52 protein-coding genes (1 of these 52 only partly in view) are annotated in these 54,845 nt (G+C 58.2%); 39 read left to right on the forward strand and 13 right to left on the reverse strand.

Translation table 11 applies throughout. From position 1 onward, the window contains the following. The 4 genes from fabB to AO242_RS25175 form a co-directional block, all read right to left on the reverse strand. A protein-coding gene (fabB, locus tag AO242_RS25160) for a beta-ketoacyl-ACP synthase I (protein WP_027898654.1) crosses the window boundary here: on the reverse strand, positions 1 to 1,204 show its 5' portion. It extends 17 nt beyond the left edge of the window; the window shows 1,204 of its 1,221 coding nt (coding positions 1–1,204); its start codon is at positions 1,202 to 1,204; its stop codon lies beyond the left edge, outside the window. An 11-nt stretch (positions 1,205 to 1,215) separates the two neighbouring features. Next, positions 1,216 to 1,731: a 3-hydroxyacyl-[acyl-carrier-protein] dehydratase FabA gene (gene fabA / locus AO242_RS25165; protein ID WP_027898655.1), complete on the reverse strand. Its 516-nt coding sequence runs from the start codon at positions 1,729 to 1,731 to the stop codon at positions 1,216 to 1,218. 220 nt (positions 1,732 to 1,951) lie between these two features. After that, a complete protein-coding gene (locus AO242_RS25170; protein WP_099270817.1) occupies positions 1,952 to 3,880 on the reverse strand; it encodes a response regulator in 1,929 nt (642 codons plus the stop codon). Further along, the gene (locus AO242_RS25175; RefSeq protein ID WP_373562255.1) at positions 3,877 to 4,797 is read right to left on the reverse strand and encodes an ABC transporter substrate-binding protein; all 921 of its coding nucleotides are present in this window, start codon (positions 4,795 to 4,797) and stop codon (positions 3,877 to 3,879) included. The genes AO242_RS25170 and AO242_RS25175 overlap by 4 nt, the downstream gene beginning before the upstream one ends. A gap of 974 nt (positions 4,798 to 5,771) precedes the next feature. Between AO242_RS25175 and AO242_RS25180 the strand changes: the two genes are divergently transcribed. The 8 genes from AO242_RS25180 to AO242_RS25215 all read left to right on the forward strand — a co-directional run bounded on the left by AO242_RS25180 (position 5,772) and on the right by AO242_RS25215 (position 12,227). Then, the gene (locus tag AO242_RS25180) at positions 5,772 to 6,797 is read left to right on the forward strand and encodes an NAD(P)H-dependent glycerol-3-phosphate dehydrogenase (protein ID WP_099270818.1); all 1,026 of its coding nucleotides are present in this window, start codon (positions 5,772 to 5,774) and stop codon (positions 6,795 to 6,797) included. A 23-nt stretch (positions 6,798 to 6,820) separates the two neighbouring features. Then, positions 6,821 to 7,165 (forward strand): DUF4389 domain-containing protein, encoded by a 345-nt coding sequence (locus AO242_RS25185; RefSeq protein ID WP_027897936.1) that lies wholly within the window; start codon positions 6,821 to 6,823, stop codon positions 7,163 to 7,165. After that, positions 7,162 to 7,617, forward strand: coding sequence for a phosphohistidine phosphatase SixA (gene sixA, locus AO242_RS25190; RefSeq protein ID WP_099270819.1), 456 nt, complete (start codon positions 7,162 to 7,164; stop codon positions 7,615 to 7,617). The genes AO242_RS25185 and sixA overlap by 4 nt, the downstream gene beginning before the upstream one ends. A gap of 304 nt (positions 7,618 to 7,921) precedes the next feature. Beyond that, positions 7,922 to 8,365, forward strand: a complete 444-nt coding sequence (locus AO242_RS25195) for a hotdog fold thioesterase (RefSeq protein ID WP_027897938.1) — start codon at positions 7,922 to 7,924, stop codon at positions 8,363 to 8,365. Positions 8,366 to 8,483: 118 nt separating this feature from the next. Continuing rightward, positions 8,484 to 9,281, forward strand: a complete 798-nt coding sequence (locus AO242_RS25200) for an alpha/beta fold hydrolase (RefSeq protein ID WP_099270820.1) — start codon at positions 8,484 to 8,486, stop codon at positions 9,279 to 9,281. After that, positions 9,278 to 10,132, forward strand: coding sequence for an alpha/beta hydrolase (locus AO242_RS25205; protein ID WP_099270821.1), 855 nt, complete (start codon positions 9,278 to 9,280; stop codon positions 10,130 to 10,132). The genes AO242_RS25200 and AO242_RS25205 overlap by 4 nt, the downstream gene beginning before the upstream one ends. A gap of 118 nt (positions 10,133 to 10,250) precedes the next feature. Then, complete coding sequence (locus AO242_RS25210; protein WP_099270822.1) at positions 10,251 to 11,081, forward strand: DUF4892 domain-containing protein; 831 nt, start codon at positions 10,251 to 10,253, stop codon at positions 11,079 to 11,081. A gap of 99 nt (positions 11,082 to 11,180) precedes the next feature. After that, the gene (locus tag AO242_RS25215; protein WP_099270823.1) at positions 11,181 to 12,227 is read left to right on the forward strand and encodes an AI-2E family transporter; all 1,047 of its coding nucleotides are present in this window, start codon (positions 11,181 to 11,183) and stop codon (positions 12,225 to 12,227) included. Between the two features lie 12 nt (positions 12,228 to 12,239). Here AO242_RS25215 and AO242_RS25220 read toward each other — a convergent pair whose 3' ends face one another. Beyond that, positions 12,240 to 13,490, reverse strand: coding sequence for an MFS transporter (locus AO242_RS25220; protein ID WP_027897943.1), 1,251 nt, complete (start codon positions 13,488 to 13,490; stop codon positions 12,240 to 12,242). Between the two features lie 573 nt (positions 13,491 to 14,063). Between AO242_RS25220 and AO242_RS25225 the strand changes: the two genes are divergently transcribed. Together AO242_RS25225 and AO242_RS25230 are read left to right on the forward strand one after the other, a co-directional pair. Beyond that, positions 14,064 to 15,557, forward strand: coding sequence for a helix-turn-helix transcriptional regulator (locus AO242_RS25225; RefSeq protein ID WP_099270824.1), 1,494 nt, complete (start codon positions 14,064 to 14,066; stop codon positions 15,555 to 15,557). Positions 15,558 to 15,706: 149 nt separating this feature from the next. Continuing rightward, complete coding sequence (locus AO242_RS25230; protein ID WP_099270825.1) at positions 15,707 to 15,970, forward strand: DUF1652 domain-containing protein; 264 nt, start codon at positions 15,707 to 15,709, stop codon at positions 15,968 to 15,970. On the opposite strand, the gene AO242_RS25235 is transcribed toward AO242_RS25230, so the two are convergent. Next, positions 15,959 to 16,264, reverse strand: a complete 306-nt coding sequence (locus AO242_RS25235) for a DUF6482 family protein (RefSeq protein WP_099270826.1) — start codon at positions 16,262 to 16,264, stop codon at positions 15,959 to 15,961. The two genes, AO242_RS25230 and AO242_RS25235, sit on opposite strands and share 12 nt — an antisense overlap. A 396-nt stretch (positions 16,265 to 16,660) precedes the next feature. On the opposite strand from AO242_RS25235, the gene AO242_RS25240 reads away from it, so the two are divergent. After that, positions 16,661 to 18,280: a methyl-accepting chemotaxis protein gene (locus AO242_RS25240; protein WP_099270827.1), complete on the forward strand. Its 1,620-nt coding sequence runs from the start codon at positions 16,661 to 16,663 to the stop codon at positions 18,278 to 18,280. Between the two features lie 60 nt (positions 18,281 to 18,340). Here AO242_RS25240 and AO242_RS25245 read toward each other — a convergent pair whose 3' ends face one another. The 3 genes from AO242_RS25245 to AO242_RS25255 all read right to left on the reverse strand — a co-directional run bounded on the left by AO242_RS25245 (position 18,341) and on the right by AO242_RS25255 (position 22,215). Continuing rightward, complete coding sequence (locus AO242_RS25245) at positions 18,341 to 19,087, reverse strand: FadR/GntR family transcriptional regulator (protein ID WP_099270828.1); 747 nt, start codon at positions 19,085 to 19,087, stop codon at positions 18,341 to 18,343. A 139-nt stretch (positions 19,088 to 19,226) separates the two neighbouring features. Further along, positions 19,227 to 20,810, reverse strand: coding sequence for an aldehyde dehydrogenase (NADP(+)) (locus AO242_RS25250; protein WP_099270829.1), 1,584 nt, complete (start codon positions 20,808 to 20,810; stop codon positions 19,227 to 19,229). 499 nt (positions 20,811 to 21,309) lie between these two features. Then, positions 21,310 to 22,215 (reverse strand): LysR family transcriptional regulator, encoded by a 906-nt coding sequence (locus tag AO242_RS25255; protein WP_099270830.1) that lies wholly within the window; start codon positions 22,213 to 22,215, stop codon positions 21,310 to 21,312. Positions 22,216 to 22,315: 100 nt separating this feature from the next. Between AO242_RS25255 and AO242_RS25260 the strand changes: the two genes are divergently transcribed. From AO242_RS25260 to AO242_RS25275, 4 genes are all read left to right on the forward strand, one after another. Then, positions 22,316 to 22,852, forward strand: coding sequence for a GNAT family N-acetyltransferase (locus tag AO242_RS25260; protein ID WP_099270831.1), 537 nt, complete (start codon positions 22,316 to 22,318; stop codon positions 22,850 to 22,852). 171 nt (positions 22,853 to 23,023) lie between these two features. Beyond that, positions 23,024 to 24,100 carry an ABC transporter substrate-binding protein gene (locus AO242_RS25265; RefSeq protein ID WP_099270832.1) on the forward strand — a complete coding sequence of 359 codons (1,077 nt, stop codon included), beginning with the start codon at positions 23,024 to 23,026 and terminating at the stop codon, positions 24,098 to 24,100. Then, positions 24,087 to 25,085 carry an ABC transporter permease gene (locus AO242_RS25270; protein ID WP_099270833.1) on the forward strand — a complete coding sequence of 333 codons (999 nt, stop codon included), beginning with the start codon at positions 24,087 to 24,089 and terminating at the stop codon, positions 25,083 to 25,085. The genes AO242_RS25265 and AO242_RS25270 overlap by 14 nt, the downstream gene beginning before the upstream one ends. Next, on the forward strand, positions 25,079 to 25,873 hold the full coding sequence (locus AO242_RS25275) for an ABC transporter ATP-binding protein (protein ID WP_099270834.1): 795 nt from the start codon (positions 25,079 to 25,081) through the stop codon (positions 25,871 to 25,873). Before AO242_RS25270 ends, AO242_RS25275 begins: the two co-directional genes overlap by 7 nt. A 33-nt stretch (positions 25,874 to 25,906) precedes the next feature. Here AO242_RS25275 and AO242_RS25280 read toward each other — a convergent pair whose 3' ends face one another. Next, on the reverse strand, positions 25,907 to 26,146 hold the full coding sequence (locus AO242_RS25280; protein WP_027900825.1) for a hypothetical protein: 240 nt from the start codon (positions 26,144 to 26,146) through the stop codon (positions 25,907 to 25,909). Between the two features lie 254 nt (positions 26,147 to 26,400). Between AO242_RS25280 and AO242_RS25285 the strand changes: the two genes are divergently transcribed. Beyond that, positions 26,401 to 27,054, forward strand: coding sequence for a TetR/AcrR family transcriptional regulator (locus tag AO242_RS25285; protein WP_099270835.1), 654 nt, complete (start codon positions 26,401 to 26,403; stop codon positions 27,052 to 27,054). A gap of 48 nt (positions 27,055 to 27,102) precedes the next feature. Here the strand turns inward: AO242_RS25285 and AO242_RS25290 are convergent, their stop codons facing one another. After that, positions 27,103 to 29,868 (reverse strand): beta-glucosidase, encoded by a 2,766-nt coding sequence (locus AO242_RS25290; protein ID WP_099270836.1) that lies wholly within the window; start codon positions 29,866 to 29,868, stop codon positions 27,103 to 27,105. 483 nt (positions 29,869 to 30,351) lie between these two features. Here AO242_RS25290 and AO242_RS25295 point away from each other — a divergent pair, with 483 nt between their 5' ends. The 13 genes from AO242_RS25295 (at position 30,352) to AO242_RS25355 (ending at position 41,582) form a co-directional block, all read left to right on the forward strand. Next, positions 30,352 to 30,579, forward strand: a complete 228-nt coding sequence (locus AO242_RS25295; protein WP_027900822.1) for a hypothetical protein — start codon at positions 30,352 to 30,354, stop codon at positions 30,577 to 30,579. Between the two features lie 98 nt (positions 30,580 to 30,677). Then, a complete protein-coding gene (gene gspE / locus AO242_RS25300) occupies positions 30,678 to 32,411 on the forward strand; it encodes a type II secretion system ATPase GspE (RefSeq protein WP_099270837.1) in 1,734 nt (577 codons plus the stop codon). Next, positions 32,408 to 33,610: a type II secretion system inner membrane protein GspF gene (gene gspF / locus AO242_RS25305; RefSeq protein WP_099270838.1), complete on the forward strand. Its 1,203-nt coding sequence runs from the start codon at positions 32,408 to 32,410 to the stop codon at positions 33,608 to 33,610. The genes gspE and gspF overlap by 4 nt, the downstream gene beginning before the upstream one ends. A 25-nt stretch (positions 33,611 to 33,635) precedes the next feature. Beyond that, on the forward strand, positions 33,636 to 34,067 hold the full coding sequence (gspG, locus tag AO242_RS25310) for a type II secretion system major pseudopilin GspG (RefSeq protein ID WP_027900819.1): 432 nt from the start codon (positions 33,636 to 33,638) through the stop codon (positions 34,065 to 34,067). A gap of 9 nt (positions 34,068 to 34,076) precedes the next feature. Then, positions 34,077 to 34,514, forward strand: a complete 438-nt coding sequence (locus tag AO242_RS25315) for a GspH/FimT family pseudopilin (protein ID WP_080238180.1) — start codon at positions 34,077 to 34,079, stop codon at positions 34,512 to 34,514. Beyond that, complete coding sequence (locus AO242_RS25320) at positions 34,511 to 34,888, forward strand: type II secretion system protein (RefSeq protein ID WP_095098758.1); 378 nt, start codon at positions 34,511 to 34,513, stop codon at positions 34,886 to 34,888. The genes AO242_RS25315 and AO242_RS25320 overlap by 4 nt, the downstream gene beginning before the upstream one ends. Then, complete coding sequence (locus tag AO242_RS25325) at positions 34,885 to 35,505, forward strand: prepilin-type N-terminal cleavage/methylation domain-containing protein (RefSeq protein ID WP_099270839.1); 621 nt, start codon at positions 34,885 to 34,887, stop codon at positions 35,503 to 35,505. Before AO242_RS25320 ends, AO242_RS25325 begins: the two co-directional genes overlap by 4 nt. Further along, positions 35,502 to 36,236 (forward strand): type II secretion system protein GspK, encoded by a 735-nt coding sequence (locus tag AO242_RS25330; protein ID WP_095098762.1) that lies wholly within the window; start codon positions 35,502 to 35,504, stop codon positions 36,234 to 36,236. The genes AO242_RS25325 and AO242_RS25330 overlap by 4 nt, the downstream gene beginning before the upstream one ends. Beyond that, positions 36,233 to 37,306, forward strand: coding sequence for a type II secretion system protein GspL (locus AO242_RS25335; RefSeq protein ID WP_099270840.1), 1,074 nt, complete (start codon positions 36,233 to 36,235; stop codon positions 37,304 to 37,306). Before AO242_RS25330 ends, AO242_RS25335 begins: the two co-directional genes overlap by 4 nt. Continuing rightward, complete coding sequence (gene gspM, locus AO242_RS25340; RefSeq protein WP_027900813.1) at positions 37,281 to 37,934, forward strand: type II secretion system protein GspM; 654 nt, start codon at positions 37,281 to 37,283, stop codon at positions 37,932 to 37,934. Before AO242_RS25335 ends, gspM begins: the two co-directional genes overlap by 26 nt. Next, entirely contained in the window at positions 37,931 to 38,455 is a 525-nt protein-coding gene (locus tag AO242_RS25345) for a general secretion pathway protein GspN (RefSeq protein ID WP_099270841.1), read from the forward strand. The genes gspM and AO242_RS25345 overlap by 4 nt, the downstream gene beginning before the upstream one ends. Continuing rightward, the gene (gspD, locus tag AO242_RS25350) at positions 38,456 to 40,795 is read left to right on the forward strand and encodes a type II secretion system secretin GspD (protein ID WP_176560696.1); all 2,340 of its coding nucleotides are present in this window, start codon (positions 38,456 to 38,458) and stop codon (positions 40,793 to 40,795) included. 61 nt (positions 40,796 to 40,856) lie between these two features. Then, positions 40,857 to 41,582, forward strand: coding sequence for an alpha/beta hydrolase (locus AO242_RS25355; RefSeq protein ID WP_099270843.1), 726 nt, complete (start codon positions 40,857 to 40,859; stop codon positions 41,580 to 41,582). A gap of 447 nt (positions 41,583 to 42,029) precedes the next feature. Here the strand turns inward: AO242_RS25355 and AO242_RS25360 are convergent, their stop codons facing one another. After that, positions 42,030 to 43,928: a sigma 54-interacting transcriptional regulator gene (locus AO242_RS25360; RefSeq protein ID WP_099270844.1), complete on the reverse strand. Its 1,899-nt coding sequence runs from the start codon at positions 43,926 to 43,928 to the stop codon at positions 42,030 to 42,032. A 239-nt stretch (positions 43,929 to 44,167) separates the two neighbouring features. Here AO242_RS25360 and AO242_RS25365 point away from each other — a divergent pair, with 239 nt between their 5' ends. The 7 genes from AO242_RS25365 (at position 44,168) to AO242_RS25400 (ending at position 50,224) form a co-directional block, all read left to right on the forward strand. Beyond that, positions 44,168 to 44,650, forward strand: coding sequence for an MSMEG_0572/Sll0783 family nitrogen starvation response protein (locus AO242_RS25365; protein ID WP_027900808.1), 483 nt, complete (start codon positions 44,168 to 44,170; stop codon positions 44,648 to 44,650). A gap of 179 nt (positions 44,651 to 44,829) precedes the next feature. Continuing rightward, positions 44,830 to 45,798, forward strand: a complete 969-nt coding sequence (locus AO242_RS25370; protein WP_099270845.1) for a Nit6803 family nitrilase — start codon at positions 44,830 to 44,832, stop codon at positions 45,796 to 45,798. After that, positions 45,785 to 46,867 (forward strand): MSMEG_0568 family radical SAM protein, encoded by a 1,083-nt coding sequence (locus tag AO242_RS25375; RefSeq protein WP_099270846.1) that lies wholly within the window; start codon positions 45,785 to 45,787, stop codon positions 46,865 to 46,867. The genes AO242_RS25370 and AO242_RS25375 overlap by 14 nt, the downstream gene beginning before the upstream one ends. A gap of 27 nt (positions 46,868 to 46,894) precedes the next feature. Further along, entirely contained in the window at positions 46,895 to 47,455 is a 561-nt protein-coding gene (locus AO242_RS25380) for an MSMEG_0567/Sll0786 family nitrogen starvation N-acetyltransferase (protein WP_099270847.1), read from the forward strand. Continuing rightward, on the forward strand, positions 47,448 to 48,476 hold the full coding sequence (locus AO242_RS25385; RefSeq protein ID WP_099270848.1) for a sll0787 family AIR synthase-like protein: 1,029 nt from the start codon (positions 47,448 to 47,450) through the stop codon (positions 48,474 to 48,476). The genes AO242_RS25380 and AO242_RS25385 overlap by 8 nt, the downstream gene beginning before the upstream one ends. Position 48,477: 1 nt before the next feature. Next, a complete protein-coding gene (locus AO242_RS25390) occupies positions 48,478 to 48,798 on the forward strand; it encodes an MSMEG_0570 family nitrogen starvation response protein (protein WP_099270849.1) in 321 nt (106 codons plus the stop codon). 136 nt (positions 48,799 to 48,934) lie between these two features. Then, entirely contained in the window at positions 48,935 to 50,224 is a 1,290-nt protein-coding gene (locus AO242_RS25400; RefSeq protein WP_099270850.1) for an MSMEG_0569 family flavin-dependent oxidoreductase, read from the forward strand. Between the two features lie 124 nt (positions 50,225 to 50,348). Here the strand turns inward: AO242_RS25400 and AO242_RS25405 are convergent, their stop codons facing one another. After that, positions 50,349 to 51,350 (reverse strand): DUF4917 family protein, encoded by a 1,002-nt coding sequence (locus tag AO242_RS25405; RefSeq protein WP_373562257.1) that lies wholly within the window; start codon positions 51,348 to 51,350, stop codon positions 50,349 to 50,351. Positions 51,351 to 51,518: 168 nt separating this feature from the next. Here AO242_RS25405 and AO242_RS25410 point away from each other — a divergent pair, with 168 nt between their 5' ends. The 3 genes from AO242_RS25410 (at position 51,519) to AO242_RS25420 (ending at position 54,663) form a co-directional block, all read left to right on the forward strand. Next, entirely contained in the window at positions 51,519 to 52,250 is a 732-nt protein-coding gene (locus AO242_RS25410; protein ID WP_176560697.1) for a GntR family transcriptional regulator, read from the forward strand. 196 nt (positions 52,251 to 52,446) lie between these two features. Continuing rightward, positions 52,447 to 53,736, forward strand: coding sequence for an MFS transporter (locus tag AO242_RS25415; protein WP_099270852.1), 1,290 nt, complete (start codon positions 52,447 to 52,449; stop codon positions 53,734 to 53,736). 87 nt (positions 53,737 to 53,823) lie between these two features. Further along, positions 53,824 to 54,663 carry an amidohydrolase family protein gene (locus tag AO242_RS25420; RefSeq protein WP_099270853.1) on the forward strand — a complete coding sequence of 280 codons (840 nt, stop codon included), beginning with the start codon at positions 53,824 to 53,826 and terminating at the stop codon, positions 54,661 to 54,663. Positions 54,664 to 54,845 lie beyond the last annotated feature (182 nt).

Here is a 54,845-nt window from a genome sequence, read left to right on the forward strand (position 1 = left end):
GCTTCATGACCAGGGTAGCGTTGGTGCCACCGAAGCCGAAGCTGTTGCTCATGACCTGGTCGATCTTTGCATCTTCCTGAGTCTTGAGCAGGATCGGCATGTCAGCGACAACAGGGTCCAGTTCGTCGATGTTGGCCGAACCCGCGATGAAGTTGCCTTCCATCATCAACATGCAGTAGATCGCTTCGTGAACGCCTGCGGCGCCCAGGGAGTGACCCGACAAGCTCTTGGTGGAGCTGATGGCCGGAGCCTTGCCAGCGAACACTTCACGAACGCCTTCCATCTCTTTGGCGTCGCCGACCGGAGTCGAAGTGCCGTGAGTGTTCAGGTAGTCGATCGGGCCTTCAACGGTGGACAGGGCCATCTGCATGCAGCGGATTGCACCTTCGCCGCTCGGCGCGACCATGTCGTAGCCGTCGGAAGTAGCGCCGTAGCCCACGATTTCAGCGTAGATCTTGGCACCGCGAGCCAGAGCATGTTCCAGCTCTTCTACAACGACCATGCCGCCACCGCCAGCGATGACGAAGCCATCACGGTCTGCGTCGTAAGCGCGGGAAGCCTGTTCCGGGGTGTCATTGCGCTTGCTGGACAGTGCGCCCATGGCGTCGAACAGGAACGACTGGCTCCAGTGCTCCTCTTCACCACCACCGGCAAACACGATGTCCTGCTTGCCCATCTGAATCTGTTCCATGGCGGTGCCAATGCAGTGAGCACTGGTGGCGCAGGCAGAGGCGATGGAGTAGTTCAGGCCCTTGATCTTGAATGGCGTAGCCAGACAAGCGGAAACCGTGCTGCTCATGGTCCGAGTAACGCGATACGGGCCAACGCGCTTGACGCCTTTTTCGCGCAGGATATCCAGCGCTTCCATCTGGTTCAGGGTCGATGCACCTCCGCTGCCAGCGATCAGGCCGGTACGCGGATTGGAGACTTGCTCCTCGGTGAGGCCCGAATCAGTGATGGCGTCTTTCATGGCCAGGTAGGCATAAGCTGCCGCGTGACCCACGAAGCGAAATATCTTGCGATCGATCAGCTCTTCAAGGTTGAGGTCAATGGAGCCGGAAACCTGGCTACGCAGACCCATTTCGGCATATTCCGGATTGAAACGGATGCCAGGGCGGCTTGCACGCAGGTTGGCGGAGACGGTCTCTTTGTCATTGCCCAGGCACGAAACGATGCCCAGACCAGTGATAACGACGCGGCGCATGCGGATAACCCTTAGAAGTTGTCAGTGGAGGTGAATACGCCGACGCGAAGGCCTTCGGCGGTGTAGATTTCGCGCCCGTCGACAGTGACCGAACCATCAGCGATGGCCAGGTTCAGCTTGCCCTTGAGGACGCGTTTGATCTGGATGTTATAGGTGACTTTTTTGGCGGTCGGCAAGACCTGGCCGAAGAACTTTACTTCTCCCGAACCCAGTGCGCGACCGCGGCCTGGCAGACCCTGCCAGCCGAGGAAAAAGCCAACCAGCTGCCACATGGCATCAAGGCCAAGGCAGCCCGGCATTACCGGGTCACCTTCGAAGTGACAGGCGAAGAACCACAGGTCCGGATTGATATCCAGCTCAGCGACCAATTCACCTTTGCCGTACTTGCCACCCTCTTCGCTGATATGAGTGATCCGATCGACCATCAGCATGTTAGGGGCGGGCAGTTGCGCGTTACCTGGGCCGAATAGCTCACCGCGACTGCAGCGCAGCAAGTCTTCCCGGGTAAAGGCGTTTTGTTTGGTCATGCGAGCTCCTCAATAATCTCGTGCGGCAGGGCGGGGTATCGTGTGACCCGGAAGCCAGTCCTGGCCGGCTGACTCGCCAGGGGTCTGCCGGCAGCCTACTCATAGACTATTGCGTTGTAGTGAAAGTCACAGCACAAGGGAAATGAAAGTACACTTGTGCACTGAAATTTGCCATCCAGCCGACCACGAAGGTCGATTTAGCGGACAAGACTGCCGCAATTTAACAATTATCGCCAGTCACAGTTGCCCGAAAGGGAATCCATTTATGCAAAACCTGCTGTAAATCAGTGCGTTTGAAGGGTTTCGCCAGGTAGTCGCTCATCCCCGCCTGTAAACAGGCGTCGCGGTCACCCTGCAACGCATTGGCGGTGAGAGCGATGATCGGTACCTGACTCAGACCGGGTAATTGTCGAATGTGGCGCGTGGCTTCGTAGCCGTCCATGACCGGCAGTCGGCAATCCATGAAAATCGCTGCATATTGTCCGCTGCCAGCCATGCTGACTGCCTGTGCGCCGTCTCTGGCGACGGCCACCTGATAACCGAGGTTGTGCAGCATGGCGCGAATCACCGCGCAGTTGACCTCGTTGTCTTCGACCAGCAACACGTTACGTTGCTCACCATCGGTGTCCACTGCGGATTCAGTGCTGTCTGGCGCGTCGACGGTTTCGCGCACGAGGGCCATCGGGATTTCCAGGCTGAACAGCGAACCTGACCCCTCTGTGCTTTGCGCGCGCAGCGTTCCGCCCATACGTTCGGCCAATGTGCGAGCGATGGGCAGGCCCAGTCCCGTGCCTCCGTAACGTCTGGAGATCGAGCTGTCAGCTTGCTGAAAAGCGTCGAACATCGATTCCAGACGGTCGTGATGAATACCGATCCCGCTGTCACGCACATGGCATGCGAACAAAATGCGCCCCTCATCCAGCGTTTCGTATTCAGCCTCAATATCAACGCTGCCTCGCTCGGTAAATTTAAGCGCGTTGCCAATCAGATTGACCAGAATCTGCCGGATACGGGTTGGGTCGCCTTGCACCCGCAACTGATCAAGCCCGGGCTGGATATGCAATTGCAGTAACAGATTGCGTTGCTGCGCATCGTGGCTGAAGGCCTGACTCGAGGTGCTGACCAGATCCGCGATATTGAAAGCGATGTTTTCCATTTCCAGCGATTGCCGCTCGAAACGGGAAAAGTCCAGGATGTCATTGATCACTCGTAACAGATGTTCAGTTGATTCGGTGGCGAGCGCCGCGTATTCGGTCTGCTCTTCAGTCATCTGCGTTGTTTCCATCAACTGCAACATGCCCAGTACACCGTTCATGGGCGTGCGCAGTTCATGGCTCATCATCGCCAGAAAGTCCGACTTTGCACCGTTGGCGCGTTCGGCTTCTTCACGGGCCTGAATCAATTGATCAATGAAGCGCTGCTGTTCACGGCTGGCTTTGTCCAGGTTCGCTGCAAGGTTGTTGATGTGGCGCGCCAGATCACCGAGTTCCGCGTCGTCAGGTACGGGCAGCGGTGTCCGGTAATCGCCTTGCTGGATCGCTTTTACCGCTTCGCCCATTGCACTGATGGGTTGCGACAGGCTTGAGGCCAGGCGTCTTGCGAGAATGAACGTGAACAGCAATGCGAACAGCGCAAGAATGCCGGCCTTGAGCAGGATTTCCTGCTGACGCTCGCTGAAAGCTTCGTTGGACATACCGACCAGCACCCGGCCCAGATAATCCTGAGCGGCGCTGACGTTGTCATCATGGTTGCCGAGGAAATCCTTGCCCAGCTTGATCTGTTGCGAGCGAATCGGCGCCTGAAATATCTCTACCTGCTTGGGGTGCGTTCCAGGGCCACCGGGTTGCTCGACATAAACCAATACCTTGTTGAGGCTGTCCTGAACTTCGATAAAGCGCACGTGAGGCGTCGATAGCGTCGCGCGCATCAGGCTTTTGAGGACTTCATCGTTACCGACAATCACGCCATATTCCGATGCGGGCGCTAGCTGGTTGGCGATTAGCTGACCTGTGTGATTGAGCTCCTGACGAAGATCCTGAATGCGCACAAAGGTAAAGAAGCAGATCAGCAACAGCGTCAGCAGCAGAGCGGGGCCGAGGCTGATCATCTGTGTGCGGGTGTTGATGTCCCAGTGACGACGAACCTTCATGGGCGCTGCTCCGCCTGACTCAGGCTGATGGTCACTGCGGCATCGTCGATGGCGATAATGCCCAGGGACTGGGCCACGCGTGGATTACTCATGACTTTGAAGTGTCGCGGATACAGTGCGCGCGGCCATTGCTCGGGCGTTTTGTCGAGCAGCGCGTCAAGGGTGTCCAGCCAATCGATTTCATCGCTGTAAGTACTCGCCAGGCTGCCCGCTTTGACAAATGATGCATTGGGGCCAAGCAGTGCCTGTTGATGAGCATAGCTGCTGAGCAACAGGTTCTTGGCGGTTTTGGCGTTGTATAGGTCCGGGTCATCAAGTCCGAGCAATACGTCGCTGCGGATCAGCAGGTTCTGCAATGACTGGTTTTCTGCACTGGGTGTCCACGGCTGGGATATCACCCGCAATCCCATGGCCAGTGCCGCATGGCGCAACTCTTTGAGCAGGAACTGGCTTCGGTTATTGAACAGCACGCCGATTTGTCTGGCTTCGGGCAGCAGGTGCCGGATCAGCAGCAGTTGGCGTGTCACCGGCGGATCGCTCCACAGCAGGCTCAACGTAGGAGGGCGCTTTTCACCCAGTCGTTCATGGGCCTGGATTCGACTGACGCGCAGTACCAGCGTCCTCGGGCCTTCGCTGTCGCTCAGTCGCCAGTCCAGGCTTGGGGTGTCCAGCAGTACAAGTCGGGTGTGTTCGCTGACTTTGCCGGGGGACGGCATTTTGTCGGTTTCCACAAAACGTATCTGGTCGTTCGGGCGACGCTGGCTCAGCTCGGTCACAAAGTTCTGGATGCCCGGGCTGGTTCTGGCAGCGGTCAGCAAAATATCGGCAGCGGACGCCGTGGCGCAGTTCACCCACATGAGTGCCGCGATTGCAGTGCAGCGCAGAAGTCTGTTCGAGAAAGCCACAGGCGTGTCCATACGTGTTCGTCCGGTTACCGCTCTATTCATGCCCGGCATGTTAACCGAGACACGGCTTATTGCCACGCGGGGTGTGGTTGGGTGGTTTTTGGTGTAGTAGTTTTTGTGTGTATATCCGTTATTGCGGTAACGGCTGATATTGGTTGCGCTTTTACAGCGCGTCACTTTCGAAGAGCGCGAAAGTAACCAAAGCGCTCTTGCCCCACCACTGGGTGCCTCGCTGTCGCTCGGCATACCCGTAATCCGACATTGCTGCGTGGGGCCGCCGCCACCGGCCATCCATGGCCTGAGGCGGCTAAACCGGCATCCCTGCCGGTTTGCCCCACGCAGCAATATCGAATTCCGGCCGGCGTGGTTTAACGGGGCGCTTAAGATCAAAATCAAAATCAGAACAGATCAAAAGCAGAGCGAAAATAGCGGGATCGTCTCGGACCGGTAGGAGCGAACTTGTTCGCGAGACGTCACCACAACCAACGCATTCGACATCTGACACACCGCATCGCAGCCTTCGGCAGCTCCTACAGGTGCCCGGCAAACCCACACAATCAGGTCGGCTGTCAGGCCGCCGCGCTTTTGATTTTGATCTTGGGCGCCCCGTTAAACCACGCTGGCCGAACGCAGATTCTGAACCGTGGGACGCCCTTGAGTTGAAGAGGGGCAGGACGCCGGGTTAGCCGCATTGGGCCATGGATGGCCCGTTGCGGCGGCCCACGGTTCAGGATCTGCGGGCGGGGACACCGAGCGACAGCGAGGTGCCGAGTGGTGGGGCAAGAGCGTTTTGCTTACTTTTGCGCTTCACAAAAGTGAGGCGCCGTAAGGGCGCAACCAATATCAGCCATGCCCGCGGTAACGGATATGTACACAAGAGCCACTACCAAGAACCACCTGGCAATGAACGTTGTCACTGGCCGCCATCGCCATGCTCCGTATAATGCCGCCATCGCCAGATGAGATGGCTCTAAATGGATGTCTTTATGACCACACAGCAACCTGTTGCGGTTCTAGGTGGCGGCAGCTTCGGTACCGCAGTGGCCAACTTGCTGGCGGAGAATGGCCGTCCCGTCCGCCAATGGATGCGCGACCCCGAGCAGGCCGAGGCCATTCGTGTCAATCGCGAGAACCCTCGCTACCTCAAAGGCATTAAAATCCTGCCTCTGGTTGAACCAGTCACAGACCTGACGGCGACGCTGGATGAATGCGAACTGGTTTTCGTCGCCCTGCCGTCGAGCGCGCTGCGTAGCGTACTTGCGCCGCATGTAGAGCGCCTGACGGGCAAAATGCTGGTCAGCCTGACCAAAGGCATCGAAGCGCAGAGCTTCAAACTGATGAGCCAGATCATCGAAGACATTGCGCCTCAAGCCCGCATTGGCGTGCTGTCCGGTCCCAATCTTGCGCGAGAAATTGCCGAGCATGCACTGACTGCAACAGTCGTCGCCAGCGAAGACGAAGACCTCTGTATGCAGGTTCAGGAAGTGCTGCACGGCAGGACGTTCAGGGTTTACGCCAGCAACGACCGCTTTGGTGTAGAACTGGGCGGGGCGCTGAAAAACGTCTACGCGATCATTGCCGGTATGGCCGTAGCGCTGGACATGGGCGAAAACACCAAGAGCATGCTGATCACCCGCGCGCTCGCGGAAATGACCCGTTTTGCGGTCAGCCAGGGTGCCAACCCCATGACCTTTCTTGGACTGGCGGGCGTCGGTGACCTGATCGTGACCTGCTCTTCGCCGAAGAGTCGCAATTATCAGGTGGGTTTTGCGCTGGGGCAGGGCCTGAGTCTTGAAGAGGCGGTCAATCGGCTCGGTGAAGTCGCCGAAGGGGTCAATACCCTCAAAGTACTTAAGGTCAAGGCTGATGAGCTGCAGGTATATATGCCACTGGTCGCGGGCCTGCATGCAATTCTTTTCGAGGGTCGTACGCTGAGTCAGGTCATAGAGCAGTTGATGCGTGCCGAGCCGAAAACGGATGTGGACTTCATCTCCATCACCGGTTTCAACTGAAACACTCATACAGGGAGAAGATCTTGAACGAGTCCAAAATCAAGCAAGATGAGTCCATTTTGTTGCGCATCCTCTGGATGGTGCTGTTCGTGGTGATCTGGCAATTGGCTGAACTGCTGCTGGCAGGCGTGGTGCTGGTCCAGCTGGGTTATCGCCTGATCTACGGGGCACCGAGTGGCAGCCTGATGAATTTCGGTGACAGCCTGAGCCAGTTTCTTGCGCAGATCGGCCGTTTCGGCACGTTCCACAGTGATCAGAAACCCTGGCCGTTTGCTGACTGGCCGACCCCTCGTGCGCCGGAAGGCGAAACGCCACACAGTGTTCCTCCTGCCGCGCACCCGGTGCGTGATGAGGAGCCCAAGCTGTGAAGGTATGGGTGCTGCGTCACGGTGAAGCGCAGGCGCATGCGCGCAGTGACGCGCAACGCGAGCTGACAGGCCATGGTCGTGAGGAGGTGCTGCAAAGTGCAGCTCACCTGTTGGGTAAGCCTCTGACGCGAATCTTCGCCAGTCCCTATGTGCGGGCGCAGCAGACCGCCGAGTTGGTACATAAGGCATTGGGTTTCAGTGAGCCCGTGGTCACAGTGCCGTGGCTTGTTCCGGAAAGTGATCCAGGCAAGGTGCTTGCTCAACTGGACGCTTATGCCGCGGAGGATGTGTTGCTGGTCAGCCATCAACCGTTGGTGGGGGCCCTTATCGGTCTTGCGGTGCACGGCAGTCATCAACAATCTCAGCCAATGAGTACGGCCAGTCTGGCGGAATTGAAAGGTGACTTTGCACTGGCCGGAACGATGGAGTTGTTGAGCGTTCGGCACGTTTGATTATTGCTATTTTGATAGAGATTGCCCTTTGCCCTGACACCGCGCTGTCTATCTGCAAACTCAGGTCTATGCAGGAGTGAGCTTGCTCGCGATAGCGCCAGTTAATGCGATAAATTCGTTAACCATGAAGTCGAATCGCGAGCAAGCTCACTCCTACAGGGTCCGTGTTTGCTTCGCGACAGCGCTGTGTCAGGGCACAGAGTAATCTCCTACACAAAACATTCGATTGCATTTTGTGTAATGACAGCAAGGCAGATGAACTCCCGGCGCTCAGTGTTCGAGCGCTTCATGACAAGGATTGACTATGAGCCTGTGGCACGAAACTCCGGACCTTGAGCAACTCAATGCCAAGAGTAAAAACACCATTCTTGAATTGCTCGATATTCGTTTCGAATCCTTCACCGAGAACTCCCTGACCGCCAGCATGGTGGTCGACCAGCGGACTCATCAGCCTTACGGCCTGCTGCATGGCGGTGCGTCGGTGGTGCTCGCAGAATCGCTGGGTTCTTCGGCCAGCTATCTGTGCATCGATACCAGCAAGTATTTCTGCGTCGGCATTGAGGTCAACGCCAACCATCTGCGTGGCGTGCGCAGTGGTCGGGTTACGGCTGTGGCGCACCCGGTACATATCGGTCGCACGACCCATGTCTGGGATATCCGTTTGACCAGCGAGGAGGGCAAGGCCAGTTGCATCTCCCGGCTGACTGTTGCGGTTGTACCGCTGGGGCAGGAACCTCCCGCACGCTAGATGCCTGTTGTGCCGGGCGGTGGCCGGATCGTCATGTTCGATGGCCGTTACGATCATTGCCGAGTGATCGGCTCATTGCGCACAATCACCACTGATCTGGTTCAATGAGTGCTCCGGCATGTCGCAACAGGTGTTCTTCGCTCACGCCAACGGTTTTCCGTCAGGCACCTACGGCAAACTGTTTTCCGCGCTGGCTCCGGACTACATCGTGAGCCACCTGGAGCAACATGCCCACGATCCGCGTTTTCCGGTGGATGATAACTGGCTGAATCTGGTGGACGAGCTGATTCACCATTTGCGCGAGCAGCCCGAACCCGTATGGGGAGTGGGTCATTCTCTGGGTGGCGTATTGCACTTGCACGCAGCGATGCGCTGTCCTGAGCTGTATCGCGGCGTCGTCATGCTCGATTCGCCAGTGCTGACTCTGGCTGATCAATGGATGATCCGCGCCGCCAAACGATTTGGTTTCATTGACCGCATTACCCCGGCCGGACGCACGCTGGGACGTCGCGAGGCGTTTGCAGATCTTGAGTCGGCGCGTCGCTACTTCTCCGGCAAAACCCTGTTCCGCCGCTTCGATCCCGAGTGTTTCGACGCCTATCTGCAGCATGGTTTGCAGAGCGACGGCGAACAGCTACGGCTACGTTTCGACGCTGCCACGGAAATCAGTATTTACCGCAGTGTGCCGCACACCAGCCCCGGTCTTTCCCGCCAGCTCAAACTCCCGCTGGCGATGGTCCGCGGTGAGCACAGTCGCGTTGTGATGCGCCATCATGCACGTTCTGTCAGACGCATGCCGCTGGGGGAATATCTGTCGATGCCCGGTGGCCATATGTTTCCACTCGAGCAACCGGAAGCGACGGCACAGTTGCTCAAATCGCTGTTCAGCCGCTGGACCGCAGGCGCTGGGGTATGAGCCATTCTGTGGAGGAAGTCCGCCTGAGCTTGCCGCATATCGAACTGGCTGCCCACTTGTATGGTCCCGAAGACGGCCAGCCGGTGATTGCGCTGCATGGCTGGCTCGACAATGCCAATAGCTTTGCGCGTCTGGCGCCACGGCTTGATGGCTTGCGCATCGTTGCGCTGGACCTGGCGGGGCATGGTCATTCCAGTCACCGCCCGCCGGGAGCAGGTTATGCGCTGGCGGACTACGTTCACGATGTGCTGCAAGTCGCCGAGCAACTGGGCTGGCAGCAGTTTTCGCTACTCGGTCATTCTCTGGGTGCAATCATATCCGTGTTCCTCGCCGCAGCGGTGCCAGAGCGTGTTTCGCGACTGGCCTTGATTGACGGGCTGATTCCCCCGACGGGCGATGCTGATAATGCGCCCGGGCAACTGGGCAAGTCATTGCAGGCGCAACTGCGTCTGGTCAACAAGCGCAAACCGGTTTACCCCGATCAGGAGCAAGCTATTTGCGCGCGAATGAAAGGTGCAGTCGCCGTTAGCCGTGAAGCCGCCGAATTGCTGGCCCAGCGCGGCCTGATGCCGGTTCCGGGCGGTTACACCTGGCGCAGTGACGGACGGCTGACTCTGCCGTCTGCGATTCGCATAACCCGTGAGCAAGCCACGGCATTCGTCGAGGCAATCCGCTGTCCGACACATTTGGTAGTAGCTTCTCAAGGGTTGCTGGCACAGAACGAATCGCTGCTTTCAAGGCTGCCTTTTGAGGTGGCGAGCCTGTCAGGAGGCCATCATCTGCATTTGAACGACGAAGCCGGGGCAGGCGCTGTTGCAGACTGTTTCAATCGCTTCTTCGCTACGCCTTGACTTGCGAGGGGCAACTGCCGAGGCTGGGCGAGTTGAAACAGGAATCAATCATGATGGATCTATGTATCGCTGCACTTTTTGAACTGCCCGTTAACGCTATTTTCCCGAACGTGCCGCGATGAGCGCGCGTATTGGTTTTACCCGTACGCTCGGAGTGACGTTGTGTGCATCTGTACTCAGCACGTCGTTATGGGCGGCGGACGTCCCCGGCAGCAGTGATTTGCAGGTAGTGCCAAGGCTCACCGACGCCGAAATTGTCGATTATCGTCCGGCTTCCGAGCTGGAACGCATCTATCCCATGGGCTCGATCCGCAAGATCAGCGGCCAGTTGCGTTTTGACGGTCAGGTCAGCGCGAGGGGCAACGTCACTGGCGTGACTTATCAGTTGCCTGCTGAACGTACCTCTTATGAGGCCTTCACGGCTGCGCGTGAAGCCTTGCAGGCGCAAAATGCGGAGTTGTTGTTCTGGTGTCAGGCCCGGGACTGCGGTGAAAGCAGCCTGTGGGCCAACGAGGTATTCGGCAACTCCAAATTGTATGGCGCTGACGAGCAACAGGCTTATCTTTTGCTGCGTCTGGCCGAGCCAAAAGCCGACACGTTGGTGGCCCTCTACAGCATCACCAGGGGTAATCGCCGAGCCTATCTGCATGTGGAACAATTCGACGCCGCCGCGCCACTGGGCGAGCTTATGCCGACGTCGGGTACGCTGCTTCGGCAATTGAAAAGCACCGGCAAGCTGGCGCTACCCAAACTGGTGGGTGCCCCTCAGGACGCATGGCTGACGCTACTGTCCCGCGGCCTTAATCTCGACAGCAGCCTGCGTGCCACGGTATCCGGCCCGCAAGCCGAAGCCTGGCGTGAGGCGCTGGTCAGCAAGGGCGTGCGAGCGGCCCGTCTGGAAGCGGGGAGCGGCGATACACCTGGCCTGCTTATCGAACTCATTCGCTGAACGCAGCTCATAGGCTGGTCCGCGGCGAACACTGACGTCGTCATTGTTCGCCGTTATGCTTCACTTCTGATGTCCTGACCCTTCTTTTGGAAAACGCTCATGTTCAATAACGATCGCCTGTTGGTGCAGATTCTGCTCCTTGCGCTGCTCGGTGCCTGTGTCTGGGTGATGGCGCCATTCTGGTCGGCGCTGTTCTGGGGCGCGGTGCTGGCATTTGCCAGCTGGCCACTGATGCGCCTGCTGACACGCTGGCTCAACGGCCGCGAGTCCCTCGCGGCTTTGATCCTGAGTCTGGGCTGGATGGTTCTGGTCGCTGCGCCGCTGGTCTGGCTCGGCTTCAATCTGGCTGATCATGTGCGTGACGCGACAGCACTGGTCAAGGATATCCAGGTCGACGGCTTGCCCGATCCTCCCGGCTGGCTGGGCAGCGTTCCATTGGTTGGCGAGCGACTGGTCGCGTTCTGGAACAGCATCGATGAGCAGGGTGCGGCGATGATGACCACCCTCAAGCCTTATTTCGGGCAGGTGGGCAACTGGCTGTTGGCGCGCAGTGCGCAGATCGGCGGCGGGATTCTTGAGCTGACCCTGAGCCTGGTGTTCGTGTTCTTCTTCTACCGGGACGGCCCGCGACTGGCGGCTTTTGTGCTGCGCTTGCTGGAGCGTTTGATCGGTGACCGGGCGCAATATTATCTGGATCTGGTGGCAGGCACCGTCCAGCGAGTGGTCAACGGCGTGATCGGCACCGCCGCCGCACAAGCTGTGCTGGCGTTGATCGGTTTTCTGATTGCCGGGGTGCCCGGTGCCTTGGTGCTTGGCATCATGACCTTCATGTTCAGTCTGATTCCGATGGGCCCGCCGCTGGTATGGATTCCTGCGACCGCGTGGCTGGCGTGGAATGGCAACTACGGCATGGCCGTTTTCCTCGCCATCTGGGGCACGTTCATCATCAGTGGCGTGGACAACGTGCTCAAGCCTTACCTGATCAGTCGCGGCGGTAACCTGCCGCTGGTGATCGTGTTGCTGGGTGTATTTGGTGGCTTGTTGGCTTTCGGCTTCATAGGCCTGTTTATCGGCCCGACGCTGTTGGCTGTGGGTTACAGTCTGGTGACTGACTGGGCACGCAGCGAGCGCCCAGTCAGGACGTGATGTAATGCTGCGTCAGGCGGCCGGGAGGGCCGAGTCTGTCGCTTCTCCCGGATGCTCCTTGGCGGTCAGCGTTTCCGGCATCGCCAGCAGCAACAGCAGTGCGGCTGTAGCAATGGCCGCCAGGGTCAGAAAAGCGGCGTTATAGCCCGCGTTCTGGACGATGATCCCGGCCAGTCCGTTGCTCAACGCCGCGCCCAGCCCGAATATTGTCGAGATGATCCCGAGGCTGACGCTGAACCGCCCGGTCCCTTGCGTCAGGTCCTTGACCACCAGAGGGAACAACGCGCCGAACAATCCCGCGCCAATACCGTCGAGCAGTTGCACGGCGACCAGCCAGAAAGGGTTATCGGACAGCACATAAAGCACGCCGCGAATGGGCAGGATCAGAAAGCCTGCCAGCAGCAGTGGCTTGCGTCCCCACACATCAGCCTTTGCACCCACCAGCAGCGCGACAGGCACCATGACCCACTGGGCAGCGACGATGCAGGCTGACGTCAACGGTGTGGCCAAATGCAGGTTCACCTGTGCCAGCTTCTGGCTCACTAACGGCAGCATCGCCGCGTTTGCCAGGTGGAAGAGGGCGCAGCAGGCGGCAAACAACAGCAGTGTTTTATTACTTGCCAATGCTTTGAAGCCGGAAGGCTGAGCGCCGTGCTGTGCATCTCCATGACTCAGTTCGCGGGCTACATCATGATCAATCGCCTTGGCCGACACGCAACTGATTGCAATGACGCTGGCGACGGCCATCGCCGCCATCAGATAAAACACCGCGATAGGACCAAACAGGTAAGCAAAGCCGCCAGCCAGCATCGCTGCGCAGGCGTTACCTGCATGGTTGAAGGTCTCGTTGCGTCCGGTACGCCGGGTAAACGCTTTGGGGCCGGTGATACCCAGGGAGATGGCAGCAACTGCCGGAACAAATACTGACGCGGCGATCCCGCTGACCGCTTGGGTTATCGCAATCAGGCTGACTGAGGAGGTGAAGGGCAGCACCAGACAGCTGGCCGTTACCAGCAGCGCAGCGATTGCGACCACGGCTCGTTTGTAATGAGTGCTGTCGATCAATGCGCCTGCCGGTCCCTGGGTCACCAGACCCGCGATCGCCGCCACCGTCATGACAATGCCAATGCTTGCCGGATCCCAGTGGTGGACTGCCAAAAGATAAATAGCCAGATACGGCCCGAGCCCGTCGCGAACATCAGCAAGAAAGAAATTCAGGGCATCCAGTGAGCGGTTGTTGCGGCGTTGGGTATGGGCGTCCACGGGATGTCTCGGTCAGTCGATGATGGAGCTTTGAGCTGCCGTTATGGAAAAGGTTTGCGGCGGCGGAAATTTTCATCTGGATGCGATTACCTTAGTGAAATGCTCAAACGGTTCCATGCAATCCGTAGGACCGGCTTTAGCCGGGAGAGCGGTATTTCTGACGAAGAGTATGTAGTGAATGTCCCGACACCCTCCCGGCTAAAGCCGGTCCTACGGATAGCGCGATCGCCTGTGGGAGCGTGGCTTGCCCACGAAGAACGATAACGCGGTATGCCTGATACACCGCAGTGCCTGAATCGCGGGCAAGCGCGCTCCTACGGAATTGCGCGGTCTATGTGGGAGCGTTGCTTGCACGCGATACATGAGACGCAGCCAGAAGGCATGTCGCGTTATCGTTTATCTCGGGCAAGCCCGGCTCCCACAAAAAATTGCATTCCAGCCGGACCGCCTTGAATTCTTTGGAATTCCCGACAAAGGTCCACTGTCATACCGACGTTGGGCAATGATCCGCCGTGGCTGAACAGCAAGCTTCAGCGGCGTGCCGGGTGCTCGTTGGCATGGAACGGAGGAACCATGAGTCAGGCAGTCCTTGAGAAAGAAACCGATCGTCGACAACTGCAGAGCATCATTGGAGGCCTGTCGGACGGCGTGCTTTTGATCGAGCTGGATCAAAGCATTCTGTGGGCCAATGAGTCCGCGTTGGAGATGCACGGCGTCAAGCACGTCAAGGAGCTGGGTCGTAACGTCCGGGAATATGCATCTCGGTTTCACTTGCGCTACCGCAATAATCATCCGCTCGCGCTGGATCACTACCCGATCAGCCGGATCGCTCAGGGGGAATCCTTCAGCGACGTTGTGGTGGAAGTCAGGCCAGCGGGCAACGACGAAAAATGCTGGGTGCACCGGGTGCGCAGCATGGTGCTGGAGGGGCGTTCCGGCGAGCCGGAACTGATGGCCCTGATCATCACCGACGCCACCGAACTGGCCAGCGCCGAGCAGCGTTTCGAGCGTACCTTCGCGGCCAACCCGGCACCGGCTGTTATCTGCAGGCTCAGTGACTTGCGCTACATCAAAGTCAATCAGGGTTTTCTGGAGATGACCGGCTACAGCCGCGAGCAAGTCATTGGCCGTTCAGTCTATGAACTTGATGTGCTCGAGAATGCAGAGCGCAAAGACCTCGCCATCGAGCGGCTCAACGACGGCGGCACCATCCCGCAAATGCAGGCCGAGTTGAAGCTGCCCGACGGCGGCAGCAAGATGGTGATCGTTGCCGGACAGCCGCTGGACATCAGCGAAGACGACTGCATGCTGTTTTCCTTCATGGACATGGAACCCCGTCGCAAGGTTGAGACCGCGCTGCGACAAAGCGAAGAGCGCTTTGCCAAAGCGTTTCGTCTGACCCCTGTCCCGACTCTGGTGTGTAACGCCGAGTCGCAGTTTGTGGTTGAGGTCAATGATGCGTTTATCAGCACCACCGGCTTTACAGCTCAGGAGCTGACCGGACGATCCGTTGATGAACTTGGCTTCATCGACGATCAAAGCAGTCGCCAGCAGATTTTCGAGGTCTTGAAGAAAACCGGCAGTATCGAGGGAATGGAGGTCAAGGTACGCAAGCGTGGCGACGAGATCATCGACTGTATGTTGTCCGCCGATACGGTCGTTATTCAGGATACGCCCTGCTATTTACTGGTGCTGATGGACATTTCCGAGCGCAAGCGATCCGATCTGGAACTGATTGCGGCCATCGAAGAGGTCATGCAGGACGCCTCCTGGTTTGCGCGTTCGTTGATTGAAAAACTCGCCAACGTGAAGAAAGGCAAGGCGCCGCAATTACCAGGCAGTTCGCTGACAGACCTGACGGCTCGCGAGAAAGATGTACTGGGCTTGATTTGCGAGGGTCTGGCCGACAAGGAAATCGCTGCACGCCTCAAGCTTGCGCCCAACACGGTACGCAATCACGTAGCGACAATGTATTCCAAACTTGGCGTGCACAGCCGGGCTGAAGCCATTGTCTGGGCAAGGGAGCGAGCGCTGTTTACCAGTGATGGCCGCAAGCCACTGCACTAGGCTGATGGTGCGAATGCACTAGTGCTACCAGTACAAATTCGTCTGTTTATCCCAGCGCTGTTTTCTTTACCCTGACGGTCCATTTCCGGACCTCGTCAGGGGCAGCAGTTGCAGACTTTCAAGAGCTCGCAAGTACAAGGTGGTCGGCGTTGAGCTGGCTGTCGCAGGTCCGCCACGAAATAGAAGGCAGCTTTGAGCCGCTGGCATGCGAATGCGTCATCAGCGCAGACGCATCCCTCAGCGTACGCATTTATGATCGAGAGTCAGGGCGCGTCGACCTGATGGTCATCGGCATTGCGCTGGATCAGGTTAAAACCCAGCACGACGTGTTGTCGCTTATCAGCGAGTTACGCGATGAGCTGAACAGCGTTGGCATGAACCCGCTTGATGTTGCCCCTTCTTCACAAGCTTGAGTGCCAGGGAATCGGCTCACGATGAGGTTGTCGGTCGGTATCACCTAGACCGACCATCTCGTCGTAGACAGCGGGCTGAACGAGGAACAGCGGCACCTCAGGCACGCCCTTCAGATTCTTGCGTGCTTCTTCCAATGACGCGATATGCAGCGTGCCACCCTTTGCATCGATGATGGGCTGGGATTTGCCGCCCTTCATCGCGTGCATCACGTAGGACCCTCCCTCCATCGTGACCAGATGCACCGCTTCAATTTCGCCTTTCTTCACCTGATCAGCCAGTTTGCTCAGTTCCATGACACTACCTCTAGGACATCGGCGGACGATTGCCTGCCTGCTTAGCTTTGAGACAGGCGCGCGAGTCAAGTTCGACCTTGCCGATTAGTGGTCGTCAGTTGATAGCATGACAGGGCCTGGAAAATTAAAAAGCTGACTGCATGATCAGTTAAAGTATTTATTACTGTTATTTTTTAACAGCTTACGTGCACGCCATCTTAAAGGCTTTTCCCGTTCAAATACCTTGTTTCTTTCAACCGGCTTTCAATGTGCTGAATAATTTAATAGGGGTAAGGTGTTTTAACTAATGCTCGTAAACAGTGTGCTACTGCAGTTTTTAAGATGTCCTCAAGCTTAATTTTCAATGGCCGATAGTTTCATATTGAATGCTAATAAATCTGAAACGGAAGCCTGTTAATGAGAAACCTCAAGGTATCGGTGCGCGCGACACTCAGCTTCATGTTTATCGCTTTTCTGTTGGTTGCGCTGGGCGGGTTGTCCGTATGGAAAATGGGAGAAATCCGCGCGTCGGCTGAGGATCTGGAGAATGACGCGCTGGCCAGTATCGTGGTCGCTGACCGGATCAACGCAGCCATGCTGCGCTTGCGCCTTGAGAACCGTCGACTGGTCTCCCAGACCGATCCCGAGGCTATCGCCGCAACTGTCAAGACGATCAACAGCGTGCGTGATGAGTTGAGAAAGCAGATTCAGACTTACGCCCCTTTTGTTGCGAGCGACAGGGAAGGCCAGTTATTCAAAGCCGTTTCTGAAAACTCTGAAAAAATGTTGACCGCTTTTGATGGCGTTTCAGCCCTTGCAAGTCGAGGTGCAGCTGCCGAGGCATTGGCTTATATATCCAGTAATGTGACGCCGGTTACGCGACCTCTGGAAGAAGCAGTGGCCGGGCTTGTCCAGATGAATATTGACGAGGCGGGCAATGCGGGTAAAGCGTCCGAGGCGTCTTATCAAAGTGGCTTGATGTTTGTCATTTTTATTATTGTTGCCGCTGCGCTGGCGACTATTGTGTTGGCGGTTTTATTTACTAAAAGCATTGTTGTGCCTTTGCGGGACATGTTGCGGGTCAATGACATGATCGCCAAAGGTGATCTGCGCACCGTTATTACGATCAATGGCAAGGACGAGTTTGCCGACCTTCTTCGCTCCACCCAGCAGATGCAGAACAACCTGCGCGACACCATCAAGCTGATTGGTGATTCAGCCACTCAACTGGCCTCGGCATCCGAGGAGATGAACGCTGTGACTGAAGAATCCAGCAAAGGGTTGATGCGTCAAAACACCGAAATCGACCAGGCGGCGACGGCGGTCAATGAAATGACTGCAGCTGTTGATGAAGTCGCCCGTAATGCCGCTTCGGCGTCTGACGCTGCCAAGGCTTCTGATCAGGCAACCCGCACTGGCGCTTCGCGCGTCACCAGCACCGTCACAGCCATTGAGCGACTCAGTCAGACCGTGCAGAACACCAGCGGTGATGTGCAGCGTCTGGCGGTACAGTCCAAGGACATCAGCAAGGTGCTGGACGTGATCCGTACCATTGCCGAGCAGACGAACCTGCTGGCCTTGAACGCAGCCATTGAAGCGGCACGAGCCGGGGAGCAGGGCAGAGGGTTTGCCGTTGTCGCCGATGAGGTGAGGGCGCTGGCGCATCGTACTCAGACTTCCACTCAGGAAATCGAGCAAATGATCGGTGACATCCTCAAGGGCACCGAACAGGCCACCAAAGCCATGAGCGAGAGCTGTGAGCAGGCGCAAGGCACGTTGGGTGTGGCCCATGAAGCGGGCGCGGCGTTGACCTTGATTGCCAAGGCCATCAATGAAATCAACGAAATGAACCTGATGATCGCCACCGCTTCCGAGCAGCAAGCCCAAGTGGCTCGTTCGGTGGACGGCAACCTGATGAGTATTCGTGATCTGTCAATTCAGAGTGCAACAGGAGCCCATCAGACCGCAGCGGCCAGTTCCGAGTTGTCGCGTCTGGCGGCTGACATGAACAGGCTGGTGGGACGATTCGCCCTGTAAATTTCAGGCTCGTAAAATTGTAGCGACGTGACAGTCGCTACAGTGTTTTTTGATCCGTTTTCATGATCCCTGTCTTTCATAGGCCACACGCAAGCGTTCACGGATGTTGCTCAGATGTCGGCGCATGGCAGCCTTTGCGCCGTCTGAGTCCCGGTTGGCGATAGTGGCGTAGATGTCGTGATGTTCCTGGCGCAACCGTCCGCTGTAATCCTCGATGGCCGTATTGGCCAGCGCTGCCGAGTCGAGACGGTTACGCGGAATCAGCGTCAGGCCCAGATGTTCGGTGATATCCGCGAAATAGCGATTGTCGGTGGCCAGAGCAATTTGCTGATGAAAATCAAAATCAGCGGCCGCCGCTTCGGCCCGGCTGGCAGTCGGGTCTTCTATGATGCTCAGCGCCTGTTGCATGCGCGCCAGTTGATCCTCGGTTCTGCGCAGGGCCGCGAGGCCGGCAGAATCGACTTCGATACCGATACGTAACTCGATGACCGCCATCACGTCGCCAAGCGTGCGGTCTGCCTGAGGATCGATTTGATCGACTCGCTGCCGAACCACAAATGTTCCGATACCGTGCCGCGTTTCTACCAGACCGTGGGATTGCAGGTGCGAAATGGCTTCGCGCACCACCGTGCGACTCACGCGGTGCTCTTGGGTAATGTGTTTTTCCGGGGGTAGCTTGTCACCGACCTTGAGTTGGCCGTCTTCAATCATGCCGGTCAGGATATTGACCAGCGCCAGTGTCAGATTGCGCGGACGTCTTATGGACGAATCGCCCTCTGCCGGTTCGAAAATCGGGGTGGGATTCATGGTGTTCCACCTGATGAAAAAATGCGCTTTCCAGCAGCGCCCATTGACGCGCTGTCAGCTCTTCACAGCTTTCACATAAAGAAACGGCGCGACTGTCAGGTCGCGCCGTTTCTTTTACGGAGCACTGAACAGGTCAGTCTCAAGCGATTGGCTGATCGCTCCACTCGCTGTTTACAAGACGCTTGAGACCCAGCGGGTTGGCGTTCTGCAACGCTTCCGGGAGCAGGCTGTCAGGGTAGTTCTGGTAGCAGACCGGACGCAGGAAGCGGTCAATCGCCAGCGTACCCACTGAGGTACCGCGAGCATCGGAAGTCGCCGGGTACGGACCACCGTGAACCATGGCTTCGCAGACCTCAACACCGGTCGGGTAGCCGTTGACCAGAATACGGCCGACTTTCTCTTCCAGTACCGGCACCAGCCATTGGTACTTCTGCAGATCGCTCTGTTCGCCGATCAGGGTGGCGGTCAGTTGACCGCGAAGGGCTTGCAGCGCGCTTTTCAGTTGCGCGTCGTCAGCGACTTCGATCACCAGAGTCGTTGGGCCGAACACTTCTTCCTGGAGCAGTGGATCGCCGTTGAGCAGCAGGCTGACGTCAGCTTTGAACAGCTGCGCCTGAGCCTGTTTGCCTTCCTGCGGTTTGCCTGCCAGATGAGTCACACCCGGATGCGACAGCAGATGCTCTACGCCTTTGCTGTAGCTGCGCAGGCCGCCAGCGTTCAGCATGGTTTGTGGAGCCTGGCCGCCCATGTGTTCCTGAAGCTGCTCAAGGAAGCGGGTGAAGGTTGGCGAGCTGATGCCGATCACTACGCCGGGGTTGGTGCAGAACTGACCTGCGCCCATTACGACGGATGCTGCGAGATCCTTGGCCACGGTATCGCCGCGAGCAGCCAGCGCTTCAGGCAGCAAGACGACCGGGTTGATGCTCGACATTTCTGCGAACACCGGGATTGGCTCAGGACGTTCTGCGGCCATTTTGCACAGTGCGTCGCCACCGCTCAGGGAGCCAGTGAAGCCAACGGCTTTGATGGCCGGATGCTTGACCAGACCTTCGCCAACACCGCTGCCGAAGATCATGTTGAACACGCCTTTCGGCATTTTGGTTTTTTCTGCTGCACGGATGATCGCAGAACCGACCAGATCGGCTGTCGCCATGTGACCGCTGTGCGCCTTGAATACAACCGGGCAACCGGCGGCCAGTGCTGCAGCGGTGTCGCCGCCAGCGGTAGAGAAGGCCAACGGGAAGTTGCTGGCACCAAACACGGCAACCGGGCCTACCCCGATGCGGTATTGGCGCAGGTCGACGCGTGGCAATGGCTTGCGATCCGGCAATGCCAGATCGATGCGCGCACCGAGGAAATCACCGCGACGCAGGACTTTGGCGAACAGACGCATCTGGCCGCTGGTACGACCGCGCTCACCTTGAATACGGGCGGCTGGCAGAGCGGTTTCCTGACAAACGATAGCGACGAAATCATCACCGAGCTGATCCAGCTCGTCGGCGATGGCATCAAGGAATTCTGCACGGCGACCCGGGCTCAGCTGGCGATATTCAAGAAAGGCGTCTTTGGCTGCCAATGCGGCGGCGTCGATTTCCGCATCAGTAGCCTGATAGAAGCTGTAGGGCAGTGCTTCACCGGTAGTAGCATCGAGACTTTTGTGTTGCGGCTCGCCAAGGGCGCTGCGTGCGCCTGCGATGAAGTTGTGGCCGAGAACATTAGGCATCTTTGTCTCCTGTTTTTATTTGCGGGTTTAATCAGGCTGCTGCCTGTCTTAGAGATCTGCCAACCGTTCGATGACGGTAATGTGAGCTTACCAGCAACTGCACGGCTCAACATGTTGACAGTCATCGTACAACTATGGGTATGACTGCGCAACCGTGGAGATTCCATCCTGGCCTGCAATCTTCCCCGCTGGCCATTAACCCGCAGGACCGGCTTTAGCCGGAAGATTGCATAGATCCTGTGGGAGCGAGGCTTGCCCGCGATAGGGCCACCACGCTTCAGCAGGTTCAACGCGTTATCGTTCATCGCAGTTCAGCCCGGCTCCCACGTGAGATTGCGCTCTTGCGTAGGACCGGCTTCAGCCGGGAGGGCGTCGGGACATCCACCAAACATTGTTCGCCTGAAATACCGTCCTCCCGGCTAAAGCCGCTGCTACAAGATCAAGCTTGCAGGTGGACATAGAATTTCCCACAGGGCGGCGTTTCAAGTCAGGATTTCGGTTACCGCGCACCTGGCTCATTCAGGTTTAGCCCCTGCAGCGCATCAACAACCTCACGCAGCGCGCGATTGACCGGCTTATCCTGGCGCAGCACCAGGCTCAGGTCGCGGCTCAAAGGTGGCGTCAGGCTGCGGATTTGCAGGTTACGCTGATGGTGAGCAGTGGCCACCGCAATGCGTGGGACGATGCTGTAACCCAGCCCGGCAGAGACCATTTCCTTGATGGCTTCGATGCTCCCCAGTTCCATTACCGGACTGGGTCGAACACCCGATTGCTGGAACCATTGATTGATCAGCAGGCGCGTGCTGCTGCCTGCTTCGAATACCACCAGTGGCAAACTGCTCAGGGCGTCGGCATTGATCGACGGCTTCAGGCCGGTCTGGTCAGGGGCAAAAATTGCCACCATTTCGTCCTCCAGTAAGGTCGTGAAGTGCAGACTACGACCCGCTGCAGGCAAGGTGACCAAGGCCAGATCAATTCGATTTTCTTCTACAGCCTTCAGGATGGCCTCGGTATTGCCGGTGCAAACCCGTACATCCAGTTTCGGGAACGCCGTGCGCAAGGTTTTCAGGACTGGCGGCAGCAGATGAATGCAAGCGGTGGCGCCGGTGCCAATCACGACTTGTCCGGCAACGCCTTGAGCATGGCTGGCGAGATCCTGAAGCGCGTCATCAATCACCGAATCAATACGACCGATATGGCTCAGCAAGGTCAGGCCGGCAGCCGTCGGTTTCAGACGTTTGCCGACTCGCTCGATCAGGCGCAGGTTGAGGCGTTGTTCCAGCAGGCGAATATGCAAGCTGACGGCTGGTTGGGTGAGGTTCAGCGTAGTGGCCGCGGCTGAAAAGCTGCCCTGATGAATGACCTCGGAAAAACTGTTCAAGTGATTCAGATTCAACGCTTGCATGGCAAAGTTTTACTTATGCTGAGGATGATTAATCATAGCTTTATTAAGATCTACAGGGTCGGCATGATTGCCGCACTTGCAATCGTTACCGAGAACGAAGATGAACCACGACCTAATCCTGCGCACCACTCGCGAGGATGACATGCCCGCTGTACAGGCTATCTATGCGCACCATGTGCTGACCGGCATTGCCAGTTTCGAACTGCAGCCGCCGTCAGTGCAGGAGATGCTGCGCCGCCGTGCCGAAGTGCTGTCGCGCAAGTTGCCGTACCTGGTTGCCGAGCTGGAGGGAGCGGTGGTCGGTTACGGTTACGCCACGTTGTATCGACCCAGGCCCGGCTACCGTTTTACGGCGGAAGACTCTGTGTATATGGCTGAAGGCATGGGTGGCAAAGGCATCGGCCAGGCACTGTTGGCTGCAGTCATCGAGCACTGCGTGCAGGGCGGCTGGCGGCAAATGGTGGCGGTAATCGGCAACAGTGAAAACCATGGTTCGCTGCGGCTTCATGAAAAGCTGGGGTTTCGTCGGATCGGGGTTTTTGAGTCGGTGGGCTTCAAGCACGGGCGCTGGGTTGACACAGTGTTGATGCAGCGAGCACTGGGCGATGGCAGCGGCAGCCTGCCGGATGATCAGTAAAGTAGGAACTTATCGATAGACTATTTGCATATTAGTTTAGAATTTAAATGCATTTTCGGAATAAATAAGCCGGTGATATGGTTTTAACCAGTCACTGGAAACCTTGAGAAAAGTTATAAGAAAGGGATTTCGGCTGACGGCCTGATTTATCACTTCTCAAGGAATACCTGCATGGCAGCTTTTGATCATCTCACCCGTCGTCGTTTGCTCGGTTTGACCGGCGTTGCCCTGGCCAGTCCTCTACTGGCGTCTGTTCCCGGTTTTGCCTGGGCTGCCGATGAGCATGCCGGGCACAATGCTGGCGGCGGTGATGCGGAGCCAGCAGGCACCGGGGAATTCATCAAACTTGCCGAAACACGCAAACTCAAGCTGGCGGTGAATCTCAACGCGGTCTGCCTGGCGCCGGTGGTGATTGCCCATGGGCAGGGCTTTTTCACCAAACATAATCTGGACGTGGAACTGGTCAACTTCGGCAACTCTACAGAAGTGCTGCTTGAAGCCATCGCCACTGGCAAGGCGGATGCGGGGGTTGGCATGGCGCTGCGCTGGCTCAAGGCGCTGGAGCAGGGTTTCGACGTCAAGCTCACAGCCGGCACCCACGGTGGTTGCCTGCGTCTGCTCAGTGCCGTCAACAGCCCGGTGCAGAAGCTCGAAGACCTGAAGGGCAAGGCCATTGGCGTCACCGACATGGCCAGCCCGGACCGTAACTTCTTCTCCATCCTGCTCAAGAAACACGGCGTTGATCCTGTGCGTGACGTCGAATGGCGGCTGTACCCGGCGGATCTGCTCGGCACTGCGCTGGAGCGCGGTGAAGTGCAGGCAGTCAGTGGCAGTGACCCGTTCATGTACCGCCTGATTCAGGGCGGCAAGGCCCGCGAACTGTCAAACAACCTGGTCGAGGAATACGCCAATCTCAGCTGCTGCGTTGTCGGTGTGACCGGCAAATTGGTGCGCGATGAGAAACGCGTCGCGGCGGCTTTGACTCAGGCCATTCTCGAAGCCCATGACTATTCCGTGAAAAATCCGGAAGTCGTCGCCAAGGGCTTCCAGGCTCACGCTCTGAACACGTCGGTTGAAGAAGTGAAAGCCATTCTTCACGACCACACCCATGGCCACCATGCGGTTGGCGCAGCCTTGACCAAGGAAATCGTCACCTACGTAACCGATTTGCAGACGGTTGAAGTGATTCGCAAAAGCACCGACGCCGTGGCGTTCTCTAAGGAGATTACCGCCGATGTCTTCAATTGAAGCCGCGCCGCAGCTCGCGGCGCTTGAGCGAGCACCTGCCAGATTCTGGCGACAGGGGGCGGTGGCCGTTGTCGCCTGGATTGGCGTCGGGCTGCTGATCGCTTATTTCCCTGACGCCACCCGCAACTGGCCCATGACTCAGGGGCTGGCCAATCTGTGCCTGGCGGTCGCCGCGTTGATCGGCCTGGTGGGTATTTTGGGTCGCTGGTTTCCCGCTTTGCAGCGCCGGGCCTATCCCGCAGGTGCCTGGCTGATTGCCTTGCCAGTGTTGTTGGGAATCTGGGAGTTGCTCACCGCCAAACTGGCCTTGTTGCCGGTGCCGTTCTTTGCGCCGCCGCAGGCGCTACTGGATGTGTATGTCGAAGACTGGCCGCGGCTGGCCGACAGCTTGCTCAATTCAGCGTTGCTGTTGGGCACGGGCGTGGCACTGGGAGCAGTGACAGGGTTTATTGCAGGTGTCGCGATTGGCTGGTCAACCAGTATCGGCTACTGGCTGCACCCGGTATTGCGCATCCTGGGCCCGGTGCCGTCCACGGCATTACTGCCGCTGTGCTTCTTCCTGTTCCCCAGCAGCTGGAGTGCCAGCGTGTTTCTCATCGCACTGGCCACCTGGTTCCCGGTCACGGTGCTGACCTGGTCGGGGGTTGCGAGTGTCGATAAGGCCTATTACGACGTCGCCCGGACGCTGGGCGCCAAACCGGGCTTTCTGATTTTCAACGTGGCCATTCCGGCTGCACTGCCTCACGTGTTCGTCGGCCTGTTCATGGGCCTTGGCGCGTCGTTCTCCACGTTGGTCGTTGCGGAAATGATGGGCGTGAAGTCAGGCATTGGCTGGTACTTGCAATGGGCGCAAGGCTGGGCCGCCTACGCCAATATGTATGCGGCGTTGCTGATCATGGCGCTGGCCTGTTCCGGATTGATTTCGGGGCTCTTTCTCATACGTGATCGCCTGCTGGCCTGGCAACAAGGAGCCATGAAATGGTAGCTACTGCATCTGCTTCAACGGTTTCAACGTCAGCCGGGTTGGCGTTGCGGATTGAAAATCTGAGTCATGGATTTGCGTTGGACGGTCAGCATCTGCCTGTTCTGGAAAACGTTTCACTGGACGTGGCTCCGGGCGAGTTCGTCGCCTTGTTGGGGCCGTCGGGATGCGGCAAGTCCACTTTGTTGCGACTGGTTGCCGGGCTGGAACCCGCTGACAGTGGAGCTTTGTTGGCGGATGGCCTGGCGATCAGCGGCCCCGATCCGAGCCGCGTGGTGGTCTTTCAGGACCCGACGCTTTATCCGTGGCGGCGAGTCTGGGACAACGTGGCACTAGGGCTACAAGCTCAGGGCCTGCTCAAAAGCCACTCCGGCAAAGTTGACGATGCATTGGCCACGGTGGGTCTCAGCAGTTTTGCCCGCGCTTATCCGCGGCAATTGTCAGGCGGGATGGCTCAGCGCGTGGCGCTGGCACGTGCGCTGGTCAATGAACCGCGACTGCTAATTCTCGATGAACCGCTTGGCAAACTCGATTCGCTGACGCGCATCACCATGCAAAAGGAATTGATCGATCTCTGGCAACGTCAGGGATACACGGCATTGCTGGTGACTCATGACGTTGAAGAAGCCTTGCTGCTGGCCAATCGTGTCATCGTTTTCAGCGACCGACCGGCCACCATCAAGGCACAACTTACGATCGAGCGCCCTTATCCGCGCCATCGCGACGATCCGTATCTGGTCGACCTGCGCAAGCAGATTCTGGGGCTGCTCGGGCTGGGGGAGAGCTGGTAGCGGTTTTAGAAACAGTTTTCAGAAACGGGGCTTTTAGAAACGCGCCTGAGCTGAGTACTCCGGCCCGTCATTGAAGCAGGCCAGATCAACCAGCAGTGTTTCCCATTCCACGCCATCGACGAACTGGTCCAGATGCGCCTGACCCGCTTCGGCATCCGAAGCGGTGATGGTTTTTATCGTCTCTGGCTGAGGGGCGAGGCTCTCATGGGCTGGCGTTACTTTGATTGCGAGGCGAGACAGCAGCGATTCTTTGAGCATCAGTAGATAGGACATGAGCGGGTTCCTTTCTGAGGGCGTGAGTATCGGCTGCGCGCACTGTTATTGGACGAAACGCGGGTACAAGACGTTTAATTGGTGCGCCTTGTATGGCGATTGGTCCGGTCGTGCAACGAATAGCGGCCTGACACCTTGCTCTTGAAAATAACGTGCCAACCTGGAACGGGCGTTCAGTTTTAAGGCCGGGCAGGATGATTGCGACGGGTTGTCTTTGCCGGTAGGGTAGCCAGCTGTCTGGCAAGGAGCTTGAAATGACTCAGTTAATCCCGCCCGGAGTGGCGGATGCAGCAGCCGATCGACCTAAACAACGTCGCGCGCCAAAGGGCGAAAAACGCCGCGAAGAATTGCTCGATGCTGCTTTGCAGGTATTTTCACTGGAGGGGTACAGCGGTGCCTCGGTGGCTCAGGTGGCGGCGATTGTCGGCATATCGGTTGCCGGGCTCCTGCATCACTTTCCCAGCAAGATTTCGCTGTTGATGGGTGTGCTTGATCGGCGTGACAAAGCCAACAGCCGAATTGCCGAAGAAGTCCGTGCCGATAAAAGCCTGACGGGTTTGCTGGGCAGTTTGCGCGCGATCAACCGGTCAAATGCCACGGCACCCGGTGTGGTGCGTGCTTTCACCATTCTCAACGCAGAAAGTCTGGTCGAAGGGCATCCGGCCTGGAACTGGTTTCAGGATCGCTACGAGTTGATTTACGGAAAGCTGATCGGACAATTTACCGATCTGGTCAATGCGGGAGAGGTGCGGGCCGATGTCGACCTGCCGGGACTTGTCCAGGAAATCCTGGCAATGATGGACGGTTTGCAGGTCCAGTGGCTGCGCTTTCCGGAGAAAGTCGATCTGGTAGAGCGTTTCGATACCTACATCGCACGGGTCGATGCAGCGATAAGAGTTCGTCCCTGAACCCGTCCGGACCTCGTGAGAGGTCCGGCTCTATCCCTGAATCAGCGCTTAGTTACCGCTTGCGCTGCCTTGAGTGGTGGTGTCATCGGTGGTGTCGTAGCCATCACCTTCGCTCGTGTCGGTGTCGCCGGTGCCTTGATCAAGCACGCCGCCGGTTTTGACTGCCGAATCACGCAGCGTGGAGTTCAGCGCCGAGCGTGGCAGCGGGTTGCTGGTGGTGGTCGACAGTTCCTGACGGAACGGGTTGACCAGCTTGGCGTTCAGGCGGATATCCTGAGACGACGCGCCCACCGACAGGTTGAAGCTGTCTGCGTCCACAACCCATTGCTTGCTGTCCACGTCGTAGTAAGCCAGCGAGCGATCGTTGAGCTCGATGGTTACACGCTTGCTTTCGCCCGGCTTCAGGAACACTTTCTTGTAGCCTTTCAGCTCCTTGATAGCGCGCTCGACTTTCGGGTTCTGCTGGCCAACATACAGCTCGGCAACTTCGGAACCACCCACCTTGCCGGTGTTGGTCAGGTCGAACGACACCTTGATAGGCGTGTTGCCCACTGCGACACCCGGAGTAACGGTGATGTTGCTGTAGCCGAAGGTGGTGTACGACAGGCCGTAACCGAACGGATAGAGCGGCTTGATGCCTTTCTTCTCGTAACCACGATAGCCAAGGAGCAGGTCGTCCTTGTAGCTCATGGTTTTCAGCGTTTCTTCGTTGTCGAATTTCGGGAAGGTCGCGTAGATCGGGTTATCTTCGATGTTGCGTTCGATACTGATCGGCAGCTTGCCCGACGGGTTGACCTTGCCGAACAGGATTTCAGCCAGAGCCTGACCGCCGTTCTGACCTGGGTAGAACGCGTGCAGCGCAGCAGGAACCTGATCGATCCAGTCGCTCATCTTCAGACCGGTACCGCCGTGCATGGTCACCACGGTGTTCGGGTTGACCTTGGCGATGTTCTGAATCAGCTCGTTCTGGAATTCCGGCAGGTCGAAGCTGTGGTCGAAACCTTCACCTTCGTATTCGTTGCTGTTACCCACTGCAACCAGCACTGCATCGTACTGAGACAGATCCTGCGGAGCATTCAGCGAAGCCCAGCTCATTTGCACGCCAACCAGGCCGCCCATGGTGGAGAGGTAGCCATTGCGACGCGAGTATTCCAGCTTGATGTCGTAAGCCTTGCCTGCTTCCAGGTTGACCTTGGCGAACACTGGAATGGTCGGCGGGATGCTGTTGCTCGGCAGCGGCTTGCCGTCACCGTTGTCCAGGACTTTCTTGCCGTTTACGTACAGACGTACTGCGCCGTCGGCACGGACCTTGAACACCTGGTCGCCGCTGGTGGTCGGTGTGATCTGACCGGTGTAACGAATCGAAGTGTTCGACGTGTCGCCGTTGACTGGCAGAGAGTCAGTGGACCAGTCCAGATCAACGTGTTTGTCGGTACGGGTCGCCGCAGCATCACCGGACCAGTTGGCGTTGGTGAAGAACTCGGTTTTCAGGCCGCTGACGCTTTTGCCATCGCTGTCTGCGTGGCTCCAGGTAGTGGCGCTCGGGTCCAGCGACAAGCCGTCGATGAACTCGACCTTGGCGTTAGGTGCCAACTGCTGCAGACCGCTCAGCTCGCTGATGTAGTGGGCTGCCATGACGTTGGCGCTACCGAAACCGGTAGGCGGCGCGTACTTGGCCAGGGTGCCGACCACTGCGATCTTCTTGACCGTCTGCTTGTTCAACGGCAGCAGGTTGTTGTCGTTTTTCAGCAGCACGATGCCTTCACGCGCAGCGTTCAGGGCAACCTTGTTGCTGGTGGCGCTGTTCATGTTGTGCGCGGTCAATGGCGCTTTGCTGTCGAACTTGTACAGGTAGATCTGCTTGAGGATGCGGCGAACCTTGTCATCGATGGTCGCTACGTCCAGCTCACCGCTGTCCAGGTAAGGCTTGAGGATGGTGCTATTCATCTGATAGCCCATCATGTCCAGGTCGGTGCCTGCCTGAGCGGCGTTCAGACCGTGGACTACAGCGTTGTAGTCGCTCTGTACGAAGCCTGGATAGCCCCATTCTGTTTTCAGAATGTCGCGCATCAGGTGTTCGTTTTCGCAAGCGAACTCACCGTTCACTTTCTGGAAGGCGCACATCATCATCGCGACTTTACTGTTCTTCGAAGCGGATTCGAAGGCAGGCAGGGTCATTTCGCGCAGTACGCGCTCGCTGATGGTTTCGTCCAGGTTGAAGCGGTTGCTTTCCTGGTCGTTGGCCGCGTAGTGCTTGGCGTTCGCCCATACACCACGGGACTGAATACCGTTAATCACTGCTGGGCTGAGGCTTGCACCCAGGAACGGATCTTCACCGGAAAGGTATTCGAAGGCACGACCGCTGTAAGGCATGCGGTACAGGTTGACACCAGGGCCAGTCACGAACTGGTAGCCGCCGGTAGCGGTGTCGTAACCCAGGGCGCGACCCAGATCGATGGCACGACGCGGGTTCCAGGTAGCAGCCAGGTTAGGACCGGACGGATAAACCACACCCTGAGCGTTGCCTTCGCTGGTGTAACGAACACCGACGCCGCCGTCAGCACCGTGAATCTGCGGGATGCCATATTGAGTCAATGGCTTCACATCCCAACCACCGGTACCGCCGATGTAGGCCAGCTTTTCTTCCAGGGTCATTTTTTTCAGGGTTTTTTCCGCGGCCTTCTCGGCACGGCTTACCTTGCCTTCATCCAGCGAAGGGCTAGTGGCCGCGCTGGTGGCTGCGTGGACCTGTGAGACTGCCAGCGCCAGCAAAGCGAGTGCATACTTCGCACCGATCATTTTCCGTTTGTTCATGTATTACTCCGACTACCAATTTTCAAGTTTTATGCTGTTAAAGGCTGCTCAATTCTGACTGCTCACGAACTTTTATTCGGGCAATACTTCACCTTCTTCGCGACTTTCCGAGTATTAATCTCAGCGCAATAGTTAGTGTTTTAAACGTGTATTTATATTGTAAGAATTATGTGTTTCGTGTCTTTACTTGATATCACTGTGACATCACAAGATGGCACTTTGATTCGCGTTGGCGGCGTAATTAAGACAATTCTCAACCCGAAATGTCAAACAAAAGCTCGTTTTGAGTGAATTTTTGTTTTTTTTGCTTACAAATTTGAACTCATGCTAAACCTACTGGTCGATTGGTTTAAGAATTTTCGGTGAGCGATTCATCTTCGCTGCTGGCACGATACCGAGGTTCCCCTTAGTTGCGGTTTTAATGCCTCTGTTTTTCGGCGGGTATTGCGTAGCTATTTATTATTATTTTGTGGGAGATAGTTTATGAAGTTGCCTCTTATTGGTGCGGGCGTGGTGTTGGGTTTTGCACTTACTGGTGCTGCAATCGCTGCTGAAGCGACCGATGCCGATGCGAAATCCGGTGCTACCGATTCCACGGTGCTGACCCAGACTCAAGACGCCAAAGTGTTGAAAAAACAGCAAGCCCAGACCACCAAAGGCGGTCGTCCGCTCGACGCCACCAAAAACAATTCGCAAAAAACCTCGAATTGATGGTCTAACCGTTTTTCTACCGGCCTCCTGATTGATCCCGATTCGGTCAAGAGGCTGGTACCCTTGCTCCTTCGATCTGTACAGATGCCCGCACCTATATGTCCGCCCCCGTCGATACCTCCCGATTAGTGATCCCCGATGCCGAGCAGGTTTGCGCCTGGTTGATGGAAAATGCCGGTCTGAAGACCGTTGATCTGGAACGTGCCCGTCGTCTGGCTCAGGAATCGGCTCAAGAATCCGAATCCGCCGAGCTGCTGGGCTTGCTGACCCGATTGGGTCTGGTCTCCGAATTTGAACTGGCCCGTGCTTGGGCGGCTCTTCTTGATGCGCCGCTGGTGCTGGCCGAATCCGCGCCGCCGCTGCTGGACCCGTTGCCGCCGTTGACCGAGCGCTTCATGCGTCACTACCAGATCGTGCCGCTGGGCTGGAGTGACGGTGGCTTGCGCGTATTGGCGGCCAATCCGCATCTGCTGTATCCGTTTCAAGCCGTTGCATACGCCTGCGATGTGCCGGTCTTGCTGTCGGTCGGCCCCCGTAATGAAGTCGAAACCCTCATTGAGCGTTATTACGGCCAGGGTCGCTCAGCCATGGGCACGCTGATCGAGAACCTCGATGAAGAGGGCCGCTCGCTTGAGGACATCGAACACCTGAAAGACATGGCGTCCGAAGCGCCGGTGATTCGTCTGGTCAACCTGATCCTGCAACGGGCCGTCGAGCATCGCGCCTCCGACATTCATATCGAACCATTTGAAAGCCAGCTCAAAGTCCGTTACCGCATCGACGGTGTCCTGCACGAAGCCGAAGCGCCGCCGTCCAGTTCGTCGGCGGCGGTGATCTCGCGGGTGAAGATCATGGCCCGGCTTGATATTGCCGAGCGTCGGTTGCCTCAGGACGGGCGGATCATGCTGCGTATTCAAGGCAAGGAGCTCGACTTGCGGGTTTCTACCGTGCCCACCAGTTTTGGTGAGTCGGTGGTCATGCGTCTGCTGGATCGGCAGACCATCAATTTCGACTTCCCAAGCCTGGGCTTCGACGGCGAACGCCTCGACGAATTTCTTGAAGTGCTGGAACGTCCTCACGGCATCCTCCTGGTGACCGGTCCGACCGGTTCAGGTAAAACCACCACGCTTTACACCGCGCTGTCCCGGCTGAACACCGCCGAACGCAAGATCATCACTGTTGAAGACCCGGTGGAGTACCAGCTCGAAGGCATCAACCAGATTCAGGTCAAGCCCGCTATCGGTCTGGACTTCGCTGGAGCGCTGCGTTCCATCGTGCGTCAGGACCCGGACGTGATCATGATCGGTGAGATGCGTGACCTGGAAACCTGCCGCATCGCCATTCAATCCTCGCTCACCGGTCACCTGGTGCTCTCGACCCTGCACACCAACAGTGCGGCGGCGAGTATCACCCGTTTGCTGGACATGGGCGTCGAGAGTTACCTGATTGCTTCCACCGTGAACGGTATTCTGGCCCAGCGTCTGGTGCGTCGTCTCGATCCTGCGACTCGCGAAGCGTTTGAAGCGCCGCCTGAATTAATAGAAGAGCATGGACTTGATCGTTTTACTGACGAACGTCCAATCATGCTGTACCGTCCACGCCCCGATGCGCCCGGTGGTGGCTATCGCGGCCGTAGTGCCATCACTGAATTGCTGGTGATGAACGAAGAATTGCGCAGCCTGCTGATGCGTCATGCCGATGCGTCGACGCTGGAGCAAGCGGCCCGTCGTGGTGGTTTACGGACCCTGCATGAAGAAGGTTTGCGTCAGGCAGTGGCCGGTGTCACCTCTCTTGAGGAAGTCTTGCGGGTGACCCGCGGGGAAGGTAATTGAGCCTGTTTAAATATCGCGCCCTGGACAGTCAGGGCGTTGCTCAAAATGGCACTCTGGATGCCAAGGATCAGGACGCGGCCGTTGCTGTTCTGCAAAAGCGCGGCCTGCTGGTCCTGCAAATCGACCCTGCGGGTATGGGCGGCCTGCGTAATGCACTCGGCCGCGGCATGCTCAATGGTGCGGCGCTGGTGAGTTTTACCCAGCAACTGGCAACGTTGCTCGGTGCCGGTCAGCCTCTGGAGCGCTCGTTGGGGATTCTGCTCAAGCAGCCCGGCCAGCCGCAGACCCGGGCGTTGATCGAGCGCATTCGCGAACAGGTCAAGGCCGGTAAGCCGCTTTCGGCAGCGCTGGAAGAAGAGGGCACGCAGTTTTCTTCTCTTTATATAAGCATGGTTCGCGCAGGTGAGGCGGGCGGTGCGCTGGAAAGCACCTTGCGCCAGCTCAGTGATTATCTGGAGCGCAGTCAGTTGCTGCGCGGCGAAGTGATCAACGCGCTGATTTACCCGGCGTTTCTTGTTGTGGGCGTGCTGGGATCTCTGGCGTTGCTGCTGGCCTATGTGGTGCCGCAGTTTGTGCCGATCTTCAAGGACCTGGGCGTGCCGATCCCGTTGATCACTGAAGTGATCCTCGGCCTGGGGGAGTTTTTAAGTGCTTACGGGCTGGCGGTGTTGGCCGGGTTGATTGCCTTGATCTGGTTGGTGATGGTGCGCCGCAAGGATCCGGCCCGACGTGAACGTCATGATCGTCGTCTGCTGGGGATTCGCGTCATCGGCCCGCTGCTGCAACGGATCGAAGCTGCTCGTCTGGCGCGAACATTGGGCACACTTCTCAATAATGGCGTTGCGTTGTTACAAGCGCTGGTCATTGCCCGTCAGGTCTGTACTAATCGCGCGCTGCAAGCGCAGGTCGCGCAAGCCGCAGAGTCAGTGAAAGGCGGCGGCACGCTGGCCAGTGCCTTTGGCGCCGAGCCGCTGTTGCCGGATCTGGCCCTGCAAATGATTGAAGTTGGCGAGCAGGCGGGTGAACTGGACAGCATGTTGCTCAAGGTCGCGGATGTATTCGACATCGAGGCCAAGCGCGGCATTGACCGGATGCTCGCGGCGCTGGTGCCTGCTCTGACCGTGGTCATGGCCGGGATGGTGGCGGTGATCATGCTCGCGATCATGCTGCCGTTGATGAGCCTGACCAGCAATATTTGAATTTTCGAAAGAGGAAACGATTGTGATGAGTTTCAGCCGTAAACGCTTCAAACCGGGCCGCAGACAAAACGGCTTCACCTTGCTGGAAATGCTCGCGGTTATCGTGTTGCTAGGCATCGTGGCGACCATTGTTGTGCGTCAGGTCGGCGGTAACGTCGACAAGGGCAAATACGGTGCTGGCAAAGCGCAACTGGCCAGCCTGTCGATGAAGATCGAAAGCTACGCGCTGGACGTCGGTTCGCCGCCTAAAACCCTGCAGCAACTGGTGGAGAAATCCGGCAATGCTTCCGGCTGGGCTGGTCCGTATGCCAAGCCTTCGGACCTCAAAGACCCGTTTGGTCACGCGTTCGGCTATCGCTTCCCGGGCCAGCACGGCACGTTTGACCTGATCTTTTTCGGCCAGGACGGCCAGGCAGGCGGCGAAGGCTACAGCGCTGACCTGGGCAACTGGGAATAATCACCGATCATGAACAGTCGTGCTGCAAGCCGTGGTTTTACCCTGATGGAAATGCTGGTGGTCATCGTTTTGATGAGCATCGCCATTGGCCTGGTAGGGTTCGGTTTACAGCAGGGTCTGAGTGCGGCCAAAGAGCGTCAAACCGTCGGGCAAATGGTCAACGCGTTACGCGCGACGCGGGTCAAGGCGATTGTCACCGGGCAACCGGCGCGTACCGTTTTTGATCTCAGGTCGAAAGCCTTCCAGGCCCCGGACCAGCGTATTCATCACTGGCCGCCGGAGTTGCAGGTGACTTTGCAGACGGCTGCGGAGATGGGCTCGACTGTCGAGTTCTACCCGGACGGCGGTTCCACCGGCGGCAACCTGACTCTGGTTAATGGTGACCGGCGCTGGCGCATCGACATCGGCTGGCTGACCGGCAGCGTGCAGTCCAAGGCGTTGCCATGAGCGGCGGCAGCCAGGGTGGTTTCACCTTGCTGGAAATGCTTGCAGCGCTGACCGTGATGGCGGTATGCAGCAGCGTGTTATTGGTGGCCTTTGGGCAGAGTGCGCGGTCTTTGCAACAAGTATCTCAAAGTGATCGCCTGACACATGCGGCGCGTACGATTCTGGATCAGGAAGCCGCGGGTCCACTGGAAAGCGGTACACGGCAAGGCGTTCTGGCGGGCGACATCAGCTGGCAGCTGGATATCCAGCAGATGCCGGGACGCAACGGTCAGGCACGGATGTTCCGGCTGGACCTTGACGTACGTGAGCATCAGCGCCGGGCACAGTTCAGTACACTCAGGTTACGTGGCGCAGTCACCGGAGCCGGATCTTGAGACCGGCCCAGCGTGGCTTCACGCTGCTGGAAATCATGTTGGTGCTGAGCCTGCTGGGTGTATTGCTCGTTCTGGTGGGCGGCGCGATGCTCGGTGCCAACCGGGCCGTGCTCAAAGCCCAGCGTTACACCACCAGCCTGGACGAGATGCGTGCGGCGCAGAATTTCCTCCGAGATTCCATTGGTCAGGCATTACCGCTGGACAGTTCGGAAGACGACAGCGAAAGTAGCGGCTTTTTTGTCGGCTCAAGCCAGCGCCTGCAATTTGTTGCCACGTTGCCGGGGGAGCTGGGCGGCGGGATTCAGCTGCACACTCTTGAGGTAAAGGATCGGGAGTTGCAGGTCGCTTTCGCGCAGATTCTGAGCACAGCCGATGGCACCACTTCCAGACCGTGGGGCGACCCGCAGGTGCTGGCGCGTAATGTTGAGTCGTTGAGTTTGAGCTACCGGGGGGTCACACCCAAAGGTGAGCCCACTGGCTGGATGGCCGATTGGCCCTGGCCAACGCGCCTGCCGCGAGCGGTGCGGATCGACGCTAAGCTCAACGGCCCGGTGCCATGGCTGACTGAAGTAGTGGCGCTGCGGCTGGATTTGTCTGGTGGAGCGGGCGGCCAATGAGGGCGGTACCCGATAAACAGCGCGGTGTCGCATTGCTGCTGGTGTTATGGGCTTTGGCGCTTCTTAGCCTGTTACTCGGCAGTCTGGCCAGTTGGGTGCAACTGGAAAGTCGCCAGGCATTGTGGGCCCGGCAACACACTCAGGCGCATTTGGCAGCAGAGGCTGGTCTGGCGATGGCAGTCAAAGGTTTGAGCGATCCGCTGGAACGTAAACGCTGGATCGCCGATGGCCGGGAAGTTGCATTGCGCTTTGATGATGCGCAGTTGCGGATCAGGGTGCGCAGCGAGCGCGGCAAGCTGGATTTGAACAGTGCAGTGGCGGGTGACATTGCCCGTCTGGCCCAGGCTTGCGGTGCCGGGAAAGATCAGGCTGCGGCCATGGCCCAGGAGATTGAAAGCCGTCGCGGTTCGGGTTCGCCGCCGCTGCGGGTGATTGAAGAAGTCAGGCAATTACCGGGCATGACTCAGGCGTTGTATCGCCAGATGCTGCCGGAAGTGACCTTGTGGAGTGGGCTGGACCGACCTGAACCGGCTTTTGCATCGCCGTTGTTGCGGCGGGCCTTGAACCTGCCAAACCAGAGCGCGGTGGGTAGCGATCCGGGTGAAGTATTGATGATCGAAAGTTACGCGCAACGCCCCGGCGGTTTCCATGCCGAGCTACAGACCACTGTTTTATTGAGCCCATCGGAGGGAAGCGCACAGCCTTATCGGGTCCTGCGTTGGCAAGAATGAATCGACTATTTTCAGCGCGGCAGATGACCTTGCCTGCGCCCTTACTGGCCCTTGCCGAGCGTATCGCCCAACAGTGGCGCGGCAGCCTGCTGCAACGCGGCTGGCAATTGTGGCTGGCGGAACTGCGGGCCTGCATGCCCGAGAAACTGCAGCGGCTGTTGATTCACGACACGCCGGAGCACTTGCATGCCTGGCCGTTGGTGGGATCGTTGCCGGTCCTGCCTGCAAACGTACAACAGGTTTTACTGCTGCCGCCGTCAATGGTGCTTGTGCAAAGCCTGCAACTGCCTCTGGCCGCTGCCCGGGACCTGAACACCGTGGTTGGTTATGAACTGGACCGATTTACGCCGTACGATGCCTCGCAGCTGTACTTTGTTGCCCGGCAGGACAAGCGCAGCGGCGCCTTTATTCATGTCACGCTGGTAGCGATTCTGCGCGAGCGGCTGGATGCGATTCTCAATGAATGCGCAACCCTCGGCTTGCAGCCGCACGCTGTGGATGTGGGCAGTGATCACGCGTCCCGCCTGGGTGTTGACCTGCTACCCGCCCCGTTGCGTCCTCGGCAGAAAAGCCATGGTCTGGGCCTGCAACGCAAACTCCTGTGGCTGTGCGGCGGCCTGTTGATCGTCGCCATGTTTCTCTGGCTCAACAGTCGCCAGCAATTGCTGGAAGAAATGCAAAGCACCGTCCAGGCACAAAGAGCCCAGGTCGCGCAGATTCAGAAAATCCGTCAGCAACTGACCAATACCCGCGGTGCCGCCAGTTACCTGATCCAGCGTAAAGCCGCGCAGCCGACGTATGCATCGCTGCTCAGTGAACTCACGGCTTGCCTGCCGCGTGACACCTGGATCGACCAACTGGAAATCACCGACAGCGCCGAAGTTTCGTTTTCCGGGCAAAGCGCCAAGGCCAGCGCCCTGATTGCCCGGGTGAAAGATTGCCACAGTCTGGACAACGCACAATTTCAGGGCGTCATTCAGCCTGACCCACAAACCGGCAAGGATCGTTTCTCGCTGCGCGCCCATTTGCATCAGGAGGCCGCAAATGCGCCGACCACTGACCAGCCGTGAACGTCGCGGTGCCGCGCTGATCGTATTGGCGCTGGTGCTGTGCTTCGCCTATTGGCTGCTGATCGACAGCTGGTTCGCCGGGCCGCTGCGTGAAATCGATGCTCAGGCCGACCAGCTACGTGAGCAGCAACAGCGCTACGCGGGCTTGCTGAGCCAGGGCAACACGCTGAAAAAGCAACTTGAACAGGCCCGTAACGATCCTGCCAGCAGCACCAGCCTGTTGCCCGGAGATGATCCCAGCGCCGTGGCTGCCGATTTGATGCAGCGCATCGCCGACCTGATCAACAGTCACGCGAGCACCGGTGGCGGCTGTGCATTGACCCAGCGCATGCCGATCACTCCGGAACAGGACAGCGCCGAGCCGTACCGCCAGGTCAAAGTCAGCCTGACCCTGGAGTGCGCCATCGAGCCATTGACCGCTATCCTGCACGAGCTGGAATACCAGCGACCGTTTCTGTTCGTCGATGAAATGAGCGTGCGCCGTGGTGCCGATGCGCCGGTTAAAGGCGGGGCTGGCAAGCTGGTCGCACACTTACTGGTCCGTGGTTATCTGCAACCGGCAGGCGTTGAAGTTGAAGAGGCATCCGAAGCTCAAGACGCGCCCGAAACTGAAGAGGATGCCCAATGATCGGTTCATTGCGCTCCACCGAATGGGGCTTGCTCGGTCTGGCGGCCGTTCTCGGTCTGGTCATTACCGCAATTGTCAGCGGCGCGGCCAATTCCCCGGACTGGTTGCCGGCACAAGCTCCGCGTTCGCAAAATGACAAAGCCGGAAAATCGCTTGTCGCCCCGAGCGCCACGCTGCAAAGCCTTGCGCAAACCTGGCAGGCCCCGCTGTTCAGTACCGACCGCACGCCGGATCGCTCGGTTGGAAAAGCTCAGGCATCCAGTCTCGCGGGACTGACGTTGACCGGGATCATGATCGACGGCGAACTGCGGGTTGCCTTGATCAAACGTACTGACGGACCACCATTGAAAGTGCACCAGGGCGAGTCGCTGCCCAACGGCTGGAAGCTGGAAAAGCTGACCCCCATGCAAGCCGATTTTTCTTCCGGCGGTCGCACTCAAAGCCTGGCGCTGCGTGCGCTGCGTTTGCCGCCGCCGTCTAAAACACCACCGATTTCTCTTCCTCGCGAGTCCACCCAGTAAATGGCTACTTCTTCAGGCGTTCGTCAATTCCCTCGCTTGCGCACTCCCATGTTGTGCCTGGCCACAGCTGTCGCCCTCGGCGGCTGTGCCACAGCGCCCAACAATTACGATCAAGACAGCGACATGTTGCGCGAGGCCCTGAACGGCACCGGCTCGCAACGTCCGCCGGTTGATCCGCGCAGTGAGCAGGTTCCGCAGGAAGCGTCGCAGCCTCAACCCGCCACAGCGCCTACCCGGCAGTTGATCCGTGGCAACCAGCAATTCGTGCGCAAGCCGACGTCCGCGTCGCCATCTTCAGCGCCTGCAGGTCGTAACGCTGAAGTCGGTGACATCGTTTTCAACTTCACCAACCAGCCCATCGAAGCCGTAATCAACAGCATCATGGGCGACCTGCTGCATGAGAACTACAGCATTGCTCAAGGCGTTAAGGGTGAGGTGAGCTTTTCGACCTCCAAGCCGGTAAACAAGCGGCAAGCGCTGTCGATCCTCGAGACGCTGCTCTCCTGGACTGACAACGCCATGATCAAGCAGGGCGATCGCTACGTGATTCTGCCCGCCAATCAGGCGGTCGCGGGCAAGCTTGTGCCGGAAATGACCGTATCCCAGCCCGCAGCCGGCATGTCGGCGCGGCTGTTCCCGCTGCGCTATATCTCGGCTACCGAGATGCAGAAACTGCTCAAGCCGTTCGCCCGGGAAAACGCCTTCCTGCTGGTTGATCCGGCACGCAACGTATTGAGCATGTCGGGTACGCCGGATGAACTGGCCAACTATCAGGACACCATCGACACTTTCGACGTTGACTGGCTCAAGGGTATGTCAGTAGGTGTGTTTGGTTTGCAGCGCGCCTCGGTTGGCGAGCTGATGCCAGAACTGCAAAAAATGTTCGGCCCCGACAGCGGCATGCCGTTGGCGGGCATGGTGCGTTTCCTGCCCATCGAACGGACCAACTCCGTGGTGGCGATTTCTTCGCAGCCGGAGTACCTGCGTGAAGTGGGTGACTGGATCCGGACCATCGACGAGGGTGGCGGCAACGAGCCGCAAATGTACGTCTACGATGTGCGCAACATGAAAGCCACCGACCTCGCCAAATACCTGCGCCAGATCTACGGTAACGGCGCGATCAAGGATGACTCTGCGGCCAAGGTTGCACCGGGTCTGCGCACCCGCTCGCTCTCATCATTGAGCTCAGGTGGCACCTCCAATGGCATGAACAACAGCACCGGCGGTTTCGGTGGTGTGGGCGGCATGGGCAGCAACAGCAGCGGCATGGGGATGGGCAACAACCAGAACCAGGGCATGGGCAGCGGCGACGAAGAGCAGGACAGCGAAAGCAGCGAAGAAAACCTCGACAGCGAATCCGACACCAGCGCGGAGCAGGGCGGCGGTACCGGCAACACGCCCAAGGGCATCGATGCCAGCACCCGTATCACTGCACAGAAGAGCAGCAACCAGTTGCTGGTCCGTACCCGCCCGGCGCAGTGGAAGGAGATCGAAGCGGCCATCAAGCGCCTCGATAACGCGCCGCTGCAAGTGCAGATCGAAACGCGGATTCTCGAAGTCAATCTGACCGGCGACCTTGATCTGGGAGTGCAGTGGTACCTGGGCCGTCTGGCGGGTAACACTGGCACCACCAACATCAATAATGCCTCTGGCAGTCAGGGCGCATTGGGCGGCGGCGGCCTAGGGGTTCAGAACTCCTCGCTGTTCTACTCGTTTGTCAGCAGTAACTTGCAAGTCGCCCTGCGTGCCCTGGAAACCAACGGCCGCACCCAGGTGCTGTCCGCGCCATCTCTGGTGGTGATGAACAACCAGCAGGCGCAGATCCAGGTCGGCGATAACATCCCGATCAGCCAGACCACGGTCAACACCATCAACTCCGATACCACCCTGAGCAGCGTCGAATACGTGCAGACCGGTGTGATTCTGGATGTGGTACCACGGATCAATCCGGGCGGTCTGGTGTACATGGACATCCAGCAGCAGGTCAGTAATGCGGACACGTCTACTATCACCGATACGCAGGCCAATCCGAGCATTTCGACCCGTTCGGTGTCGACTCAGGTTGCCGTACAAAGCGGCCAGACAGTGCTGCTAGGCGGTCTGATCAATCAGAACAATTCCGAGACCACCAGCTCGATACCGTATCTGGGCAAGATTCCCGGTCTGCGCTGGTTGTTCGGCACTACCAGCAAATCCAAGGCGCGCACCGAGCTGATCGTGCTGATAACGCCACGTGTGATCACCAGCAGCAGCCAGTCCCGTCAGGTGACGGATGATTATCGTCAGCAAATGCAGTTGCTGCGTCCGGAAAGGGTCAGCCACACCGGCATCGACGATTGATCCTTACCCCCCACTTAGCGCTGTCCTGAAGACAGGCAGCGCTCATCCGAGGTCTTGATTAATGTTGAAAGTGTTTGCCTTCATGTTGTTTGCCATGTGCGGGTTGGCTCAGGCCGGGCAGCCATTGTTGCGTGATCTGCCTCTGGCTTATGTGGAACAGGCCAGCACTGAAGTCAAAGACAAGCCGCTGGTCATCTTTTTACATGGCTACGGTGGCGATGAAACCAACCTGCTCAGCTTCACCTCGCTGATGCCGAGTGATTACAACTACCTGTCGGTGCGGGCGCCGATGAACGCAAGGGAGGAGGGCTATCAGTGGTTCACCCCGAAGCGGGATTCTGCCTATTACGACGGCGTAACGTCGGACCTTGAAAGCAGCGGGCAATTGCTGAAGCAGTTCATTGAACAGGCGACGAGCAAATACCAGACCCAGCCGTCAAAGGTCTTTCTGGTGGGCTTCAGTCAGGGTGCCATGATGAGCTACGAAGTGGCGCTGCGTGATCCCGGTCTGGTTGGAGGCTTTGCAGCGTTGAGTGGCCACATGCTGCCGGTGCTCAAGGCGGAACTCAAGCCTGATCCGGCGCTGCGCAAACTCGCGGTCTTCATCGGCCACGGCACAGCCGACACACTGATCCCGGTGCAGGGCTCGAGCGATGCCGAGTCGTACCTGAAAGCGTTGGGGCTCAAGCCGCAATACCACGCCTATGCCCGGCTGCCTCACGGTGTGAACGAGACCGAGGTCAACGATTTGGCGGGTTGGCTGGAGAAGGTCGTTAACGCTCGTTGACGGATTCATTGCAGCGGATGTCGCCGGCGCAGCGTCTGGTCTCCTACCGTGTGGCGCGAGGTGTCAGGTAGGAGGCAACTTGTTGGCGAGAGGGCTTGATGGGGTGATTCAGGTCTACCGCTTCGCGAACAAGTTCGCTCCTACCGGTTTGCGCTGGATCAGGTAGGAGGCAACTTGTTGGCGAGAGTGCTTGGTGCGGTGATTCAGGTCTACCGCTTCGCGAACAAGTTCGCTCCTACCGGTTTGCGCTGGGTCAGGTAGGAGGCAACTTGTTGGCGAGAGGGCTTGATGAGGTGATTCAGGTCTACCGCTTCGCGAACAAGTTCGCTCCTACCGGTTTACGCTGGGTCAGGTAGGAGGCAACTTGTTGGCGATAGGGCTTGATGCGGTGATTCAGGTCTACCGCTTCGCGAACAAGTTCGCTCCTACCGGTCCGGGCTTGGATCCCTAAACGATGATATCCAGCCGCTTCAACCGCGACGCCAATGTCGTCGGTTTCAAACCCAGCAACTCTGCTGCACCTCCCTTGCCGAACAACTTGCCATTACAGGCCTTGAGTGCCGCCTGCATGTTGCTTCGTTCCAGTTCTCTCACTTGAGCGTCGGTCATGATGCTCGTGGCGGGAAGCAGGGCAGGGGCGGCTTCGGTTCTGTTGGGCTCGTCTGGCAGGTCCATATTCAAATCCGCACCGTGAGAGGTGATCAGCGCTCGTTCGATAACGTTCTGCAACTCACGGATATTGCCGGGCCATGAATAGCGTTGCAGGCGCTCGATGTCACTGTTGCGCAACCGACGACCCGGCATGTTCAGGCGTTTGGCGGTCTGTTTGAGGAAGTGCGCAGCCAATGGCGCAATGTCCATCGGCCGCTCGCGCAGGGCCGGGGACTGGATAGGAAAGACGTTAAGGCGGAAGTACAGATCCTCGCGGAAATGTTTGGCGGTCACTTCCTGACGCAAGTCCCGGTTAGTCGCGGCGATGATTCGCACATCAACCTTGCGCGTGCGTTCTTCGCCGACGCGCTCGAACTGGCCTTCCTGTAGAACTCGTAACAGTTTGCTTTGCAACTCCAGTGGTATCTCGCCGATTTCATCAAGGAACAGAGTGCCGCCATCCGCCAGTTCAAAACGTCCGACACGGTCACGAATCGCTCCGGTAAACGCACCGCGAATATGGCCGAAGAACTCGCTTTCAAACAACTCGGTGGGAATCGCCGCGCAGTTGACCCTGATCAGCGGGTTGGCACTGCGTCGACTGGCCTGATGGATCGCCCGGGCAATCAATTCTTTGCCGGTGCCGGATTCGCCATTGATCAACACGCTGGCGTCGGTCGGCGCCACGACGTCGATCTGTTTGATGATTTTCAGGATCGGCTCGCTCTGGCCGACGATTTCCCGAAAGTTGTGTTCGATGTGGATTTCTTCCTGCAGATACGCGTTTTGCTCTTCAAGGCGCTGCTTGAGCACCTTGAGCTCTTCGAGCGCATTGTGCAGCTGGTTCTCCGTGGTCCGCCGCTCGGTGATGTCGCGGAATACCACCACCGCACCTGCAATTCGACCATCGGCAATCACCGGCGTACTGGTGAATTCCACCGGGAACGAGCTCCCGTCTCGGCGCCAAAAGACCTCCTGCCGACCCTCATGAACCACACCATCGCGTACCGCTTTATAAATCGGGCAGTCTTCCACCGGGTAATGGCTACCGTCGGCGTGGGTGTGATGGTGAATGCGGTGGATGTTCTTGCCGATCATGTCTGCCGGTTCCCAGCCCAGCATGCGTGCGCCAGCCGGGTTGACGAAGGTCGCCAGGCCATCGGTGTTGATGCTGTAAATACCGTCTCCGACGGCGCTGAGCAGCAACTGGTTATCGCGCTCGGTTTCCTGAAACAGGTTGAGAATGTTGCGCCATTCCAGCAGCCCGCCGCGCATGGTGCGCTCGGTGTGGGCCTGATCACGCTGGTATTTTTCATGACTGGCTTCGCGCATCACCAGAATCAGCTGCGGGTTGCCTTTGACCTGCAGAATGGTCGCCGACAATTCGAGCTCTATGCGCTCGCCGGTCTTGCAATTGCAGCTCAGGTCTTCGGTCCAGCCACGTCCTTTATTCATGACGGCTTGAGTAAAGACGATCAGGTCGGCCAGTTGATGACCGAACAGCTTGCTGACCGGCAGTTCCAGCAGTTCCTGGCGCGGATAGCCGAGCAGCTTGCAGGCCGCCACGTTCAGGTCGCCGAAGCGATCCGCCACGGGGTCGAGCAGGGCGATGGCCTCGGCGCAGTGCTCGAACACCATGTGCCGCGAAGAATAGGCCAGGTCGGCCCAGCCGGTCAGTGAATCTGGCTCGCTCATTACGAAATCTCGTGATCCAGCGCTACGAAGATTCGTATTTCTACGGGAATGCGTGATCCGGCGATAGGCTCAGATAGGTCCGTAAAAACCGGATCAGATCTTAATCTTTTTGATAATCAGTGGCTTAGCCAGCATACGAACAACATTTTTATTTTTGGCACGGCGTTCGCTCTTGTCCTGTTGTCACCCCGGCGTTTTCGAGCCGCTGATAAAAACATGACTTACTGGAGAACGACGATATGCCAAGCGTGGACATTGCTCACTATCAAGACGGCGACTTCCTGGTCAATTACGAAGAAAAAGTCTTCGAGGACGTCAAAGCCGAACCGGGCGAAAAAGCCCTGCTCACGTTTCACACCATCGCTTTCGAAGGTTCTATCGGCCTGGTCAACATGCTCCAGGCCAAACGCCTGCTGCGCAAAGGCTTTGAAACCAAAATCCTGTTGTACGGACCCGGCGTGCAGCTGGGTGTGCAGCGTGGTTTCCCGACGCTGGGTGCAGAAGCCTTCCCCGGCCATCTGGCGGTGAACAATCAGATCAAAGCGTTCATGTCCGAAGGCGGCGAAGTCTACGCCTGCCGCTTCGCCTTGCAGGCCCTGTACGGCCAGACCGAAAAAGCCCTGATTGAGGGTATTCGTCCCATCAACCCACTGGACGTCATGGACCTGCGCCTGCTGATGCGCCGCGAGGGCGCGATGATTATCGATACCTGGACGGCGTAACAGAACACGCGGTGCCTGCATGGAATGCACCTGTGGGAGCTGGGCTTGCCCGCGATAAACGATAACGCGGTGTACCTTCAAGACGCGTCTCATGCATCGCGGGCAAGCCCGGCTCCCACAGTTGGATCTCATTTCAAATCAGTTTCATGAAAGCCGCCAAAATTTTCAGGACCTCCCAAATGACCACCATCCGCGCCGCCGCCGTTCAGTTCAGCCCGGTGTTGTACTCCCGGGAAGCCACTGTTGCCAAGCTCTGCACAACCTTGCTGGCGCTGGGGCGCGAAGGTGTGCAGTTCGCGGTTTTTCCGGAAACCGTGGTGCCGTATTACCCCTATTTTTCCTTCGTCCAGCCGCCATTCGCCATGGGCAAGGAAAACCTGAAACTCCTTGAACAGTCCGTCACGGTGCCTTCCGACGTGACCCGGCAGATCGGTGAGGCCTGTCGTGAGGCAGGGATCGTCGCGTCTATCGGCGTCAACGAGCGCGATGGCGGCACGATCTACAACGCGCAGTTGTTATTCGATGCCGACGGCACGTTGATTCAGCACCGTCGCAAGATTACCCCGACGTATCACGAGCGCATGGTCTGGGGGCAGGGCGACGGCTCCGGCTTGCGTGCCGTGGACAGCGCGGTCGGCCGCATCGGCTCGCTGGCCTGCTGGGAGCATTACAACCCGTTGGCCCGCTATGCCTTGATGGCCGACGGCGAGCAGATTCATGTGGCGATGTTCCCCGGCTCATTGGTAGGGGACATTTTTGCCGAGCAGATCGAAGTCACCATCCGCCATCACGCCCTTGAGTCAGGCTGCTTTGTAGTCAACGCCACAGCCTGGCTGGACGCTGATCAGCAGGGGCAAATCATGCAGGACACCGGCTGCGGTCTGGCGCCGATTTCCGGCGGTTGCTTCACGGCCATTGTGTCGCCGGAAGGCAAATTGCTTGGCGAGCCGCTGCGTTCGGAGGAAGGCTGGGTGATTGCTGATCTGGATCTGGCTCTGATCGACAAGCGTAAACGCATGATGGATTCGGTGGGGCATTACAGCCGCCCGGAACTGCTCAGCCTGCTGATTGATCGCACGCCCACCGCGCATGTGCACGAGCGCGCCGCTCAACTCAAAACCGAGGAGCTTGCCCATGCAGACCAATGAATTGCTGGCCGAGTTGCAATGCCAAGGGGTGCGCTGGCCCGCCGCGCAGAACGGTCTGTCGCGGCAGGGCGGAGCAGGGCCGTCGGACCACAAGGCGCTGAGTTTCGGCAGCAGGACCATGATGGTGCCGATCCTCAATCAGGCCTCTCAGGATTCTCCGTATCAGGCGCAACCCAGTGAAGATGGCAGCCAGGCGCTGATCTTTCGCCAGGGTCTGCAGGTCGGTCAGGTACAGATGCCGGGCGTGCCGAAGTTCTACGGGTTGAGCACCGATGACGGTATTCCTTACTGGAAAATCGCCACATTGCACAGCAGCGATGTGCTCGCAACGACTGTGCTGCAGCATTGCATCCGCTTCAATGATCGCGGCACTTCATGTCAGTTTTGCGCAATCGGCCAATCCCTGGCGGCGGGTAAAACCATTGCCCGCAAGCGTCCGCAGCAACTGGCTGAAGTGGCGAAAGCTGCAGTCGAACTGGACGGCGTCAAGCACATGGTGATGACCACCGGCACGCCACAAACGCCTGATCGCGGCGCAGCGATTCTGTGTGAGTCCGCCGCTGCAGTGACGGCAGCAGTTGATCTGCCGATTCAGGCGCAATGCGAGCCGCCCGACGAAGACGCCTGGTTCATGCGACTGCGCGACAGTGGTGTGGTGTCGTTGGGCATGCACCTGGAGGCAGTCACTGACGAGGTTCGTCAGCGGATCATGCCCGGCAAGGCCGAAGTGCCCCTCACGCGTTATTTCGAAGCCTTCAGCGCGGCGGTCGAGGTGTTCGGTCGCGGTCAGGTCAGCACCTACATCCTTGCCGGACTGGGCGACAGCGAAGCGGCGATCACCGAGATGAGTGAGCGCTTGTGCGAATTGGGTGTGTATCCGTTCGTGGTGCCTTTTGTACCGATCGACGGCACGCCACTGGCCCGTCATCCCAAACCCGACAGCGCCATGATGTCCCGCTTGTATCCGCAGATTGGCGCGAGCCTGCGTCGTCACGGTTTGCATTCCGAACAGATCAATGCCGGTTGCGCGAAGTGTGGCGCGTGCTCGGCATTGAAGAACTACGAGTAAGCCGGTTTACCCAAGGGAGAAACGCTCATGTCCAGTCTTGCCTTTGCTCTTGTCGACAGCACGTTCGAGCCTTTTCGTGCCGGTGAACTGTTGGTTAAACCGGCCACCGAGCACTGGGAAAAACAGGCGTATTACGCGTTGCGCCGTGCGGTGTTCTCCGATGAGCAACAACTGTTGGCGCAAGACAAGGACGGTCACGACTTTCAGGCGATCGCGATTGTCGCGTTGGCCGGTAATTGCGGCATGGCCGATCAGGTGGTCGGCGCGGTACGGATTTACCAGCCCGAACCTGGCGTGTGGTTTGGCGGACGTTTGTGCGTTGCGCCGGCCTACCGACGCCACAGCATGATCGGCAAGGCACTGGTCAATGAAGCGGTGTCGCGAGCAAAGGATCTGGGCTGCGAAATCTTTCACGCCACTGTGCAAACGGCGAACGAACTGTATTTCCAGGCGCTGCACTGGCAGACACTGAATCACCTGGAGTTACTCGGCCAGCCTCATTGCCTGATGCAGGCCGATTTGACGCGCTACCCATTCATGCCGCGTCAGGTATCGCTTCGTACCTTGCAGGCGGCTCGCCATGCGTGAGATCAACGATCTGCCAGCGCTGCTCGGACTGTTGCGAAACACCCCGGCGATGCTTTCCAAGCAGGCCATTCAGCAGCCGGCCGCGGTCATCGGTAAAGCGGACAAGGTAATGACTCGTGCCGAACTCTACGCCTTGCCCGGCGACGACACGGCGGCCATCGCCTGCGGTGAGCATTATCAGTTGTTGGCGATTGAAGGCATGTTGCCCGGATTCGTCAGCGCCGCCCCGTGGTTCGCGGGCTGGTCGGCAGTGATGGCCAATGTCAGCGATATCACCGCCATGGGCGGTCGGGCCACAGCGGTGGTCAACGCGTATTGGCACCATGATCAAGACGCCGCCCAGCAAGTGTTGGCCGGCATTCGCGCCGCGTGTGAGGCCTACGGTTTGATGCTGGCGGGCGGGCATACCAGTCTGGCCAACGGCAATCCGACTGCGCTGGCTGTGGCGATTACCGGGGTCGCCAGCAAGTTGCTTTCCAGCCTGCATGTCGCGCCGGGGCAGGTGATTGCCATGGCGGTGGACCTCGAAGGTCACTGGCACGCGGACACGACCTATTGGAAAGCGTTCGAGGGTGTCCCGGCCTCACGGCTGCGCAGCAAGCTGGACGTGTTGCCGCGTCTGGCCGAAGCGCAGTTGCTGCATGCCGCCAAGGACATCAGCAACGCCGGGGTATTGGGCAGCCTGCTGATGCTGCTGGAGGCCACCGGTTGTGGTGGGCATGTGGATTTGAGTGCGCTGCCATGCCCGCCGGATGCTGATCCACAGCGCTGGCTACAGGTTTTTCCCAGCTACGGCTTTCTCATGACCCTTGATGAAAGGGACTGGCTCAGCGTGCAGGCCGCCTTTGCATTTGAAGGGCTGTGTTGCGAGCGAATCGGTCAGGTCAACGCCAGTGCCGCGCTGACGGTGCAGGCCGGTTCGCAACACGCCGAGTTCTGGAATCTTGGCGAGCAGGCCTTTACCGGCTTCAGTTACGCCCATCTTGATCTGTCCTCATTGACCATCCCACAGGAGCACTGACATGCCCGCTGTCAATTTCACCATTCGCTGGCCCAACGGCAAAGAAGCCTCCGGCTATTCACCTTCGACGGTGATTTACGACCACTTGCAGGAAGGCGCCAGTTACCCGCTGGCCGACTTTCTGGAACGCATCGAAGGCGGCCTCAACAATGCCTCGGAGCGGGTCAAGCAGGTCAAAGGCTTCTACTGCAGCTCGGCGATGGACACCCTCAACTCCCTGAAGGGCCAGGCCATGCGTCAGGAAGACGGCGCTGTGGAGGTTATCAGTATGCGCACCGAAGGCGGCGGGCGGGTGCCCAGCTCGGGGTGGAGTTCTTTCTGACTTTGTTCTGTTGGAGCGAGGCTTGCCCGCGAAGAACGATGACGCGTTCTGTCTGATGTATCTCATCGTCCGATTCGCGGGCAAGCCTCGCTCCAACAGATACCAAACATAGCCCACACTTTATCCCGGAGCCCCCATGCCCAACCCTCTCACGTCAATCAAACCACCCCATCACAGCGTGATCATCGTCGGCGGCGGTCAGGCCGGTTTGTCTGCCAGCCATTATTTACAGGCCCACGGCATTGATCATCTGGTGCTGGAAAAAAACAGCCTGACCCATACCTGGCGCACTCAGCGCTGGGATGCTTTCAGTCTGGTCACGCCCAACTGGCAATGCGCATTGCCTGGGTATCGCTACAGCGTAGAGCACCAGGGCAAGGATCCCCATGGCTTCATGACCAAGGATCAAATCAACGAGTATCTGGCGGGGTTTGTCGCGTCGGTGAATGCGCCCGCGCTTGAGGGCGTGGCGGTGCAGCGCGTGGTACCACGCGTTGGCGGCGGCTTTGAGGTGCACACCTCTCAGGGCGAGTTCACGGCCGATCAGGTGATCGTCGCGTCGGGCGGCTATCACACGCCGATCATCCCGCGTCTGGCTGAGCGGGTATCAGCGCAAATTACCCAGATTCACTCCGAGCAATACCGCAACGCCGAGTCGCTGCCCGAAGGCAATGTGTTGGTGGTGGGCTCAGGGCAGAGCGGGGCGCAGATTGCCGAAGACCTGCACCTGGCCAGGCGCAAGGTCTATCTGGCCGTAGGCGATGCACCCCGTTGCGCGCGTTTCTATCGCGGTAAGGACGTGGTCGACTGGCTGGCCGAAATGGGCTACTACGAAATCGGTGTCGACACGCATCCGCTGCGTGAAGGCGTGCGCGACAACACCAATCATTACGTCACGGGGCGTGACGGTGGTCGCGATATCGACCTGCGTCGTTTCGCGGTCGAGGGCATGGAACTGTTCGGACGCCTGCAAGGCTTGAAGGGCAACACGCTGACGTTTGCCAATAACCTCAAAGACAGTCTCGACAGCGCTGATGCGGTCTATAACCGGATCAATGGCTCCATCGATAAATACATTCTGGAGCACGGCATCAATGCTCCAGCCGGTGAGGTTTATTCGCCGCAATGGACGCCTGAGCAGGAGCGCACCGAACTGGATCTGAACGCGGCGGGTATCACCAGTATTGTGTGGTGTATCGGGTTTACGCCTGACTTCACTTGGGTTGAAGCCCCGGTGTTCAATGGTCGCGGCCATCCCGGACACAAGCGAGGTATCACCGCACAGCCGGGCCTGTACTTCCTCGGCTTGCCGTGGCTGCACACCTGGGGTTCCGGCAGATTTTCCGGTGTGGCGCGGGATGCGGAGTATCTGGTGGAGCATATCGCCGCAGAGTTGGCGCCGGTGCGGCGGGCGGGGGCGCGCTAGGCTCTCGATTGAAGTTCTGTTGGAGCGAGGCTTGCCCGCGAAGAACGATAACGCGGTGGATCAGACGCACCGCGTTATCGTTCTTCGCGGGCAAGCCTCGCTCCCACAGGAGTAAGCATTACAGTCAGGCTTTCACCAAAAAATCCGCACTGCCCAACGGATGACTTTTCGCATCGAAAAAGCTCAGTTCGATATCCAGATCACCCAACAACCCGATGTAATGCCGCTTTTGAAACTCGATAAACGCTTCACTGCGCGGCAGGACAGAAATCGCGATCCGCTTCGGCCGGGCCTGACGGATCGCAGCGATGATATGCGCATCCTGCTTGCCCAGTGCATGGCCGAAAATGCACAGCGCATCGCCATGCTGTGCCAATTGCCCATGACAGAACGACAGGTAATCCGACGTCCGGATGAGCTTCATTTTTTCAGCGCTGGTGCCTTCGCTGATGAACAGCGGCACATCGTCCAGGGCATTGATAGCGAAGCTGCCCAGCAGCGAGCTTTCCGATGACAACAGCTTGCGCACGGTGCCGTCGAGGTTCTTCACCAGATGCATGCCGCCATGCAGATACAGCACGCGGGTAGCAGTAGCGCGTGTTGCATGCAGATTGAACGTCGCGTCATCGTTGAAAAGATCGTCGAAGTATTCCGGCGCATGCATCACCGCCCAATAGGCCAGCAAATCATAGTTGCTTGAATACACGGTCGCGTAGCGTTGCAACTCGGTGTTCATCCGCGCAAGAGTGTTGGCCTCGATCAGTTTCCACGGAATATGCACCGAACGAATGGCGTGGATCAGCGCTTCCTTGATGGCGAAGTAGCGATTGCGCGGCGATGACGAACTGATGGTCAACGCAGCGTTGACCCGCATGGCTGATTTCAGCGCGGCCAGCACCGGTTCGAAATTGCTGGTTTCCATGGCGCTGAACACCGCCAGTTCAGTGCGACTCATGGGGTTGCTGCGAGTAGTCTGGGACAGGTCGAACAGCGAGTCGTATGCGAAGTTCTTCCAGACGGCAAGACTCGCCCCGTTACCCATCAATAGCCCCCAGCTTTCGTCATGGGCGTTTCGCAGGTCGTTCCAGTCAGCCAGTCCGGCATCCATTTTCGTCAATTGCATCATCTCGGTTCACTACACATTCAAAGATCACCCTTTGCTTGAGCGATAGGGCTAAACGCCGATCATCTTATAGAACGGGGCGAAAAAATGTCGTCTGGTTGCCTTGACGGTCCTGATGATCGAGACAATACTTCGTCTCACATTCATATAGATGACTAGATAAATAACAATATGAACAAATTATCCAGTGATGAGCGTTTACCTCTTTATCAACGTCTGCGGGATCAGTTGGCCGAGCAGATTGCCAATAATCGTTGGCGTCCAGGCGAGGCGATTCCTACCGAAGCGGCACTGTCCAGCGAGTATTGCCTGTCCACCGGCACGGTCCGCAAAGCCATCGACATGCTGGTTGCCGACAATATTCTCGAGCGTCAGCAGGGCCGCGGAACATTTATTCGTCGTCCGCAGTTTGAGTCCTCGCTGTTCCGCTTCTTCCGTTTCCAGTCCGCTGCTGGCGCCCGTCAGGTTCCGGAAAGCCGAATCCTGTCGATTGAGCCAATGACCGCGCCGTCAGCCGTCAGCCAGGCATTGGGTCTGGTTCCTGACTCGCCGGTGATTCGCATGGTGCGTCTGCGTTTGCTTGAAACACAGCCCATGCTGGCGGAAGAAATCTGGCTGCCACAGGTTCAATTTCAGGCGTTGCTGGACAACGACCTGCAGCGTCAGGGGCCGTTGCTGTACCCGATCTACGAAGCATTGTGCGGCCAGGTAGTCGCTTATGCCGAAGAGACCCTGACGGCCGAGGCGGTCAGTGATGTGCATGCGCGTCTGTTGCAGATTCCCGCCAAGAGCCCGGTGGTGGTGATTGAACGTCTGGCGCGCAACTACGCCGGCGAACCGCTGGAGTGGCGTCGTTCGCGTGGGCATGCCAGCCATTTCCGTTACAGCGTGGAAATCCGCTGACGGTTCGTTCGCAGCTTTTTATCAAAAAAACGCAATGGCCTGGATTGAAAGCGGGGCGCCAGGTGGGAGCGAATTCATTCGCGAAAGGCATTTACATCCGGTGAAAATTTGTCGGCTGGAATATCGGTTCGCGATGAATTCGGTCCTGCATGGCTCATCTAGCGGTTCCGGGTAAATTCTTATAAGGACAAAAACCATGTTCAGTTGGTATCGCCAAGTCACTCCTCGTGAGCGCAAAACGTTTTGGGCCTGCTTCGGCGGCTGGTCGCTGGATGCGCTGGAAGTGCAAATGTTCGGTCTGGCAATTCCGGCACTGATTGCCGCCTTTGCCTTGACCAAGGGCGATGCCGGGTTGATCAGCGGTGTGACGCTGGTGACCTCAGCATTGGGCGGCTGGGTCGGCGGTACTCTGTCGGATCGCTATGGCCGGGTACGCACCCTGCAGTGGATGATTTTGTGGTTCTCATTCTTCACTTTTCTATCGGCGTTCGTCACTGGCTTTAACCAGCTTTTGATCGTCAAGGCCCTGCAAGGCTTCGGCATCGGTGGCGAGTGGGCGGCCGGTGCGGTGCTGATGGCGGAAACCATCCAGTCCAAATACCGCGGCAAGGTCATGGGCACCGTGCAGAGCGCATGGGCTGTAGGTTGGGGGCTGGCGGTGCTGGTGTTCACTCTGATTTACTCGCTGGTGCCGCAGGATATTGCATGGCGCGCGATGTTCCTTGTCGGTCTGTTGCCATCCCTGTTGATTATCTGGGTACGTCGCAACGTCGAAGAACCGGACAGCTTCCAGCGTCAGCAAAAAGACAAGACCACGCCGAAAAGCTTCTTCAAGTCCATGGCCGGGATCTTCCGCCCTGAACTGCTGCGGGTCACTCTGCTGGGCGGCATCCTCGGGCTGGGCGCACACGGTGGTTATCACGCGGTGATGACCTGGCTGCCGACGTTCCTGAAAACCGAGCGCAACCTGTCGGTATTGAACTCGGGCGGTTATCTGGCGGTAATCATTGTTGCCTTCTGGTGTGGGTGCGTGGCCAGCGGCTTCCTGATCGACCGTATCGGTCGGCGCATGAACATTTTGCTGTTCGCTATCTGCTGCGTGATCACGGTGCAGTGCTATGTGTTTATGCCACTGACCAACACGCAGATGCTGTTCCTCGGCTTCCCGCTGGGCTTCTTTGCAGCCGGTATTCCGGCCAGCCTCGGTTCGTTTTTCAATGAGCTGTATCCGGCAGATGTGCGCGGCGCAGGCGTTGGTTTTTGCTACAACTTCGGCCGCGTGCTGTCGGCAGTCTTCCCGTTCATGGTCGGTCACATGAGTGAGTCCATGTCGTTGGGCACAGCCATCGGTATCGACGCCGGTATCGCCTACGGCGTGGCAGTGATCGCCGCGCTGTGCTTACCCGAAACCCGTGGCCGCAGTCTGGAGGCGGCCACACCTGAAGCCGATGGGGCTCAAGGACGTGAAGCCCCGCAGCAAGCCTGATCCGATGTCTGATTGAGCTTCTGATTTGCAGCAGATCCACGCGCGGTGGGTATGGTATCCGCCGCGCCTTCTTGATAGATGAGCTCCATGCCTGACTCCCGCACTTCCCCGATCATCGGTATCGATGGCCACGCCCATGTATTCAGCAGTGATCTGAACCTGACGGCGGGTCGCCGTTACACCCCGGACTACGACGCCACCCTTGAGGCCTACCTGCAGCAACTTCACGACAATGGCCTGAGCCACGGCGTGTTGGTGCAGCCGAGCTTTCTCGGCACTGACAATGAGTATCTGCTGGCCGCGCTCGCAAAGGCTCCTGAGCAATTGCGTGGTGTCGCGGTGGTTGATGTTGATATCAGCTGCGAAGCGCTTCGGCAGATGGACGAGCAGGGCATCGTCGGCATTCGTCTGAACCTGATGGGCAAGCCTTTGCCTGACTTCACCGAGTCCGCGTGGAAGCGTCTTCTCGATGAAGTTTCAGCGCTGGGCTGGCACGTGGAGTTGCATCGTGGGGTAGACGATATTCCAACTCTGATTCGAGGCCTGATGCCGTTTGGCTGCAAGATCGTCGTCGATCACTTTGGCCGTCCTGAAGCGCCGCTCGGGGTTGACCATCCGGCATTTAAGGCCCTGCTGGAATGCGGTTTGAGCGGTCGGGTGTGGGTCAAGGTTTCGGCGATTTATCGCCTGGGTGGCAGCGCCGAGCAAAACGCCGGTTTTGCCAGGGCAGCCATGCCCTTGCTGATCAAGTGCTTCGGTATGAATCGTCTGGTCTGGGGCAGTGACTGGCCGCATACGCAGCACGAGAGTAAAGTTGATTTCGCTCGGGTCATCGGCCAGTTGCAGGGGCTGGGGTGTTCCTGGGCTGAACTTCGTGGCTTGCTGGTTGATGCGCCGCGGGTGTTGTTTGGTTTTTCGGTGCCTTGAAATACCGCTGCCTTCCGCAGCCTTCGGCAGCTCACATCAAACAAACTACAACCCTCTGATGATCTGTAGGAGCGCGCTCAGTGTTCCTGACACAGCGCTGTCGCGCAGCAAACACGGACCCTGTAGGAGTGACCGGGGTGGCGATCCACATTGCTCGCGATTCGGCCTGTCAGTCGATGAAT

It is taken from the genome of Pseudomonas sp. ICMP 561, assembly GCF_002699985.1.
Lineage (GTDB): Bacteria > Pseudomonadota > Gammaproteobacteria > Pseudomonadales > Pseudomonadaceae > Aquipseudomonas > Aquipseudomonas quasicaspiana.

Excerpts from the sequence above, each read along its gene's own strand:
- AO242_RS25345 (WP_099270841.1), top strand. The coding sequence starts at position 37,931 with ATGATCGGTTCATTGCGCTCCACCGAATGGGGCTTGCTCGGTCTGGCG.
- gspE (WP_099270837.1), top strand. The coding sequence starts at position 30,678 with ATGTCCGCCCCCGTCGATACCTCCCGATTAGTGATCCCCGATGCCGAG.
- AO242_RS25255 (WP_099270830.1), bottom strand. The coding sequence starts at position 22,215 with ATGCAAGCGTTGAATCTGAATCACTTGAACAGTTTTTCCGAGGTCATT.
- AO242_RS25265 (WP_099270832.1), top strand. The coding sequence starts at position 23,024 with ATGGCAGCTTTTGATCATCTCACCCGTCGTCGTTTGCTCGGTTTGACC.
- AO242_RS25205 (WP_099270821.1), top strand. The coding sequence starts at position 9,278 with ATGAGCCATTCTGTGGAGGAAGTCCGCCTGAGCTTGCCGCATATCGAA.
- AO242_RS25355 (WP_099270843.1), top strand. The coding sequence starts at position 40,857 with ATGTTGAAAGTGTTTGCCTTCATGTTGTTTGCCATGTGCGGGTTGGCT.
- fabA (WP_027898655.1), bottom strand. The coding sequence starts at position 1,731 with ATGACCAAACAAAACGCCTTTACCCGGGAAGACTTGCTGCGCTGCAGT.
- gspD (WP_176560696.1), top strand. The coding sequence starts at position 38,456 with ATGGCTACTTCTTCAGGCGTTCGTCAATTCCCTCGCTTGCGCACTCCC.
- AO242_RS25195 (WP_027897938.1), top strand. The coding sequence starts at position 7,922 with ATGAGCCTGTGGCACGAAACTCCGGACCTTGAGCAACTCAATGCCAAG.
- AO242_RS25420 (WP_099270853.1), top strand. The coding sequence starts at position 53,824 with ATGCCTGACTCCCGCACTTCCCCGATCATCGGTATCGATGGCCACGCC.
- AO242_RS25400 (WP_099270850.1), top strand. The coding sequence starts at position 48,935 with ATGCCCAACCCTCTCACGTCAATCAAACCACCCCATCACAGCGTGATC.
- AO242_RS25370 (WP_099270845.1), top strand. The coding sequence starts at position 44,830 with ATGACCACCATCCGCGCCGCCGCCGTTCAGTTCAGCCCGGTGTTGTAC.
- AO242_RS25380 (WP_099270847.1), top strand. The coding sequence starts at position 46,895 with ATGTCCAGTCTTGCCTTTGCTCTTGTCGACAGCACGTTCGAGCCTTTT.
- AO242_RS25335 (WP_099270840.1), top strand. The coding sequence starts at position 36,233 with ATGAATCGACTATTTTCAGCGCGGCAGATGACCTTGCCTGCGCCCTTA.
- AO242_RS25285 (WP_099270835.1), top strand. The coding sequence starts at position 26,401 with ATGACTCAGTTAATCCCGCCCGGAGTGGCGGATGCAGCAGCCGATCGA.
- AO242_RS25405 (WP_373562257.1), bottom strand. The coding sequence starts at position 51,350 with ATGATGCAATTGACGAAAATGGATGCCGGACTGGCTGACTGGAACGAC.
- AO242_RS25415 (WP_099270852.1), top strand. The coding sequence starts at position 52,447 with ATGTTCAGTTGGTATCGCCAAGTCACTCCTCGTGAGCGCAAAACGTTT.
- gspG (WP_027900819.1), top strand. The coding sequence starts at position 33,636 with ATGAGTTTCAGCCGTAAACGCTTCAAACCGGGCCGCAGACAAAACGGC.
- AO242_RS25200 (WP_099270820.1), top strand. The coding sequence starts at position 8,484 with ATGTCGCAACAGGTGTTCTTCGCTCACGCCAACGGTTTTCCGTCAGGC.
- AO242_RS25290 (WP_099270836.1), bottom strand. The coding sequence starts at position 29,868 with ATGAACAAACGGAAAATGATCGGTGCGAAGTATGCACTCGCTTTGCTG.
- AO242_RS25250 (WP_099270829.1), bottom strand. The coding sequence starts at position 20,810 with ATGCCTAATGTTCTCGGCCACAACTTCATCGCAGGCGCACGCAGCGCC.
- AO242_RS25360 (WP_099270844.1), bottom strand. The coding sequence starts at position 43,928 with ATGAGCGAGCCAGATTCACTGACCGGCTGGGCCGACCTGGCCTATTCT.
- AO242_RS25270 (WP_099270833.1), top strand. The coding sequence starts at position 24,087 with ATGTCTTCAATTGAAGCCGCGCCGCAGCTCGCGGCGCTTGAGCGAGCA.
- AO242_RS25410 (WP_176560697.1), top strand. The coding sequence starts at position 51,519 with ATGAACAAATTATCCAGTGATGAGCGTTTACCTCTTTATCAACGTCTG.
- AO242_RS25275 (WP_099270834.1), top strand. The coding sequence starts at position 25,079 with ATGGTAGCTACTGCATCTGCTTCAACGGTTTCAACGTCAGCCGGGTTG.
- AO242_RS25260 (WP_099270831.1), top strand. The coding sequence starts at position 22,316 with ATGAACCACGACCTAATCCTGCGCACCACTCGCGAGGATGACATGCCC.
- AO242_RS25315 (WP_080238180.1), top strand. The coding sequence starts at position 34,077 with ATGAACAGTCGTGCTGCAAGCCGTGGTTTTACCCTGATGGAAATGCTG.
- AO242_RS25215 (WP_099270823.1), top strand. The coding sequence starts at position 11,181 with ATGTTCAATAACGATCGCCTGTTGGTGCAGATTCTGCTCCTTGCGCTG.
- AO242_RS25235 (WP_099270826.1), bottom strand. The coding sequence starts at position 16,264 with ATGGAACTGAGCAAACTGGCTGATCAGGTGAAGAAAGGCGAAATTGAA.
- AO242_RS25375 (WP_099270846.1), top strand. The coding sequence starts at position 45,785 with ATGCAGACCAATGAATTGCTGGCCGAGTTGCAATGCCAAGGGGTGCGC.
- AO242_RS25175 (WP_373562255.1), bottom strand. The coding sequence starts at position 4,797 with ATGGACACGCCTGTGGCTTTCTCGAACAGACTTCTGCGCTGCACTGCA.
- AO242_RS25390 (WP_099270849.1), top strand. The coding sequence starts at position 48,478 with ATGCCCGCTGTCAATTTCACCATTCGCTGGCCCAACGGCAAAGAAGCC.
- AO242_RS25365 (WP_027900808.1), top strand. The coding sequence starts at position 44,168 with ATGCCAAGCGTGGACATTGCTCACTATCAAGACGGCGACTTCCTGGTC.
- AO242_RS25180 (WP_099270818.1), top strand. The coding sequence starts at position 5,772 with ATGACCACACAGCAACCTGTTGCGGTTCTAGGTGGCGGCAGCTTCGGT.
- AO242_RS25320 (WP_095098758.1), top strand. The coding sequence starts at position 34,511 with ATGAGCGGCGGCAGCCAGGGTGGTTTCACCTTGCTGGAAATGCTTGCA.
- gspM (WP_027900813.1), top strand. The coding sequence starts at position 37,281 with ATGCGCCGACCACTGACCAGCCGTGAACGTCGCGGTGCCGCGCTGATC.
- AO242_RS25245 (WP_099270828.1), bottom strand. The coding sequence starts at position 19,087 with ATGAATCCCACCCCGATTTTCGAACCGGCAGAGGGCGATTCGTCCATA.
- AO242_RS25225 (WP_099270824.1), top strand. The coding sequence starts at position 14,064 with ATGAGTCAGGCAGTCCTTGAGAAAGAAACCGATCGTCGACAACTGCAG.
- AO242_RS25170 (WP_099270817.1), bottom strand. The coding sequence starts at position 3,880 with ATGAAGGTTCGTCGTCACTGGGACATCAACACCCGCACACAGATGATC.
- AO242_RS25330 (WP_095098762.1), top strand. The coding sequence starts at position 35,502 with ATGAGGGCGGTACCCGATAAACAGCGCGGTGTCGCATTGCTGCTGGTG.
- AO242_RS25280 (WP_027900825.1), bottom strand. The coding sequence starts at position 26,146 with ATGTCCTATCTACTGATGCTCAAAGAATCGCTGCTGTCTCGCCTCGCA.
- AO242_RS25295 (WP_027900822.1), top strand. The coding sequence starts at position 30,352 with ATGAAGTTGCCTCTTATTGGTGCGGGCGTGGTGTTGGGTTTTGCACTT.
- AO242_RS25210 (WP_099270822.1), top strand. The coding sequence starts at position 10,251 with ATGAGCGCGCGTATTGGTTTTACCCGTACGCTCGGAGTGACGTTGTGT.
- AO242_RS25385 (WP_099270848.1), top strand. The coding sequence starts at position 47,448 with ATGCGTGAGATCAACGATCTGCCAGCGCTGCTCGGACTGTTGCGAAAC.
- AO242_RS25240 (WP_099270827.1), top strand. The coding sequence starts at position 16,661 with ATGAGAAACCTCAAGGTATCGGTGCGCGCGACACTCAGCTTCATGTTT.